Source organism: Flavobacterium gillisiae (genome assembly GCF_900107635.1).
GTDB classification, from domain to species: domain Bacteria; phylum Bacteroidota; class Bacteroidia; order Flavobacteriales; family Flavobacteriaceae; genus Flavobacterium; species Flavobacterium gillisiae.
Genome location: NZ_FNRD01000017.1, coordinates 1 through 49,434 on the forward strand (window position 1 = coordinate 1; position 49,434 = coordinate 49,434).

General features: G+C 33.9%; 34 protein-coding genes and 1 rRNA gene. 12 read left to right on the forward strand and 23 right to left on the reverse strand.

Going from position 1 to position 49,434, the window contains the following annotated elements:
- Positions 1-269 precede the first annotated feature (269 nt).
- The 5 genes from BLV35_RS18285 to BLV35_RS18305 all read right to left on the reverse strand — a co-directional run bounded on the left by BLV35_RS18285 (position 270) and on the right by BLV35_RS18305 (position 4,185).
- On the reverse strand, positions 270-923 hold the full coding sequence (locus BLV35_RS18285; RefSeq protein WP_091093627.1) for a Yip1 family protein: 654 nt from the start codon (positions 921-923) through the stop codon (positions 270-272).
- Between the two features lie 40 nt (positions 924-963).
- A complete protein-coding gene (locus BLV35_RS18290) occupies positions 964-1,674 on the reverse strand; it encodes a DUF3307 domain-containing protein (RefSeq protein WP_091093630.1) in 711 nt (236 codons plus the stop codon).
- On the reverse strand, positions 1,668-2,273 hold the full coding sequence (locus tag BLV35_RS18295; RefSeq protein ID WP_091093633.1) for a transcriptional regulator: 606 nt from the start codon (positions 2,271-2,273) through the stop codon (positions 1,668-1,670). Before BLV35_RS18295 ends, BLV35_RS18290 begins: the two co-directional genes overlap by 7 nt.
- A 151-nt stretch (positions 2,274-2,424) precedes the next feature.
- Positions 2,425-2,871 carry a NanQ anomerase/TabA/YiaL family protein gene (locus BLV35_RS18300; protein WP_091093637.1) on the reverse strand — a complete coding sequence of 149 codons (447 nt, stop codon included), beginning with the start codon at positions 2,869-2,871 and terminating at the stop codon, positions 2,425-2,427.
- Between the two features lie 117 nt (positions 2,872-2,988).
- The gene (locus BLV35_RS18305) at positions 2,989-4,185 is read right to left on the reverse strand and encodes a hypothetical protein (RefSeq protein ID WP_091093640.1); all 1,197 of its coding nucleotides are present in this window, start codon (positions 4,183-4,185) and stop codon (positions 2,989-2,991) included.
- Positions 4,186-4,352: 167 nt separating this feature from the next.
- Here BLV35_RS18305 and recG point away from each other — a divergent pair, with 167 nt between their 5' ends.
- From recG to BLV35_RS18345, 8 genes are all read left to right on the forward strand, one after another.
- Positions 4,353-6,458: an ATP-dependent DNA helicase RecG gene (recG, locus tag BLV35_RS18310; protein WP_091093641.1), complete on the forward strand. Its 2,106-nt coding sequence runs from the start codon at positions 4,353-4,355 to the stop codon at positions 6,456-6,458.
- Positions 6,459-6,763: 305 nt separating this feature from the next.
- Positions 6,764-7,822, forward strand: coding sequence for an efflux RND transporter periplasmic adaptor subunit (locus BLV35_RS18315; protein WP_091093643.1), 1,059 nt, complete (start codon positions 6,764-6,766; stop codon positions 7,820-7,822).
- Positions 7,823-7,898: 76 nt separating this feature from the next.
- Complete coding sequence (locus tag BLV35_RS18320; RefSeq protein WP_091093645.1) at positions 7,899-10,994, forward strand: efflux RND transporter permease subunit; 3,096 nt, start codon at positions 7,899-7,901, stop codon at positions 10,992-10,994.
- A gap of 4 nt (positions 10,995-10,998) precedes the next feature.
- Positions 10,999-12,309 carry a TolC family protein gene (locus tag BLV35_RS18325; RefSeq protein ID WP_091093713.1) on the forward strand — a complete coding sequence of 437 codons (1,311 nt, stop codon included), beginning with the start codon at positions 10,999-11,001 and terminating at the stop codon, positions 12,307-12,309.
- 414 nt (positions 12,310-12,723) lie between these two features.
- Entirely contained in the window at positions 12,724-13,617 is an 894-nt protein-coding gene (locus BLV35_RS18330) for a hypothetical protein (RefSeq protein WP_091093648.1), read from the forward strand.
- A 491-nt stretch (positions 13,618-14,108) separates the two neighbouring features.
- Positions 14,109-14,966, forward strand: coding sequence for a bestrophin family protein (locus tag BLV35_RS18335; protein WP_091093651.1), 858 nt, complete (start codon positions 14,109-14,111; stop codon positions 14,964-14,966).
- A gap of 503 nt (positions 14,967-15,469) precedes the next feature.
- Positions 15,470-15,712, forward strand: a complete 243-nt coding sequence (locus BLV35_RS18340) for a DUF1059 domain-containing protein (protein ID WP_091093654.1) — start codon at positions 15,470-15,472, stop codon at positions 15,710-15,712.
- 469 nt (positions 15,713-16,181) lie between these two features.
- Entirely contained in the window at positions 16,182-17,099 is a 918-nt protein-coding gene (locus tag BLV35_RS18345) for an AraC family transcriptional regulator (protein ID WP_091093657.1), read from the forward strand.
- 1 nt (position 17,100) lies between these two features.
- On the opposite strand, the gene BLV35_RS18350 is transcribed toward BLV35_RS18345, so the two are convergent.
- The 3 genes from BLV35_RS18350 to BLV35_RS18360 all read right to left on the reverse strand — a co-directional run bounded on the left by BLV35_RS18350 (position 17,101) and on the right by BLV35_RS18360 (position 20,145).
- Entirely contained in the window at positions 17,101-17,475 is a 375-nt protein-coding gene (locus BLV35_RS18350; protein WP_091093659.1) for a DUF779 domain-containing protein, read from the reverse strand.
- 67 nt (positions 17,476-17,542) lie between these two features.
- The gene (adhP, locus tag BLV35_RS18355; RefSeq protein WP_074724617.1) at positions 17,543-18,577 is read right to left on the reverse strand and encodes an alcohol dehydrogenase AdhP; all 1,035 of its coding nucleotides are present in this window, start codon (positions 18,575-18,577) and stop codon (positions 17,543-17,545) included.
- Between the two features lie 62 nt (positions 18,578-18,639).
- Positions 18,640-20,145 (reverse strand): aldehyde dehydrogenase family protein, encoded by a 1,506-nt coding sequence (locus tag BLV35_RS18360; protein ID WP_091093662.1) that lies wholly within the window; start codon positions 20,143-20,145, stop codon positions 18,640-18,642.
- A gap of 264 nt (positions 20,146-20,409) precedes the next feature.
- Between BLV35_RS18360 and pheT the strand changes: the two genes are divergently transcribed.
- Positions 20,410-22,830: a phenylalanine--tRNA ligase subunit beta gene (gene pheT / locus BLV35_RS18365; protein ID WP_091093665.1), complete on the forward strand. Its 2,421-nt coding sequence runs from the start codon at positions 20,410-20,412 to the stop codon at positions 22,828-22,830.
- A 123-nt stretch (positions 22,831-22,953) separates the two neighbouring features.
- On the opposite strand, the gene BLV35_RS18370 is transcribed toward pheT, so the two are convergent.
- The 12 genes from BLV35_RS18370 to BLV35_RS18430 all read right to left on the reverse strand — a co-directional run bounded on the left by BLV35_RS18370 (position 22,954) and on the right by BLV35_RS18430 (position 41,801).
- A complete protein-coding gene (locus tag BLV35_RS18370; RefSeq protein WP_091093667.1) occupies positions 22,954-23,508 on the reverse strand; it encodes a fasciclin domain-containing protein in 555 nt (184 codons plus the stop codon).
- A gap of 433 nt (positions 23,509-23,941) precedes the next feature.
- A complete protein-coding gene (gene rpsA / locus BLV35_RS18380) occupies positions 23,942-25,723 on the reverse strand; it encodes a 30S ribosomal protein S1 (protein WP_091093673.1) in 1,782 nt (593 codons plus the stop codon).
- Between the two features lie 410 nt (positions 25,724-26,133).
- Positions 26,134-27,516 (reverse strand): nucleoside permease, encoded by a 1,383-nt coding sequence (locus BLV35_RS18385; protein WP_091093676.1) that lies wholly within the window; start codon positions 27,514-27,516, stop codon positions 26,134-26,136.
- A gap of 71 nt (positions 27,517-27,587) precedes the next feature.
- Entirely contained in the window at positions 27,588-28,283 is a 696-nt protein-coding gene (gene cmk / locus BLV35_RS18390; protein ID WP_091093679.1) for a (d)CMP kinase, read from the reverse strand.
- A gap of 7 nt (positions 28,284-28,290) precedes the next feature.
- Complete coding sequence (gene porQ, locus BLV35_RS18395; RefSeq protein WP_091093682.1) at positions 28,291-29,310, reverse strand: type IX secretion system protein PorQ; 1,020 nt, start codon at positions 29,308-29,310, stop codon at positions 28,291-28,293.
- Positions 29,311-29,482: 172 nt separating this feature from the next.
- Complete coding sequence (gene lon / locus BLV35_RS18400; protein ID WP_091093716.1) at positions 29,483-31,933, reverse strand: endopeptidase La; 2,451 nt, start codon at positions 31,931-31,933, stop codon at positions 29,483-29,485.
- A gap of 237 nt (positions 31,934-32,170) precedes the next feature.
- Positions 32,171-33,475, reverse strand: coding sequence for an MFS transporter (locus tag BLV35_RS18405; RefSeq protein WP_091093684.1), 1,305 nt, complete (start codon positions 33,473-33,475; stop codon positions 32,171-32,173).
- A 141-nt stretch (positions 33,476-33,616) separates the two neighbouring features.
- A complete protein-coding gene (locus BLV35_RS18410; RefSeq protein WP_091093687.1) occupies positions 33,617-34,435 on the reverse strand; it encodes a M48 family metallopeptidase in 819 nt (272 codons plus the stop codon).
- A 90-nt stretch (positions 34,436-34,525) separates the two neighbouring features.
- A complete protein-coding gene (locus tag BLV35_RS18415; RefSeq protein ID WP_091093689.1) occupies positions 34,526-36,925 on the reverse strand; it encodes a glycoside hydrolase family 31 protein in 2,400 nt (799 codons plus the stop codon).
- Positions 36,926-37,127: 202 nt separating this feature from the next.
- Positions 37,128-39,035, reverse strand: coding sequence for a 1,4-alpha-glucan branching protein GlgB (glgB, locus tag BLV35_RS18420; RefSeq protein ID WP_091093691.1), 1,908 nt, complete (start codon positions 39,033-39,035; stop codon positions 37,128-37,130).
- Between the two features lie 67 nt (positions 39,036-39,102).
- Positions 39,103-40,383 carry a glucose-1-phosphate adenylyltransferase gene (locus BLV35_RS18425; RefSeq protein WP_091093695.1) on the reverse strand — a complete coding sequence of 427 codons (1,281 nt, stop codon included), beginning with the start codon at positions 40,381-40,383 and terminating at the stop codon, positions 39,103-39,105.
- The gene (locus BLV35_RS18430) at positions 40,380-41,801 is read right to left on the reverse strand and encodes a glycogen synthase (RefSeq protein ID WP_091093697.1); all 1,422 of its coding nucleotides are present in this window, start codon (positions 41,799-41,801) and stop codon (positions 40,380-40,382) included. The genes BLV35_RS18425 and BLV35_RS18430 overlap by 4 nt, the downstream gene beginning before the upstream one ends.
- A 186-nt stretch (positions 41,802-41,987) precedes the next feature.
- Here BLV35_RS18430 and BLV35_RS18435 point away from each other — a divergent pair, with 186 nt between their 5' ends.
- Genes BLV35_RS18435 through BLV35_RS18445 form a run of 3 tightly spaced genes read left to right on the forward strand, consistent with a single transcriptional unit; the run spans position 41,988 to position 43,920 of the window.
- Positions 41,988-42,854, forward strand: coding sequence for an alpha/beta hydrolase (locus BLV35_RS18435; protein WP_091093700.1), 867 nt, complete (start codon positions 41,988-41,990; stop codon positions 42,852-42,854).
- A gap of 28 nt (positions 42,855-42,882) precedes the next feature.
- Positions 42,883-43,272, forward strand: coding sequence for a peptide-methionine (R)-S-oxide reductase MsrB (msrB, locus tag BLV35_RS18440; protein WP_091093703.1), 390 nt, complete (start codon positions 42,883-42,885; stop codon positions 43,270-43,272).
- Between the two features lie 6 nt (positions 43,273-43,278).
- Positions 43,279-43,920 (forward strand): endonuclease III domain-containing protein, encoded by a 642-nt coding sequence (locus BLV35_RS18445; protein ID WP_091093706.1) that lies wholly within the window; start codon positions 43,279-43,281, stop codon positions 43,918-43,920.
- A 260-nt stretch (positions 43,921-44,180) separates the two neighbouring features.
- Here the strand turns inward: BLV35_RS18445 and BLV35_RS18450 are convergent, their stop codons facing one another.
- The 3 genes from BLV35_RS18450 to rrf form a co-directional block, all read right to left on the reverse strand.
- Positions 44,181-45,800, reverse strand: a complete 1,620-nt coding sequence (locus BLV35_RS18450; protein ID WP_091093709.1) for an amidase — start codon at positions 45,798-45,800, stop codon at positions 44,181-44,183.
- 140 nt (positions 45,801-45,940) lie between these two features.
- Complete coding sequence (locus BLV35_RS18455) at positions 45,941-48,934, reverse strand: sensor histidine kinase (protein WP_091093710.1); 2,994 nt, start codon at positions 48,932-48,934, stop codon at positions 45,941-45,943.
- A gap of 408 nt (positions 48,935-49,342) precedes the next feature.
- Positions 49,343-49,434 (reverse strand): 5S ribosomal RNA (gene rrf, locus BLV35_RS18460); the annotation flags it as partial.

Consider the following 49,434-nt stretch of genomic DNA (forward strand, 5'->3'; position numbering starts at 1 on the left):
TCTCAAACATACATACAATTCCGTTAAACAGACTAAAATAATCGATGAACTACACGTTTTAATTTAAAATATAATATTTAACTTACTTTTATGGTAATTTTAAGTTAAAAGCATAGCGCCGTAAAAGGATTTAATTTTAAAATGGAACCCACGAATTAAATAAAATAGTATCATTCTATTTTTTGGACAAAAATAAAAAACCAAAGTCTGAAGACTTCGGCTTGCTAGTTTACTTTAAATTCAAGAATTATAGATAAGAATAATAACTTTTAATTGAATAGTTGAAACGGTAAAAATAAAATCAACATCAAAAATAGTATTAAAATTACGGGTAAAATAAAATTTAAAATAGATTTACCAATAGATAGTTTCTGCACTTCTGATATTCCAATCACACACAATACTAATGACCAAATCCCCAAAACAATTTCGATAAAAGTAAAGCTATAATAAATAATACTATCAACTAATCCTGAGCTATAAAAACCATTTTCAGATTTAAATATATCGTTACCATAAATTGCAATATGAGGAATAAGTACAAATAAACTTAGGATTGAAGGAAACAATGCATAAGCTAGAATTCTTAATATGGATTGCGTATTTCCTTTTCCATTCATCCACTTACCAGACCAACTTATTAATGCTGCATAAATATAATAGCTAATCCACCCAAAAAGTCCTCCAGCAATGACACCTATTGCAATTATAGCCCAAATAGAATAATTATCTCCCATGTTTTTACTAGAAGCTCTATCGAAAGATCGAACTATTCCAGCAAGAAATAATAGTATATATAAATGCTTTTCATATTTGTAATCATTAATGAATCTAAAAGCTTCTCTTGGAGCTAAAATAATTTTCTGAAAGAGATCTTTTTCTGAAATACTCTTTCTATCAGGTCCCATATCAAAATCATTCATACTTTATAATGTTATTAGTTGTTGAGTTTCTCTATTTAGGTTAAATAAAATATTTATAAACCATAGCGCACAAAATACCTAGCCCAAAACTCAATAAAGTTCCTATCAAGATGTATTCAGTAAGCTTGACATCCTTAGATTCTTTAAGGTCGCCAAACCTAAAAATGGATTTGGCTGCTAATAAAAATCCAATACCTTCCCAAAAATTAATTACCACAAAAAAGAAAATAAACAGCCGTTCCAACATGCCGATATATTTTCCAGCATTATTGGTATCGTCGTTATTATTTTTACTGATTTGATCGCTCCATTTAGACAGCATTATTTTTAAAACTATCGCACTCACATAAGTAACTGCGACTAAGGCAGTCACTAAGGCTAGGCTTTTAGTCGAATAAATCACTTGTAGATCGAGTTCGTACGGATAGAAATAGCGTACTACGGCGGCAATCACTGCAAAATGTAATAATTGGTCTGTGAAGAACCAGATTTTTACCGTTTTCTTTTTTTCGAAATATAATTTGGCACAATCAATGGCAAAATGACTCCCGACAATCACAATTAACGCAAACAAATATTCGGTATTAAATTTTGTGATTAATAACAAAAGTGCAAAATGCACTAAAAGATGAAGATAAAGGTATTTTGATTTGATCTTATACTTCTTTTTATCCCGGACCCAAGCAGTGGGCTGCAATAAAAAATCGCCGATTAAATGAGCTAAAACAAGCATTAAAGATAACTCTACCATTGTTTTTTAATTTCTTGTTTATAATACTCCATCACATTTTTTAACTCCTCATACCCTGCTCTATTTAGAGATGCACTTATCGAACTTTGGCTTTTTCTGTTTAAAGCAAGAGCCAGTTCCTTTTGATTAATACCTGGGTTTTCTAATGCTTTTTTTATAATTTCGGCTGATGTGTTTGTCCAATTATCGGCAAATAAAACCACTAATTGTAAAATAATTCTAAAGGTATCGTCAAATGCAGGCCAAGGTGTTTGTAGTGCCAAAGTCTGTTTTTTTAAGCCGTCAAAGCATTCTCCTGAGTTTACAAAAGCAGTACCATTCGATTCTGTTACCTTGTCAGCAGTATAATCGACAGTACCTACTCCTATTGCCATACGAACATCGAGCGTTTTGTGTTGTTTGATAGCGGCCTTGACTAATAAGGCAACTTCTAGTGCATCTGCAGGATTTACGAGCAACTGAAAACTATCCCCTCGGTAGATTTCCCAGTCCTTTGGTTCCTCGCCGTAGTCCTTCAAAGCATCTTTTAAATCCTCCATCCATAATGCTGAAGCTACTTTTCTGGAGTTAATAATATCACCGGTGATTACTGCCTTCATCTCTTTAAATTTTAAGCAAGATACTGAAAATATCGTTAAATAAGACGATATTTTATATTATCGTTAAATTAAGCGATAATTAAACAAATCGGTGATAGGGACGATAATCTGTAAACAACTAGTTACATACGGCACAAAATAATCATCCGTATTAAATCTGTACTTTTACCACCACTTTTTTTACTCTTGAACTCTCAGCCGCTTGTATGCAAGGCATGTGCAAATCATCAGGAAAAAATACCGTAAACATCCCTGCCTCTATTCTCACCAACGAAGTTTCTCCTTCATAAAAAGTGTAATCTTTATCTAAATCGCTAGTAAGTGATTTTTGGTTGCTCTTAGTTGTAACTCCCATCAATTCGACACCTTCTATTATATACTGAATATCGATATATTTTGTATGCCCTTCTAACACACAGTCTTTCATCTCTTTGGTATCGTACTCCATAACAATAGCAAAAATTTCTTTATTGTCAATTTCATAGGTTCCAGATTCTATTTGGACTAAATCTGTATTTTTAATAAATTCAAATCCTTTCGCTAATCTTTCTGTCAAGTTTGCATAAAGGGTATAATTTTCAATTTTATCGATGACCATTTTTTTCTATTTAATTACTAAAACAACTTTCAAAAATAGGTAAACTATTCCCATATTTCTTTTAAAAAATTATCGTTTTAACTGATGCTAAAATTATTTTATAAGAAATTGTATTTTCTATTTAATTTGTTTTTGATAATCTAAAATAGTTTCATAATGTCTATTTTTTATAATTATTCGATACATTCCCTTATGTAAAATCATATTTGCAACTTGCTCTTTATTTTCTATTTCGATGACGTCAGCAGGTATTCCGTCGTTTTCAAATTCATTAATCCGATAGGCTAAAGCCAATACAGGAAATTCAGTAATAGAATCTTTTTTAATGGTATATACTTTTCTTTTTCCATCTAAAGTTAACCAACTTGGCCTTCCATTTTCATAAACCGTAACAGGATGAATTATTCTACAATCAGCTCTAGCATCATCAATACCTCCATTAAATGTCTGATCTTTTGAATTCACCATAATTACACTTGTTTTAGAATTGGCGAGTTTTATGTATGAATTATTCCAAGCTGCGTTTCCTCTCTCTGAACTAGTAGTCTGATCAATTGTAAATGGATTAATTCCGGTCATTTCAGTTACTCTTGCGGCCATCGCTTTTTCCCAACTTTTAATACCTGGAGTTCCTTCATTTAGATGATCATAACCACAATGTATCAAAAACTTAGCTTTAGGATTTCCCTTCATCATTTTAGCAATATTTTGAGCTTGCTCCATTTCTCTGTCCTTTGCGGTCTTCCCTTTTACATATTTATATTCATAGTTGAACAAAGTAAAACCAAGATCTAAGGCTTCTTTTAATAAATTTGCATATTGTGATTCTTGAATATACAAGCTTCCTCCATCCATAATAGGAAATTTCCTCTTGTTTATCAACGTATCATCTAAGGCTTCGACACCTAAAAAACGATAGCCATTTTTATACAACCCTTTTAATAATGAAGTGGTAAAAACTCTATGGTTCGCATTATTATGTGCTTCGTTAATAATTACAAGACGTTCTTTTTTAGCACGGTTAATAATGTAATCTTTAGCATCTTTAGGTTTGAATTGCATAAAATTCAAACTGTCTTTTTTTGAAAGTTCAGGAACACTTCCTCCCTGCTTATCCCACATTTCTAATGCTTTTTTATAATTACCGATAGTAGCAAGATTGGTTGCCGCTAGTTGATACTTCCATGGTACAGTATCTATTTCAACTTTTGTATTGATATCTTCAATAAATTTGTATGGTTCTTTGTTTTTTTGAGCATGTACTAAAGTGGTAACGCAAAAAAACAGAACCGAAATAACTGATAATTTGTTCATTGTGATTTAAGATTTAAATATAATTCTTTAAATATACACTTTTTTCTTACATATATTTCAATTATCTCATTTCCTAAATTCCAAACAAAAAACTATCTTCGCTTCATAAGAAAACAAGCTTGAATTTTGACTAATCAACTTGGAATTTTGAACTTGGAAAACCCTACATGAACAACCTCCTACTTACTCCTATCGAATACCTAAAAGGCGTTGGTCCAAATCGGGGCGAACTGTTGCGTAAGGAATTAGGGATTCATAAGTATAAGGATTTAATCAATTTATACCCAAACCGCTATATTGACCGAACTCGTTATTACAAAATCAACGAGTTGCAAAACAATGTGGCCGAAGTACAAATTATTGGTAAAATCATCAATATCAAAACTGTCGAATTTGCCAAAGGTAGGAAACGCCTAGTAGCTACTTTTGTAGACGATACTGGGCAGATGGAATTAGTATGGTTTCAGGGACAAAAATGGGTTCGGGAATCGTTGAAGCTAAACGAAATCAGCGTAATATTCGGGAAATGCACTTCGTTTAACGGCGCCTACAATATGGCCCATCCCGAAATTGAAGCGATGAGCGAGCACGAACAAAGTTTGCGTTCTGCGATGCAGCCAGTGTATCCTTCGACCGAAACCCTGACAAATCGAGGAATTTCAAACCGGGTGATCAATAAATTAATGCAACAGCTTTTTATGGAAACCCAAGCGTTGTTTACTGAAACCCTGCCGGAATATCTGATGCAGGAATTGCATCTGATTTCTAAAAAAGCCGCCTTATTCAACATTCATTTTCCCAAAAGCGCAGAAGCTTTGGCTAAAGCCCAATTCCGATTAAAATTTGAAGAATTGTTCTTTATCCAGTTGCAATTAATTACCAAAAATCTGGTTCAAAAACACAAAATAAAGGGACATCCATTTACTAAAGTAGGGGATCTTTTCAATGATTTCTACCAAAACCATCTGCCTTTTCAGCTCACCGGAGCACAAAAAAGGGTGATCAAAGAAATCAGAACAGACATGGGAACCAATGCCCAAATGAATCGTTTATTGCAAGGCGATGTAGGTTCGGGAAAAACGATTGTCGCTTTTATGAGCATGCTGCTAGCCCTTGATAATGGCTTTCAGGCCTGCTTGATGGCACCAACAGAAATATTAGCAAATCAGCACTTTATAGGATTATCAGAATTGGCTGAAAAGCTAAATCTGAACATAAAACTACTCACAGGATCGAGTAAAACTGCCGCTAGAAGAATCATTCACGAAGAACTAGAAAACGGAAGTTTACAAATATTGATAGGAACACATGCTTTATTAGAAGACAAAGTGAAATTTCAAAATTTAGGCTTGGCCGTAATTGATGAGCAACACCGTTTTGGGGTAGAGCAGCGTTCTAAATTGTGGAAGAAAAACGAAATTCCGCCACATATTTTGGTAATGACCGCCACTCCTATTCCGCGAACGTTGGCGATGAGTTTGTATGGCGATCTAGATATTTCAGTTATTGACGAATTGCCTCCGGGACGAAAACCCATTCAAACCGTGCATCGCTTTGACAGCAATCGCTTAAAAGTTTGGAAATTTATAAGAGATGAAATTGGCTTAGGCCGACAAATATATATTGTCTATCCGCTGATACAAGAATCGGAAAAAATGGATTTCAAAGATTTAATGGACGGTTATGAAAGCATTTCTCGCGATTTTCCTTTGCCTGATTATTCCATTTCTATTTTGCACGGAAAGATGAAACCAGCCGATAAAGATGCGGAAATGAAACGCTTTTCGGATGGAAAAACCAATATTATGGTTGCTACAACTGTTATTGAAGTTGGGGTAAATGTTCCTAATGCTTCGGTAATGATTATCGAAAGTGCGGAACGTTTTGGGCTGTCGCAATTGCACCAATTGCGCGGTCGTGTGGGTCGTGGTGCTGATCAAAGTTACTGCATCCTGATGACCAGCCACAAATTAAGTTCGGACAGTAAAACCCGAATGGAAACGATGGTAAGTACTAATGACGGTTTTGAAATTGCCGAAGTCGACTTGAAGCTACGCGGCCCAGGAAATCTAATGGGAACCCAACAAAGTGGCGTATTAAACCTTCAAATTGCCGACATTGTTCGAGACAGAGATATTTTGGCCTTAGCCAGAGAAAAAGCTATTAAAATTCTTAGTGATGATGCTCCACTGCAAAAACCAGAGCATGCTACTTTAAGAGCGGTTTATATTGAGTTGACAAAAAAGAAAAATATCTGGAATTACATTAGTTGATTTTTATAAAATCTTAATTTTATTTTAAAATCCAATTAAACCTTTAGCCGTTTTTAAGGTCTTATTGTGAAGTTTGAACGGATAGAGAAATTTATTTGTTCCTGTTTTTTACTATTTTAATATTTAGAACAATATCCTAATCGTCATAAAATGAACGATTAGGAATTTTTATATGTCTTTTCAAAAAAATATTTGTATGTACAACTGTTAAATTAAAACTAAGCTAATATGTATTCCAATTGTAAAACCTAAATTTGTTTGTTAACAAAAATTATTGAAACCTAATCCTACTTTACCACATAAACATGAAAATAAAATACTTAATTTACGGCTTACTAATTGTTGGTTTTGGTGCCTTTATCAGCTACCGAATTATCGAAAATAAAGGAGATTCAAAAGCAGACAATGGTAAATCAGGAAAACCAAAAGCGATGCGTTTATCTGGAATTGTAGTACATCCGGAAACTTTTGATAATAACTTGTCTCTTTCTGGCTCTATAGAGGCCAATGAGCAAGTAGAAATCCGCTCTGAGGTTTCAGGTATTGTAGAAAGCATCAATTTTCAAGAAGGAAGCAATGTTAGTAAAGGACAATTACTTTTTAAAGTTAATGACAGAGAATTACGGGCTCAATTGAGTCAAGCGAATACTAAGGAAAACTTGGCATCCGAAAATGAAAGAAGAGCCAAACTATTATTGCAAAAAGAAGCCATCAGTCAGGAAGAGTATGAAGTTGCCAGAGCTGAATATGCTTCTATGAAAGCACAAAGTCAGTTGATTAAGGCACAAATAGCTAAAACAGCTGTTAGAGCGCCCTTCTCAGGAAGTATTGGGTTGCGTTCTATTTCAGTGGGAACCTACATTACCCCTGCTATTTTAGTTGCTAATTTAGTTAATATCGCAAAGTTGAAAATCACTTTTTCAATTCCTGAAAAATATGCAAATCAAATAAAAAATAATACTATCCTAAGTTTTAAAGTGAGTGGCTCTACTGAAAAATATTCGGCTACCATCTATGCAATCGAACCTTCGGTTGAAGTTTCAACAAGAACTTTACAAGTTCGTGCTATTGCCGAAAATAAAGATGGAAAGTTATTACCTGGTACTTTTGCAGATGTTGAGTTACCGCTTGCTGTCATTAAAAATGCCATAGTGGTTCCAACACAAGCCGTAATTCCAGTGCAAAATGGAAAAAAAGTTTTTATTTCTGATTTTGGCAAAGCCAAAGAAGTCATGGTCGAAACGGCCACAAGAACAGATGCTTCTCTCTTGATTTTATCTGGGTTAAAAGCAGGTGATACCGTAATTACAAGTGGTGTTATGTCTTTAAAAAATGAAACTCCCGTAAAAGTAATCATCAAATAATTTAAAGTTACTCGGAATAAGTATACCATTAGTCTACTTCTAGCCCAGTAACGATATTTTATTAATCCCATAAAAAATGAGTTTATCTACATTAAGCATAAAAAGACCGGTAATGACCATTGTTATGAATTTGACAATTGTCTTATTTGGTATTATAGGATACACCTATCTTGGCGTTCGTGAATTTCCCTCGATAGATCCGGCACAAGTTTCCATCAGAACCAATTATACGGGTGCTAACTCGGATATTATTGAGTCTCAAATAACCGAACCGCTTGAAAAAGCCATAAATTCCATTGACGGAATTAGGAATATTACCTCTTCCAGTTCTCAGGGAAGCAGTTCGATTACGGTAGAATTCAACTTGGATAAAGATCTTGAAGAAGCCGCAAATGATGTTCGTGACAAAGTATCGCAAGCCATCAGAAGCTTACCGCAGGATATTGATGCACCGCCTGTTGTTTCTAAGGCTGATGCCAATAGTGATGCGATTATTTCGATGACGGTACAAAGTGATACCAGAAGTCAACTGGAATTGAGTGATTATGCAGAAAATGTGATTTCGCAACGTCTTGAAACGATTCCTGGTGTAAGTGGTGTTCAAATTTGGGGACAAAAAAGATACGCTATGCGCTTGTGGATTGACCCTGTAAAACTAGCTTCTTACGGACTCACTGTTGCTGAGGTAAGAACAGCCCTTGGCAAACAAAATGTCGAATTACCATCTGGAAAATTGACGGGTGCCAATACGGAACTAACTGTAAAAACCGTTGGAAACTTATCTACCGCCGAAGAATTTAATAACATCATCATACGTTCTGAAGGAGAAAAAATAGTGCGTTTAAGCGATATTGGCTCTGCCGTTCTTGGTCCAGAAAATATTGAAACTAAGTTAAGTCAGTCTGGATTACCTTTAGTGGGTCTGGCTATTGTTCCTCGTCCCGGAGCCAATTATCTAGATATTTCAAAATCGTTTTACGAGCAATTTGAAGCCTTAAAGAAAGATCTTCCCAAAGACATCAAATTAAATATCGCGCTTGACAATACTATTTTTGTAAAAAAATCAGTACTTGAAGTAGCGGAAACATTGGGAATATCGATATTCTTAGTTATTCTAATTATCTATTTATTCTTTAGAGATTGGGCGATTGCTTTTAGACCCTTAATTGACATTCCTGTTTCATTAATCGCGACCTTTTTTATCATGTGGTTGTTTGGTTTTTCTATTAACGTATTAACCTTGTTGGCGATTGTTCTGGCTACTGGTTTAGTTGTCGATGACGGAATCGTAGTTACTGAAAATATCTTTAAAAAAGTAGAAGAAGGCATGACGCCTATTGAAGCTGCGATCAAAGGCTCTAACGAAATATTTTTTGCCGTAATCTCTATTTCTATTACACTGGCAGCCGTATTCCTACCCGTTATATTTCTCGAAGGATTTGTGGGACGTTTATTTAGGGAATTTGGAGTCGTCATAGGTGCTGCCGTTTTAATTTCGGCTTTTGTTTCCTTGACATTAACGCCAATGTTGAATGCGTATTTAATGAAAGGTGGTGAACAAAAAAAATCTAAATTCTATATTTTAACCGAACCTTATTTCCAAAAATTAAACAGTAATTATGCAGATGCATTAGAGCGATTTATGGCTAAGAAATGGTGGAGTTTCCCTATTCTATTCGCTTGTTTTGCCTTGATTTTTGTCTTTTATAATTTACTTCAAAAAGAAACGGCACCTTATGATGACCGCAGCTCTTTGATATTAAGAATAACTGCCCCAGAAGGTTCTAGCTACGAATATACAGATCGTTTCATGCAAGAGATTTCTAAATTAGTTGACGACTCTATCCCCGAGAAAAAAGTCAGTTTAGTGGTTACATCGCCTGGATTTGGATCTTCTTCCGTAAATAGTGGTTTTGTACGTTTGTCACTAAAAGAACCTGGCGAAAGAAAGTTATCTCAAGAAGAAATTGCAGACAAACTGACCAAATGGACCAAACAATATCCAAATGCTAAAACATCTGTTACACAACAACCCACCATTTCTGTCAACAGACGAGGTGGCTTACCAATACAATTCATTATTCAAACTCAAAATTTCAGTAAGTTAGAAGAGAAAATTCCTTTGTTTATGGACGAAGTGGATAACGATCCTACTTTTTCTATGTCTGATGTAAATTTAAAATTCAACAAACCAGAGCTTAACGTTACTATTGATCGTGAAAAAGCAGAGAGCTTAGGAATATCGGTTATTGATATTGCACAAACGTTGCAACTATCCTTAAGTGGACAACGTTTTGGTTATTTCATGAAAAAAGGAAAACAATACCAAGTAATTGGACAATTTGAGCAACAAGATCGCTCAAAGCCATTGGATTTAACATCGATGTATGTCAAAAACAATAAGGGTGATCTAATTCAAATGGACAACATTGTGAGTATTGAAGAGCAAAGCAAGCCACCACAGTTGTATCACAACAACCGATTCATGGCAGCTACCGTTTCTGCGGGTCTTGCTCCAGGGAAAAGTATCAATGACGGAATTGAAGCAATGGAAAAAATCAAAACTAAAGTCCTTGATGATACTTTCACCACTGATCTAGGAGGAGAATCCAGAGATTTTGTCGAAAGTAGTTCTAATACTTCTTTTGCCTTCGGATTGGCTTTACTATTGATATTTTTAATTCTTGCCGCACAGTTTGAAAGTTTTATTGATCCATTTATCATTATTTTAACCGTTCCTATGGCCGTTGCAGGGGCATTATTCTCCTTGTGGTTATTTGATCAAACTTGGAATATCTTTAGCCAAATTGGAACCGTAATGTTGATTGGATTAGTAACTAAAAATGGAATTTTAATTGTAGAATTTGCCAACCAACTCCGAGAACAAGGAAAACCGAAACTGGAAGCCATTCTCGAAGCTTCAGAAGCACGTTTAAGACCTATTTTAATGACTAGTTTGGCGATTTCACTTGGAGCATTGCCTATTGCCATGTCGCTTGGAGCTGCATCTACCAGTAGAATTGGTATGGGAGTTGTTATTGTAGGCGGAACTATCTTTTCTTTGGTTCTAACCTTATTTGTTATTCCTGCACTTTATTTTATGTGGTCTAAAGCTAAAAAACACTATCCTGAATTTGACCACATTGAAGAATATGAAAATGAAAGTAACTAATACTATGACAACTAAAATACTACTTCAAAGTCTGTTGATTTTCTTTTTGTGTGTTCTACAAGGAAATGCTCAGGAATTATTAACGCTGAAAGATGCGGTACAAATTGCTTTAGAGAACAATTACGAAATTAAGATTGCCGAAAACAATTTAAAAATTGATGAAAGTAATGTCACTCCTGGAAATGCGGGAATGTTACCTAATGCAACAGCCTCAATTGTAAATAACAACAACATTCAAAATCTTTCTCAAACCCGTGCTGATGGAACAATAAACAGCCTTGATAATGCCAAAAGCAATAGCTTGAACTATGGGTTGAGTTTAGGATGGACTATTTTTGATGGCTTTAGAATGTTTGCTATGAGAGACCAACTTAGTGAGTTACAAAAACTAGGAGAGAATCAATTGAAACTTACGATTATTACAAAAATAAGCGATGTTCAAGCCGCCTACTTTGATTTGGTACAACAGCAGCAGCAATTATCCGCGCTAGACAGTACACTTGTAATTTCAAATCAACGAGTAAGTTTGGCACAAAACAGATTTACCATTGGAAAAGCATCTAGATTAGAAGTTCTGAATGCCCAAGTAGATATCAATACCGATAAAGTAAGCTTGTTAAGGCAAAAAGAAATGTATGCTAATGCTAAAGTTTTATTGAATCAAATTCTAGCCAGAGACCTTACCGCTGATTTTAAAGTAGCTGAAGTCTTTACAATGGAAAAACAATTGGATTTTACGGAGTTGAAAGTATTGGCAGAAAAACAAAATCCAGAAGTAGAAGCCCTAATAATCAATAAAAGAATAGCCGAATTAGAACTTAAAAAAATAAAATCCGGTCGCTACCCTACCGTCAAAGTAAATACGGGCTACAATTTTACTGATACGCAGTCAAGCCTTGGCTTTACAACACAATCGGCTGCTAGAGGACTTAATTATGGTTTTAGCGCTTCTTTAAATCTGTTTGATGGCTTTGCACAAAAACGCAATGAGAAGATTGCAGCCTTACAGATTGATAATTCTAGTATCCAAATTGAGCAACAGAGCCTAGCACTTCACGCACAACTAGCAACCGCATATCAAACCTATACAACAAACTTGGAATTAATTCAACTAGAAGAAAAAAATGAGGCTATTGCCAAGCAGAATCTAGATATTACCTTAGATAAATTCCGTATTGGAACAATAACCACACTAGAATTTAGAACTGCACAATTGAATTATGTGAATGCCACCGTGCGATATAGCAATTCACAATTTCAAGCAAAATTATCAGAAATTGCATTACGAGAACTTGCCGGTAACTTAAATTTTTAAATGTTCCCATGTTATTCAACGAAGCATATTAATTTGTCTTTTAATTGATTGTAATTACTTTGTAGAACTTACTCGAATATTCTACAAAGTAATTACAAAAATATCATAACTCAGCTTATATCAAATGATATAAGCTGAGTTATTTATTTATAATACTAACTCCAATAACACTTACTATAATTGTTAAAAACAATATAATAATCACACGCATTTACCAATTTAACTATAAAATACTGAAATATTTGTAAAAACATACACTTTATCGTTAAAAATAAGATTTCATCGACTATATTATTTTTCTGACTAATTATATTCTAATATTTGTGAAAATTAAAATAAAAAAAACATTTTAATTTCATTTACAAATAGTACAAATCGCTTTTAATTTTTTAACAATCCCAAATTTCATCTATTATGAAAAAAATTATCTTAACACTTGCAATGGGTATCCTCTTAATGAGCTGTAGTAATGAACCTATTGCATTAGAAACAAGTACAACTGCCAAGGTGGTACCAACTTCTAAAACTTTGATTACCGCAAGCACTACAATGCCAAGTTCAGGTTACTCATTATCTACTTATGAAAGTTGTACTACCAATTGTATTGCTGCGGAAAGTAGTACCTATTTCGAAAAAACAGATTCTAAAATTGTTTCTTGGGGAGGCCTTAACAATGACAAATTTTCAAAAACAATTTATATCAAATATTTTAACACTAGAACTGAATTCAAATTATTGGTTCTTAGCACAGAAAAATTTGCTGATCTTGTAATCAATGGAGCTTCTGTAGGAATAGGTGCTGCTGCAAACACATGGGGAGAGTATTCTATTCCACTTGAAAGCGGTTGGAAAGCATGTGATACTAAAAGTATTCACTTACAAGTTGCAGGAGATGGTCCACAAGGTGTATTTGATATTAATTATGGTCTTGTAGGTATGTGCGCTAGCGGTTGTGAAACTGTATTTTCAGGAAAAGCAATTTCTTGTGGTACTTCTCGTGAAGTTGAATATACATTCACTTCTAAAGAAGCTATTTCTAATTTAAAAATTCAAGGTGGGTTAACAAACTTTACTGGTGCAAATGCTACTGTAACCGTAACAGGTGGTACTTTAAACGCATCTCAAAGAACTCCTGGAGGAAGCTCTAACCGCGTAATCACAGTGGAAGGAAGTGTTGATGCATGTGAAAAAATTACAATCAACATCAAATGGGATTCAAGTAATTCAGGTGGAGTTATAACTGGAAGCTGGTCTGCAAGCGGAACAGGGATTACAGTAGATGAAATTTTAGGATTAGAGTGTCGCTAATAAAAGTAAATTATATAAAAAAAAAGAGAGCAATTGCTCTCTTTTTTTATAAAGTATTTTGAGAAAAAAATATTCGATACTAAAACTTAAAATACTTGAAAATAATTCGCATAAAGCGTACAAATGTTTTTTCAGAACAACATAATTAATCCTCGAAACTCTTATGGACTATAATAACAGAATTAGTACTCTAAAAAAATTTAACTAAGTCATTATCTTACTGTAACCACGCAAGGACAGCACCTTCGCTGATAGTGAGTCGATTCATGGTTTGATTACACAATCTTCTAATAGGGGATTTACAGCTTTAAACCTTCTTTACATCTGTTTTAAAGTCACATTAGAATTTATAAACTCAAAAATGAATTACAAAAATCCCATAATAAGGTTCTGCAGTAGTCAACGTCCGGAAAAGTTATCAGGAATTGCTTTACGAGAATTAATAGAGATTATTAATTTTTAAATTAAATTTGTAGAAATATTTATTCTAAATGATTTCATACAACCCAAAAGATTGGATTACTTTTATTTTTCGTTTTCATAAAGCCGATACTTTCCGTCAACTGATTCCAATGATGATTTTCATCGGAACATATTCGGCTTGTATTGCCTATCTAGAAATCGAATATTGGAATTTACCCGAAGACAGTCACGTGAAAAATATTTCTATAATGCATGGAATGTTGGGTTTTGTTATTTCTTTATTACTTGTTTTCAGAACTAATACTGCCTATGATCGTTGGTGGGAAGGCCGAAAGATTTGGGGGAGTTTAGTAAACAACAGCCGAAATCTAGCAATTAAGCTTTCGGTTATTTTAAAAGAAGATAAAGACAGAGTTTTTTTTCGAAAAATAATACCTAGTTATGCATCAATTTTAAATAAACATTTAAAAGATGAGGAAACTGGCAAACAGCTATTTGATGATATTGTATTAGAGCATCATAAACACAGGCCTAACCAAGTTGCTAAAATGTTATTTCAAAGAGTCAATGAACTTTACACCACAAACAAAATCACTGGAGACCAGCTTATAATATTGAATCATGAAGTGCAATCCTTCACTGATATTTGCGGTGCTTGTGAACGTATAAAAAACACGCCAATCCCATACTCTTACAGTGCTTTTATTAAGAAATTCATCTTCTTTTATGTAATGACATTGCCTTTTGGATATGTTTTTAATTTAGGTTATTATGTAATTCCTGTGGTTGTATTTATCTTTTATGTTTTAGCCAGTTTAGAGTTGATTGCTGAGGAAATTGAAGATCCGTTTGGGAATGACGCTAATGACTTACCCACAAAAAAAATAGCCGAAAATATCAAAAGGCACGTAGAGGAGTTACTTTAAAATTTGTTCGTTTTTCAATTTAAGTTTGTTTACTGATTTTTATTAGAATGTTTTTGATCTAAAGAAAATAATGAATAAATTGTGATTAGAATATTTTACCTTTTATCAAGTTTACAGCTTATCTTACTACGGAAGTACTTTCTATTTATAAACTAACTCTAAGGATCGGAGCAAATTCAAGTCTCTAAACATATCCGGTCAAGAAAACAATTTTCTCATTACCATCAGACAAAAAATTAAGTTAAACACCAACTTTAATCACATGAATATATCAACATATTTAAAATATAATTCGAAAAAAAATACCATTTACTAAGCCTTTTTTAAGCTTTCTATAGCCTCGCGCTTTTAAATACTTTTCTTCAAAAACCACTAAATTGTTATTTAATTCTATTATATTTACGATATAACACTGTTAAATGGCTAAAATACGTGTTGAATTTCACATTTATTTAAATATCAATTCTACGTATTTAGTTTTCTATTAATTAAAACCAACAATTATGAAAACAATGACTTGTAAACAACTTGGAGGAGCATGTGAAGAACAATTCCATGGTAACACTTTTGAGGAAATAGCAGAATTGAGTAAAAACCACGCTCTGGAAATGATTCAAAAAAACGATGATGCTCATAGTAAAGCAATGAGAGAGATGCAAGAATTAATGCACTTCCCACAAGGTATGAATGCATGGTACGAAAACAAACGAAAAACATTTGATTGTCTACCCAAATCCGAAAACTAATCCCTTACCAATTATCCACTCGTAAGTATCAAGTACGATCTTATTTGCATGAATAATCATAGCCTATGCAAGATCACTTGCAAATCTAAAGGTGCCGCAACTTTTGTAAGCTTTCCGTTATAGTGCTTTTTACCAAAAATAAGAAGACCTATCATCAGATCAAGAATCAAAATTAGGTGCCACTTTCTAATGAGTAATATGATTTAATGTGTATACAGACAGTAGTAAAACCCACATTTTTCGTAAAAACTTAAGTAGGACAACTATTTACTAAATTAATTTGCGAATTTGTGGTACTTTTTATAATGTACATTGCAATATACATACTCTAGGCTGACAGAATTTTTAAATTTACATTCTTTATAACAAGCCATAGTAAACTAAAATTATATCCTTTTTAACAAAGTAAGATTTAACTAATTGGTTTATTTTCATTAAGTTTATAACTCTTTCTTTATAAACTACTTCTATGAATCGCAACTACATCAATCCTCCTAATTTATCGAGCGAAAAATCATTAAAAACCTTAGTTGAAAATAGAACGGTTTACAATTTGAATCATTGTGAATTAAATCTGTTTGAAACTTACAAAGAATCACAATTAGTGCCTTTGAAGTTTAATGATTTGGTAGTAACCAGTATGTTGCGAGGAAAGAAAGTAATGCATCTTTTTGATGATCCTGGTTTTGAATACTTACCTGGTGAAACTGTAGTTATTCCTTCTAATGTAGAAATGAAAATTGACTTCCCTGAAGCCACAAAAAACAATCCTACCCAATGTCTGGCTTTGGCGATAGACCAGCAAAAAATAAATGATACATTGCATTTTTTAAATGATCGTTATCCTAAAGAAGGTAATAGCCAGTTTTGGCATTTAAACTACCAAAATTACTATTTCTACAACAATGTCGAGTTAGCTACAACCATAAATAAATTAATAAAAGAATGTATGAGTACATCTGTTACTAAGGATGTATTGGCTGATTTGACGTTACAAGAATTACTTATTAGAATTGTACAAACTCAAACTGCTAAATCTATCGAGGACGGACTTTATACTGATCCTAATAGTCCAATAACACAAGTATTGGAGTACATTCGAGTAAATATCCGAGAAAACATAAGTCTTAAAAACTTGAGTGAGAAAGCTTGCATGAGTACAACCTCTTTTTATCGTTTTTTCAAGAGAGAATTAGGCATGACGCCAATAGAATTTGTTATTAGAGAAAAAATAAAATGTGCAAAGCAGTTATTGAAAAATCCGGCAATCCAAATTAATGAAGTATGTCATTTGTCTGGATTTGAAGACAGTAATTACTTCATTCGTTTGTTTAAAAAGCACGAAGGCATTACACCAAAGCAATACCAATTGTTATACGTGAATTAGCTTATTCTATATATTTGACAGGTTCCAAGTCTTTTTCTTCCTCAGGAGTAAAGATTCTATATTCAATTCGGAATGTCTTTTTTAATGGGGTTTCCAAAGAAAATCCTCCGACTCCGAAAGCATCAATTACATCCAAAGTAAAATGCGTATGTTTCCAATATTCGAATAAATCCTTATCTACCCAAAACTCAGTATTTTCTATTACACCAATGCAAACATCTCCCAATCTTTGATAGAAACCTCCTTTTTCAAAACATTGTGGCTGCGTACCCTCACAGCATCCTCCGGCCTGGTAAAACATCAAGTCTCCATGTTTTTCCTGCAATATTTTTATTAATTCTACTGCCTTTTCGGTTGCGTCAATTCTTCTTGTCATCTTTTTTTCGTGATTGATAAAGCAGAAAACACGCGTATATGCGTATTTTCTGCATTAATAATTTTAATTATGGTTTTGCAATTTCGAGTACTACCCTTCCTTCTATCTGTCCCTTTTTCATTTTTTCAAAAACATCATTTACATCTTCTAATTTTGCCGATGTGACAGTTGCTTTTACTTTTCCTTCCACCGCAAATTGTATGGCTTCTTGTAAATCTTTTCGCGTACCTACAATAGAACCACGAATTGTAATTCTATTTAATACTGTATCAAAAATCGATAAATCAAAATTACCAGGAGGAAGTCCATTCAACGCCATCGTTCCTTTTCTTCTCAAGGTTTCCAACCCTTGTTTAAAAGCGATTGGAGAAACGGCCGTAATTAACGCTCCGTGCATTCCGCCAACTTCTTTTTTAAGAAATTCTCCAGGATTTTGATTCTTAGCATTTACGACTAAGTCGGCGCCCAATTTCTTTGCTAATTCTAACTTATCATCTGCAATATCAATAGCTGCTACATGCATTCCCATAGCTTTTGCATATTGCACTGCAACGTGTCCTAAACCTCCAATTCCCGAAATAGCCACCCATTCTCCTGGCTTTACTTCCGTTTCTTTTAATCCTTTATACACAGTCACACCAGCACAAAGTATTGGGGCCATTTCCATAAAATTGACATTCGACGGTAAGCGTCCTACATACCTCGCGTCAGCAATTACATATTCGGCAAAACTACCATCAACACTATAACCCCCATTTTGCTGGGTATCACATAGCGTTTCCCAACCTGTGATACATTGGTCACAACCACCACAAGCACTATACAGCCATGGCACACCAACAGCATCTCCTTCTTTTACATTCTTAACATCTGGCCCTACTGCTACAACATAGCCTACCCCTTCATGACCAGGAATTAGTGGCATTTTTGGTTTAACCGGCCAATCTCCTTGAATAGCGTGTAAGTCAGTGTGACAAACTCCGCTTGCAATTACTTTTACTAAAATTTCATTACGACCAGGACGTTTAACTTCGACTTCTTCAATCTTTAGAAGCGATCCGAATTCCCTAATCACTGCAGCCTTCATTGTTTTTGGTAACATAGTATATAGATTTAAAAAAAGGGAAAGCTTTATTACTTTCCCTTTTTTATTAATAATGCATTCTAAAAGAAACCTAATTTCTTTTTATCATACGAGATCAACATGTTCTTTGTTTGCTGATAATGTGCAAGCATCATTTTATGATTCTCACGTCCAATTCCAGATTGTTTGTACCCTCCAAAAGGAGCTCCCGCAGGATAAGAATGATATTGGTTTATCCATACACGACCCGCTTGAATCGCTCTTGGAACCTGATAAATTTCATGTGCATCACGTGTCCAGAGTCCAGCACCCAAACCATACATAGTATCATTTGCAATAGCGATGGCTTCTTCAGTTGTTTTAAAAGTAGTAACTGCCAAAACAGGTCCGAAGATTTCTTCCTGAAAAATACGCATTTTATTGTTCCCTTTAAAAAGAGTAGGCTTGATATAATATCCTGTAGAAAGATCTCCTTGTAAATGGTTCTCCTCTCCTCCGGTCAATACTTCAGCTCCTTCTTCTTTTCCTAATTTAATATAGTTAAGAATTTTTTGTTGTTGAACCAATGAAGTCTGTGCTCCCATCATCGTTGTTTTATCTAATGGGTTGCCCAGCTGTATAGCCTCAGTTCTTTCAATTACTCTAGCTATGAATTTATCGTATATATCTTCATGCACTAATAGTCGTGACGGACACGTACATATTTCTCCTTGATTCAAAGCAAACATTACTGCACCTTCAATCGCCTTATCAAAGAAATCATCATCAGCATCACCAACCGATTTCATGAAAATATTGGGAGATTTACCTCCTAATTCTAATGTTACGGGAATAATGTTTTCAGTGGCATATTGCATTACTAGACGTCCTGTAGGTGTAGAACCTGTAAACGCCGCTTTTGAGACTTTTTTGTTTGTTACCAATGCTCTTCCCAACTCTGCTCCAAAACCATTCACAATATTAATTACTCCAGGAGGAAGAATATCACCTATCAATTCCATTAAAACTAATATGGAAATAGGAGTACTTTCTGCTGGTTTTAGTACCACCGTATTACCTGCTGCTAATGCTGGTGCCAGTTTCCAAACCGCCATTAATATTGGAAAATTCCAAGGAATAATTTGAGCAATTACACCTAACGGCTCGCTTAAAGCTATAGATACGGTTTGTGAATCTAATTCAGCAATCGAGCTTTCCTCAGCACGTATAACTCCTGCAAAATATCTAAAATGATCAATTGCCAAAGGAATATCAGCTGCCATTGTTTCTCGAATGGCCTTCCCATTATCGATCGTTTCTACTGTGGCGATGTACTCCAAGTTATCCTCTATTCTCTGCGCAATTTTATTCAATAAATTACTTCTTTCTGTAGCTGAAGTTTTACCCCAAGTTTGAAAGGCTTCATACGCTTTATCTACAGCAAGTTCTAAATCTTCTTTCGTCGAATGTGCGGCTTGTGTAAACACCTTTCCGTCAATTGGACAAATCACATCAAAATATTCTCCTTTAATGGGTGCTACGAACTTCCCACCTATATAATTGTCGTATTTTGCCTTAAACTCAGGTCTTGAAACTATGTTACTCATATCTTACTAATTTAAATTTTATCAAATATAGTTTGCTAAAGCTGATTAGTATAGCACTATTCCTCCAATCAATAGCATTAAATTTTCATATGTGTTATTTTATAGTTATTATTCTGTATTATTCACAAATTATTACAAATTCGAGTATTAATTCCCTATTGGGAATACTTTTAAAATATGTCATTTCTATGCTAAAAAACCAAAAAAATAGTTTCTTACTACAAACTGCAATCCTTATATTTGCAACCTTATTAAAATTGACAGATGAAAATATCCTATAATTGGTTAAAACAATTCATAAAAATAGACTGGAACTCCGAAGAAACAGCAGCATTGCTAACAGATCTAGGTCTAGAAGTAGAAGTTGTTGAGAAATACCAGTCCGTAAAAGGTGGTTTAGAAGGAATAGTAGTAGGACATGTCCTTACTTGTATCCCGCATCCTGATGCCGACAGACTAAAAATTACAACTGTTGATTTAGGCGATGGCGTACCGTTACAAATTGTATGTGGAGCAACTAATGTAGATGCTGGACAAAAAGTTCCAGTAGCAACAATAGGCACTGTATTATATGATGCAACAGGAGTGGCTTTTACCATAAAAAAAGGAAAAATTCGCGGACAGGAAAGTCACGGAATGATTTGTGCCGAAGACGAGTTAGGTCTTGGAACTGGTCATGACGGGATTATGATATTAGATGATTCCATTGCTGCAGGAACAAAAGCAGCAGATGTATTTAAAATAGAGAATGACGAAGTATTCGAAATCGGACTTACGCCTAATCGTGCCGATGCGATGAGTCATTTAGGAACAGCTCGTGACTTAAGAGCCGGTTTACTACAAAGTGGAGTAAATGTTGAATTAATCACTCCTTCTGTTAGCAATTTTAGAGTGGACATGAGAACGCTTAAAATTGATGTAAACGTAGAAGAAATTCTATTAGCACCGCGTTATTGTGGCGTTACCATTTCAGGAATTACGGTAAAACCGTCTCCTAACTGGTTGCAAGATCGATTAAAAGCAATAGGAATTACTCCTAAAAATAATGTAGTTGATGTAACTAATTATGTTTTACATGAATTAGGTCAACCACTACATGCCTTTGACGCTGCAAAAGTTAACGGAAAAATAATTATTAAAACATTGCCTTCTGGAACGAAGTTCACCACATTAGACGATGTTGAAAGAACACTTCATGAAGAAGATCTAATGATTTGTGACGAAAAAGGACCTTTATGTATTGCCGGAGTTTTTGGCGGTAAAAATTCAGGTGTGGCAGAGCATACTACTTCTATTTTCCTTGAAAGTGCTTATTTTAATCCAGTGAGCATTCGTAAAACAGCTAAAAGACACCAATTGAATACCGACGCTTCTTTCCGTTTTGAAAGAGGAATCGACCCTACAATTACTGCCTATGCACTAAAGCGTGCCGCTTTGTTAATTCAAGAAGTAGCTGGTGGCGAAATCACATCTGATCTAATTGACGTTTACCAAAAGAAAATGGAAGATTTTTCCGTATTCTTAAACTTTGGGAATGTTGCCAAAATTATTGGGCAAGAAATACCAAAAGATACTATTAAACAAATTTTAGTTTCATTAGACATTAAAGTGAATAGCTTTTCAGAAACTGGGCTAGGTCTAACAATCCCTGCTTACCGTGTTGATGTACAAAGAGAAATTGACGTAATAGAAGAAATATTAAGAGTATACGGATACAACAACATCAGCTTTTCTAAGAAACTGAATGCGACCATGTCTAATTCTCCTAGAAATGAAGATTATAAATTACAAAATATAGTTGCCACACAATTAAATTCTCAAGGATTTAATGAAATGATGGCAAATTCACTAACAACAGCCTCTTACATTGAACTTTCAGATATGCTGAAAGAAGAACACAATGTAACGATGTTGAATCCATTGAGTAATGATTTAGCAACATTGCGACAATCTTTATTGTTTTCTGGCCTAGAAGCTATATCCTATAATATCAATCGCAGAAACAGTGATTTGAAATTATTTGAATTTGGAAAAACCTACCATAAATTTTTATCAGGTTTTGAAGAGCACAAGCACCTAACATTATTTCTAACAGGAAATAGAAGTAAGGAAAGCTGGACTACGACACAAAAACCGTCTGATTTCTTTTTATTCAAAGGTTATGTAGATGCTGTTCTTACTAGATTTGGAATTCAAAAAACACAAAACAGCCCTGCAACATCTGATGTGTTTTCAGAAGGAATTGCAATTGGAGCTGGTCATAATGCTTTGGTTGAATTTGGAGTTGTAAAGAAATCAATCCTAAAACATTTTGGAATCAAACAAGAAGTGTTTTATGCCGACTTTAATTGGGCGGTTATTATTAAAATGATATCCAATAAAATCAAATTTACGGAAATCCCAAAATACCCTGAAGTAAGAAGAGATTTAGCCTTGTTAGTAGACCAAAACGTAACATACGACAGTATTTACACCATTGCAAAACAGAGCGAAAAAAACCTTTTAAAAGACGTTAATTTATTTGATGTTTATGAAGGAAGCAATCTGCCTGAAGGTAAAAAGTCATATGCATTAAGTTTTATCATACAAGACAGTGCAAAAACTTTGACTGATGCTCAAATTGATAAAATTATGGGTAAACTGCAAAAGAATTTTGAATCAGAACTAGGAGCTACTCTAAGATAAACCGTTCTAATCAGCATACGAAAAGCCCAATTCTAACTTTTAGAATTGGGCTTTTTTATATAAAAAAAAGTCCTGTAAAATACAGGACTTTTCAACTAACAAAAACCAACCTCTTAATTGAAATTATTGTTTTGGTAACACAACCGTATCTACCACGTGAATCACACCGTTTGATTGATTTACATCAGCAATTGTGATTTGTGACATTGTACCATTTTCATCTGTAATGTATAATTTCTTACCTTTCATCCAAGCCGTTAAAGTTCCACCGCTAACGGTTTTCAATTTAGCTTTTCCGTTTCCTGCTTTTATTTCTTTAGCAATATCAGCAGCGTTCATTTTTCCTGCTATAACATGGTAGGTAAGAATCGTTTGCAACATTTTTATATTTTCAGGTTTCAATAACGTTTCTACTGTTCCCATTGGTAATTTAGCAAAAGCTGCATTTGTAGGTGCAAAAACTGTAAAAGGACCGTTTCCTTGTAGTGTTTCTACTAATCCAGCAGCTTTCACTGCTGCTACTAATGTTGTATGGTCTTTTGAATTAACTGCATTTTCGATAATGTTTTTTGAAGGATACATTGCTGCTCCACCAACCATTACTGTTTTTTGAGCGAATGATGTAGCTCCAAATACTAATGCCATAAAGGCTACTGATAAAAATTTTCTAGTTTTCATAAATCTATTTATTAAGTTATATAAAAGCATTTACGCCATAAAAGCGGTTGTGGTTTTAAAAAAAACAAAATATTATAGAAAACTTTGCTAAACTTCTATTTTTCAAGTGCTTAAAAAATAATATAAATACACTTTAAAGATAGACCCTGTAGTTAATTATAGCCTGAATTTGATCTAGCAACATTTCATCTATCAATACGTCATTGCTAATTGTCCAACGCTGCATAAAGTCCAATTGAAAACCAACTCGAAAGTGCAGCATCACACATTTATAAAAGCACAGTCCTAGCCCTGATAGCAATGAAAATCCTTTATGATTTTTCTTTAAAATCATAAAGATTGTAATGGATAGCAGGAAATAGCTCCAATAAAAAACATAAAAAAAGAGCCTCACATTACTGTGAGGCTCTCTTATTATAAGAAATAGTGAGAATTATTTTTTCTCAGACTTTTCCATTTTAGCTTTCAATGCAGCTAATACATCATTGCTATCTCCTAAAGTAGAAGCAGGTGCATTAGTTGAGTTTGAAGCTGAAGAATTGTTTTCAGTAACTGCTTTCACATTTTTCTCTTCTTCTTCACGGAAGATAGCAGTGTGAGATGCAACTACTCTTTTGAATTCTTTGTTGAATTCGATTACTTTGAAATCAGCAGATTCACCTTTTTTCAATTTCTTACCATCTTCTTTTTCAAGGTGACGAGTAGGAATGAAAGCAACGATATCATCTCCAAATTCTACAGTAGCTCCTTTGTCAACAATCTCAGCGATTTCACCTGTGTGGACAGTTCCAACAGCAAATGAACCTTCGTATTGATCCCAAGGATTAGGAGTAGTTTGTTTGTGACCTAAAGATAATTTACGTCCGTCAACATCTAATTCTAATACTACTACATCAAGTTTCTCTCCAACATTTACAAATTCAGATGGATGTTTGATTTTCTTAGTCCAAGATAAGTCAGAGATGTAAATTAATCCGTCAATTCCTTCTTCAAGTTCTACGAAAATCCCAAAGTTTGTAAAGTTTCTAACGATACCAGAATGTTTAGAACCTACTGGGTATTTAGAAGTAATGTCAGTCCAAGGATCTTGAGACAATTGTTTGATACCTAATGACATTTTACGGTCATCTCTATCTAATGTTAAGATAACAGCTTCAACAACATCACCTACTTTTACGAAATCTTGAGCAGAACGTAAATGAGTAGACCAAGACATTTCAGAAACGTGGATTAAACCTTCAACACCTTCAGCAACTTCGATGAAAGCACCGTAATCAGCGATTACAACTACTTTACCTTTTACTTTATCTCCAATTGCTAATTTAGCATCTAGAGCATCCCAAGGGTGAGCGTTTAATTGTTTCAATCCTAATTGAATTCTTGTTTTCTCATCATCGAAATCAAGGATTACAACATTTAATTTTTGATCTAATTCAAGAACTTCAGATGGGTGGTTGATTCTTGACCAAGAAAGGTCAGTAATGTGAATCAATCCATCAACACCACCTAAATCAATAAAGACACCATAAGAAGTAATGTTTTTAACAACACCTTCTAATACTTGTCCTTTTTGTAATTGACCGATGATCTCTTTTTTCTGTACTTCAATATCCGCTTCAATAAGCGCTTTGTGAGATACAACAACGTTTTTAAATTCGTGGTTGATTTTCACAACTTTGAATTCCATTGTTTTATTTACGTAAACATCGTAATCTCTAATTGGTTTAACATCAATTTGAGATCCTGGTAAAAACGCTTCAATTCCGAAAACGTCAACGATCATACCACCTTTAGTTCTGCATTTTACAAAACCATTAACGATTTCTCCTGTTTCGTTAGCCGAAATAACTCTATCCCATGATTTGATAGTACGTGCTTTTCTATGAGATAAAACTAGTTGTCCAGTTTTGTCTTCACGGATGTCGATTAATACTTCAACAGTATCACCTACTTTTAATGCTGGGTTGTAACGGAATTCGTTTAAAGAAATAACACCTTCCGATTTTGCGTTGATATCAACGATAACGTCTCTATCTGTAATTCTAACAACAGTTCCATCAACTACTTCTTCTTGATCAGTAGAAATAAATGTTTTTGTAACTAATTCTTCGAATTCTTTTAAGTTTTCTTGATTAACTGGATCAATACCTTCTTCAAAGTTATGCCAGTTAAAATTTGCTAAAAACTCTTCTTGTGATTGTACTTGTTCAGACATGCTGATAAAAATTTGTATTCTGTATTCTCTCGAGTTTCTTAATGTGACAGAAAACAACAGAAGTTGTTTGTATAATTAATTGATACCCAAAGGAAACTCTTACTCACCAAAAGGTGTGCAAAATTAATACTTTTTTATTTAACTACAAAATAAATAACAACCTGAAACTAATTTAAAGGGCGACGAATACTCATTTAACATTAAATTAATATAAATAGCTGTTTTTCAGAAGCATAAACACAGTGCATTCTAATCGGGTTCCCTCCTGCTCTCGCCTTTATCTCTCCATTTCATTGCGAGGATATCGGCTCTATCAGGGCTATTTACAACTTATAAAACTTCTAAGAAACAAATAACCCGATTGACCTAAGGAGGAGAATCGGGTTCTATTTTTTTTTAAAGCTATTGAACTAATGATGACTTACAGCAGCAGCAACTACCTCCGGATTGTGTTTATGTTTAAACAAAACAGCAAAAGCGATAGCGATTATCAAAGCGTAAATCGCAAAGGCTAACCAGATTGTATGCCAGTCCTTCATGAAAATCTCTTTACTCAGTAGTCCTTCAGTGGAAATTAAACTCCCTTGATTTTTAATAAACTCTAACATTTTAGGGTTCGTTATTTCTGTTTCAAGGAAACCAGCCAATTCATTAGTATTATTAAATGATTTTGTAAAATACTTATCAATAGCCCATCCTGAAGTAAAGCTTCCTAAAACTGCTCCAAAACCATTGGTCATCATCATAAATAATCCTTGTGCTGACGAACGATTTTTTGGTTCTGTATTGGTTTCAACAAACAAAGATCCTGAGATATTAAAGAAATCAAACGCCATTCCATAAACGACACAAGACATGATAATCATCCATAAACTATCTGTTGGATTTCCGTAAGCAAACAATCCAAAACGTAGCACCCACGCTAACATACTAATCAACATGACTTGCTTTATACCAAAACGTCTTAGAAAAAAAGGAATAGCAAGAATAAATAAAGTCTCTGAAATTTGAGAAATAGACATTATAATAGTTGAATATTCAACCACAAAGGATTCAGCATATTTTGGAAAATGTTTAAATTCATCCAAAAAAACATCTCCGTACGCATTCGTCAATTGTAGTGCGCCTCCTAAAAACATAGAGAAAATAAAAAACAAAGCCATTTTATAATCCGCAAAGAACTTAAAGGATTCTAATCCTAATGTTTCCATTAGTGAGGAATTCTCTTTGGACAATCGCTCTGGCTTACATTTTGGTAAGGTAAACGCATACAGACCAAGAAGAAGCGCAGATAAACCCGCGATATAAAATTGATACGCCGTCGCTTTATTCCCTGTTAAGTTAGTAATCCACATCGCCGCGATAAAACCTATTGTACCCCAAACCCTTATTGGTGGGAAATCTTTAATTAAATCTTTATTATTTAATTTAAGGGCCGTAAAAGAAATTGAGTTACTCAAAGCAATCGTTGGCATATAAAAACACATCGCCAAAAGCATTACATAAATAAACGTTTCAGGTGTTGCGACTTGCGGAATAAAAAATAAAACTACTCCATATAATATATGTAACGCTCCATATAGTTTTTCAGCATTAATCCATCTATCTGCAATAATCCCCGTTAATGTTGGCATAAATAAAGAAGCAATTCCCATTGTTCCAAAAACAAGGCCAAACTGCGTTCCGTCCCACTGCATCGTCCCAAACCAGTAGTTTGCAATTGTAATTAACCAAGCTCCCCAAACAAAGAATTGAAGAAAACTCATTACCGTCAATCTATTTTTAATTCCCATAAAATGAATTCTTATATTTTAAATAACAAAAGCCCGTAAATCTAATATTAAAAATGATATCTACAAAAAAATTACTCTGTTTTAGTAACTTCGTCGACTAACCCTAATACAATGTCAAATTGTTCGTCGCGCGTAAGATGCGAATTATCAATCTCGATGGCATCTTCTGCCAGTACCAGCGGTGAATTATCCCTATGAGTATCAATATAATCTCTTTCTTCAACATTTTTAAGAACTTCCTCATAAGTAACATCGTCCCCTTTCTGAATCAATTCATCGTAACGCCTTTGTGCTCGGGTACTTGCACTCGAAGTCATGAATATTTTAAGTTCGGCATCTGGAAAAACGACGGTTCCAATATCTCTACCATCCATAACAATTCCTTTGTCTTTCCCCATTTCTTGTTGTTGTTCTACTAATTTTGCACGAACTTCTGCTATCGTAGCCACTTTACTTACGAAACTTGACACTTCAATGGTCCTGATTTCTTTTTCAACATTGACATCATTCAAATACATTTCAGCAAAACCTAACTCCGGATTGTATCTAAACTGCAATCGAATAGCAGTCAGACTATTTATTAAAGATTCTTTGTCAAAGCTTTCTGCTGTTATATATCCGTTTTGCATTGCAAATAATGCGATAGCACGATACATAGCCCCAGTATCGACATAAACATAGCCTAAATAACTAGCTAATTGTTTGGCTAAAGTGCTTTTTCCTGTAGATGAAAATCCATCTATTGCAATTGTAATTTTTTTATTCAAAATAGTATTATTGAAAGTTAATTGTTAAACCAAAAAGACTCGTATTTCCTGCTAAAGTATATCTTGAGTAGGAGTAATTAAATTTTAATTTATTGAATTTCAATCCAAAGCCCAGTGAGACTCCTGAGAAATTTCGTTGTTCCATAATTCGTAATTCTTCGGCTCTTCTAAAATTATAACCTAATCTCAGATTAAATGACTTTTGAGGAAAAAGCTCCACTCCAAAAATAACATGTCGCAAAGCATTATTTACAAATGACACTTTTTCCTCTGTCGAAGTGCCATCAAGAGACGATTCTACTCGAACAGGATTTGAAAAAGCAATATTCCACTGTTGCAGATTCTCTAACGTAAGATGCCATCGAAGAGGAACATGTTCTAACTCTTGAGAAACACCCACTATTACTTCAAGCGGTAATTTTTCTCGCACCTCAGAATAAGTTGTAAATTGAGTTCCAATATTTCTAATAACAAAACCCCAGTTTACATCATTCATTTCGTCAATAAAAATAGCTCCTATATCAATCGCCCCTCCTAATGAATTATAGCTTTCAAGAGTTGAAGAAATTAATTTTGCATTGGCTCCAATATGTATCGTCGTGTATGGAATATTATAAGCGTATCCGGCCGAGAGTGCAATTTCACTACCTGTAAATGAAGTTGTAGGCTGACCAGCTTCATCATAGCCATCAAAACTACCGTAATTCACGTAATTCACCCCCATTTGAAACGTTTGTAAATGACGGTCATAGGTATAGGCATAAGAAGCGGTACCATAAGTCACCTCTCCATAATAACTACCGTAATTTAACGCCAAATGGTTATCCATTTCTACATTTATTGTTGCAGGATTAAAATTAACCTGATTCACATCATCATCATAAATCGTAATAGTTTTTCCACCGAGCGCTGCCTGCCTTGGAGAAGTCACCAAATTTAAAAACTGATAGGTATACTTGCCTCCTATTTGACTGTAACTTACAGTACAAACGAAGAGCAAAACGTATAATAAAAGTTTTTCAAACATGCTTTATAGCTGTATTTCTGTAAAATAAAACGCAATTGCGAAGATAAAATTATAATAGTAATAAACACGCGATTTATATCTTCAAATTCCAAACAAATAAAATTCCAAAATCATCGCTTAATTATATTAGGCTTTGATTTTGGAATTAATTCTTTTAATGAAACTCTTTTACTTACAAGACTTTGGCGTTTTTAACCTTCTGATCCGTAATTGCAATTTTTAAAACCTCACTCATTTCTTTTACATAATGAAATGTAAGACCCTGAATATATTCTGGTTTTATTTCGTCAATATCACTTTTATTTTCATGACATAAAATAATCTCTTTAATATTAGCACGTTTAGCCGCTAAGATTTTTTCTTTTATTCCGCCTACAGGCAATACTTTTCCCCTCAAGGTAATCTCACCCGTCATTGCCATATTTTTCTTTACTCTTTTTTGAGTAAATACAGAAACTAAAGAAGTTAACATAGCAATACCTGCACTTGGTCCATCCTTAGGAGTTGCACCTTCGGGTACATGTAAATGAATATTATATTTAGAGATGATCTCAGGGTTTAAACCCATAAGTTCCGCATTCGCTTTAATATATTCTAAAGCAATTGTAGCCGACTCTTTCATTACTGTACCTAAATTCCCAGTAATAGTCATCATTCCTTTACCCGGAGAAATCAAAGATTCTATAAAAAGAATATCACCACCTACACTTGTCCAAGCTAATCCAGTCACCACACCAGCAACATCATTGCTTTCGTATTTGTCACGTTCTAATCTTGGAACACCTAGCACTTTTAAGATATCCTCATCAGTTACTTTTTTATTGTACTCTTCCTCCATCGCTACTGATTTAGCAGCATTTCGGATCACTTGCGCAATTTTTGCTTCTAATCCACGAACACCCGATTCACGAGTATATCCTTCAACAATTTTTTCCAATTGTTTCTTACCAATAGTCAACTCTTTAGAAGTCAAACCATGTTCTTTTAATTGTCTTGGAAACAAATGTTGCTTGGCAATTTCTACTTTCTCTTCAATAGTATATCCAGACATCTTTATGATCTCCATACGGTCTCTTAATGCCGGCTGAATAGATGACATGGTATTTGAAGTCGCAATGAACATCACTTTAGATAAGTCATACCCCATTTCTAGGAAATTGTCATAAAAAGAATTATTTTGCTCGGGATCCAATACTTCCAACAAAGCAGATGATGGATCACCTTGACTACTTACCGATAATTTATCAATCTCATCTAAAACAAATACTGGATTTGACGTCTGAGCCTTTTTTAAACTTTGAATAATTCTTCCTGGCATCGCACCTATATAGGTTTTTCTATGCCCTCTAATTTCAGACTCATCGCGCAAACCACCAAGGGAAATACGTACATATTCTCTACCTAATGCTTCTGCAACTGAACGTCCAATAGAGGTTTTACCCACTCCCGGAGGTCCTGTCAAACATATAATTGGAGATTTCATATCATTTCGCAATTTTAAAACTGCCAAATGCTCTATCATTCTTTTCTTTACATCTTCTAATCCGAAATGGTCGCGATCTAATATTTTTTGAGCACGTTTCAAATCAAAATTATCTTTTGAAAATTCATTCCAAGGTAACTCTAAAAACAAATCCAAATAATTTCTTTGAATTCCAAAATCAGGAGCCTGTGGATTCATTCGGCGCATCTTAGACACTTCTTTTTCGAAATGTTTTTTGGTTTTATCATCCCATTTCTTAGACTTGGCCTTAACCAACATTTCATCTATTTCCTCTTCCTGTGTAGAACCACCCAACTCTTCCTGGATCGTTTTCATTTGTTGGTGCAAGAAATATTCTCTTTGTTGTTGGTCTAAGTCAAAACGAACTTTCGATTGGATATCGTTTTTTAACTCCAGTTTTTGCAACTCAATGTTCATATAACGAAGCGTCTCTAAGGCTCTTTCCTTCAAATCATTAATCGCTAACAAATCTTGCTTTTCTTTAACAGACAAGTTCATATTTGAAGTAACAAAATTGATTAAGAAAGATTGGCTTTCAATATTCTTAATAGCGAATGTTGCTTCAGTTGGAATATTCGGACTTTCTTTTATAATTTGGATTGCTAATTCTTTTATTGATTCAAGAATAGCTAAAAATTCAGTGTCTGTTTTATCAGGTCTATTTTCAGGAAAATCTTTAATACTTGCTGTAAGATAAGGATCCTCTGAAGTAACAGTATCAATTTCAAAACGTTTTTTACCTTGAAGAATAACGGTTGTATTACCATCAGGCATTTTTAAAACGCGTAAAATTCTGGCTACAGTTCCGATAGTATGAATATCCTCTTTAGTAGGATCTTCGTCCGACTCATCTTTTTGAGCTACAACACCAATGATTTTCCCTGCTGCATTTGCGTCATTAATTAGCTTAATCGATTTATCTCGACCGGCAGTAATAGGGATTACAACTCCCGGAAATAAAACCATATTACGTAGTGGTAAAATAGGTAAAGAATCAGGTAATTCTTCATTAATCATCTCCTCCTCATCTTCGGGAGTCAATAATGGTATTAATTCGGCTTCTGAGTCATATTCCTGTAGTGACAGATTGTCAATAGTAAGTATTTTATGATTTGACATATTATTTTTAAGTCTTTTTGTCATTAAAAAATTTCGTGTAGATAACAAATATAAGGTATCAGCAGTTTAAATTTGAATAAAACGTACATTAAACCCAATTATTCATTACTTGCATTAAAAATGCAATCTTTGTGCCATTTTAGAAAATATTTTGTGGATTGACGCTACTTTCCATCAGATAATTCTAATTAAAAAGGCTATAATTCCTTTCTTCGGCAATTCTATTTGTAGTATAACCTACTTTATTTCTTCTGTCTTTTTTATAAAACTAAGGACTATAAAACCCAACAAAAAGAAAACCGCCAGAATAAAAAATGAATTTCTCATCGAGTTTGTAATTGCTGCGACAAATCCAAAAACAAACGTCCCTACGACAATCGATATTTTTTCAGTTACGTCAAAAAAGCTAAAATAAGTAGCGTGATCTTCGGTATCTGGTAATAATTTTGAATAAGTAGATCGAGATAAAGATTGAATTGCCCCCAAAACCATTCCTATCGTTCCTCCAAGAACATAAAATTGGATATCAATATATTCACTTTTAGCATCTAGTAAATAAGCCGCAAGGCATATAAAGCCCCAAATTACTATGGTAACTTTCAACGTTGCTATATTACCTATTCTCTCTGATAATCTTGAAAACAAATAAGCTCCAAAAATAGCGACTACATTTATTAATAAAATTATAATTATTAACTTACTGGTGTCAATACCTAATTCTTTTTTTCCGAAAAGTCCTGCCAATAATATTACAGTTTGGACTCCAATACTATAAAGAAAAAAAGCAGTTAGAAATTGTTTTAAATTTTTCATGTCCTTTAAGCTATCCAATACAGCTCTAAGCTCCCTAAGTCCTTTGAAGATATAGTCCTTTTCTGGTTTTTTATGAAAGACATTATTGGGTAAATAATGAAATGTAACCTGTGCAAAGCCCATCCACCAGATTCCAACAGATAAGAAAGAAATACGTGCCGGTAAAGAGCCATCTGATATTCCATACCATTCTGGCATCATGACCATAGTTAGATTAAAAGCTAATAAAATTAATGAACCTGCGTAGCCAAACATAAAACCCTTAGCACTTACTCTATCATGTTGCTCAGGAAAAGCAATTTCAGGTAAATAGGAATTATAAAAAACAATACTTCCCCAAAAACCAATACTTGCGAAGATTGTACCTAAAACTCCAATCCATAAGGTATCTTGGCCCTTAAAAAAGAACAAACTCATCACAGATACTGATCCCAAATAACAAAAGAATTGCAGGAATCGTTTCTTATTTCCTGTATAATCTGCAATACCGGATAAAATGGGAGACATTAAAGCCACTATCAAAAATGAAAAGGATAAAGAATAGGATAAAAGAGATGAATTATTAAATTCATAACCTAAAAATTGAACTATTCCGTTATTGTCACTAGTTACCGTTTCATAGTAAATTGGGAAAACCGCAGTAGCGATAACTAAACTATAAACAGAATTAGCCCAATCATAAAAAGCCCAAGCATTTATTAACTTTTTATCTCCTTTTTGTAATGCCATGATAGAATTATTTTTATACGAATTTATCTATTTTTTCATAGTAAATATATAAAATATAAGGAATATTCAAAACTTGATCTTTTGCTAACGCAAAAAAGCCAATTCAAATGAATTGGCTTTTTTTATATCAACTATAAATTATTACTTATAGATCATTCCAAACTTTGCTGCAATAGCTTTAGCTTCCGGAACCATCGCTTGTAAATTTGCTATTCTGGTAGCATCAGATGGATGCGAACTTAAAAATTCAGGTGGAGCTTGACCGTTTGAACTTGCTGCCATTCTAGTCCAGAAAGAAATTGCTTGATCAGGATTGTATCCCGCGATAGCCATTAATACAAGACCTATTTTATCAGCCTCAGTTTCATGATTTCTGCTGTAAGGCAACATTACTCCTACTTGTGAACCAACACCATAAATTTGCTGCCATGTTTGTTGAGTTTCTGCACTTTTCCCTCCTGTTGCAACAGCCACTCCTACAGCTCCTAAACCTTGAAGTTGTGCAGCACTCATACGTTGCGCACCATGATTAGCAAGAGCGTGAGAAACTTCATGTCCCATTACTGTAGCTAATCCTGCATCATCTTTTGTTACCGGCAAAATACCTGAATAAACAACAATTTTGCCACCAGGCATACACCAAGCATTAATTTGTTTGTCATCAATTAATTTATATTCCCATTGGTATCCGTTTAAATATTCCTTTTGCCCTAAGGAATTTAAATATTTCTCGGCTGCCAGTTTTATTTTTGTTCCTACAGCTTCAACTCTTCTCGCGTCAGCAGTACCTGTAATAACTTTATTTGCATTTAGAAAAGTTCCATACTCCGCAAATGAGGAAGGAAAAAGCTCGCTATTTGAAACAAAATTTAATGTTTTCTTTCCTGTTAGCGGGTTCGTTGCGCAAGAGACCAATAATCCCAGTGTACAAATCCCTACTAATATTGAATGTTTTTTCATGATACTATTTTTATTTTAACAAAAATACAATAATTATAGATATGCTATTTGCAAAATTAAAATCAAATGTTTCAACATTTTTGTTTTTTCTTATTCTCCAATGATATGTAAAACATTAAATTCCTTACCTACAATAAGATAATTATCTTCTTCAAATTTGACTCTGTCAAATAAAACCTCTTCATTATCAATCTCTATGCTTTTCACCTTAAAAGGAAATCCGATTAGATTTATCTTATACTTAGAATAATTAGTATCATATTTACCTTCTTTATGCAATTGGATATTAAGCTCTTTTTCCTTTCCTGTTACTCTAAAAGTCAAGAAACTATATCTTCCTTTTTTATAATCATAGCCATCTTGTGCATCTTCATACACTACCGATTTCTCTTTTCCTTCTTTATAGTATAAATCTAAAGTCAATTCATCAAACTCTAACTCTCCCACATATTGTTGAACAGGATATTTTGGAATAATAGCACCCGCTTTTACAAAAACTGGAATTTCATCAAATTTAGTATCTACCCAAATTTCTTTCCCTCCAATCACTAAACTATTAGTCCAGTAATTATACCATTGTCCACGAGGAATATACATTCTTCTACCTAATGAATTCGGTTCCAAAATAGGACACACTAAAATTTGATTTCCAAAAATAAATTCGTCATTTCTATAATGCGTTTGTATGTCACTTTGGTCATAGTAAACTAATGGTTTAAGCATAGGAATTCCCTCTTCAATATATTGCCAAAACATAGTATACAAGTAAGGTAACAACTGATAACGTAGGTTAACGAATTTCCTGGTAATATCAATAACTTCCGTATCAAACGCCCAAGGCTCCTGATCTCCATGATCACCAGAAGAATGCGTTCTACAAAAAGGATGAAAAACACCCAATTGAATCCACCGCGTATAAAGTTCTCCAGAAGGTTGTTCCGCAAATCCACCGATATCTGACCCCGTGAAGCCCATTCCGGAAATTGACATTCTTTGCACTTGTATGTTTGCAATCCATAAATGCTCCCAAGTTGCCACATTATCGCCAGTCCAAGAGGATGTGTAGCGTTGCGCACCTGCATAAGCAGACCTCGTGATGATAAAAGGTCTTTTAGGATAAGCAAATCTTTTTACTCCATGATACGTGGCTCTTGCCATCTGTGTCCCATAAATATTATGTGCTTTTCTATGACTGCATGGGTTTCCGTCATAATCATGACGAACATCCATCGGGAACGTTTTATTTGGCACTTCCATAACGGCAGGCTCATTCATATCGTTCCAAACTCCTTTGACTCCAATATCAGATATTAATTCTTTAAACAATCCTGCCCACCATTCTCTGACTTCGGGATTAGTATAGTCTGGAAAATTGCATTCTCCCGGCCAAACTTTACCTTTCATATAAGGACCATCCGCACGTTTACAAAAATAATCTTTTTCCAAAGCCTCTTTATATACCGCGTATTCCTTGTCAATTTTAATTCCTGGATCAATAATCACAACGGTTTTAAAACCATCTTCCGCTAATTCTGCAACCATTCTCTTGGGATCAGGAAAATATTCCTTGTTCCAAGTAAAACATCGAAACCCTTCCATGTAATCAATATCCAAATATATGGCATCACATGGTATTTTTAATTCCCTGAATTTTGATGTAATTTCTTTTACATTACTCTCCGGAAAATAACTCCACTTACATTGGTGGTAACCCAAAGCCCACAACGGTGGTAATTCTGGCTTTCCCGTTAAATCAGTATAGCTAGTAACAACGTCCTCCATTTGAGGACCATGGATAAAATAATAATTCATCTCCCCACCTTCTGCCCAAAAACTGGTAACATTTCTTCTTTCGTGACAAAAATCAAAGAAAGTTCTAAATGTATTATCGAAGAAAATACCGTAAGCTTGTTTATTTTGCAACCCAATAAAAAAGGGAACTACTTTGTATAAAGGTTCTTGATCTTTCTGAAAAGCATATTGATCAGTGGCAAAGTTTTCCAACCTTTTCCCTTTCAAATTCATTTGGGTCGCTTTATCACCAAGGCCATAAAAACATTCCCCATCTTTTGAAGCCTTACTCATTTTAACGATATTACCGCCATACTCGTAGCTTTCTTCCCAATGGAAACCCAATTCGTCTTCCAGCAAAACATTTCCGTTTAAATCATAAATAGATACTCTCATATCTATTTTTTGAATTACACATTTTAATTTACTAGTTTGTATTTGATAATATTCAGCTTCTTCGGTAACTTCAAGAAAGTTATACCCATGCGAATGACTCTTATCAATAGCATAGGAAAAGTCATTGCTGAAATATCCCTTAGTAGTATATCTAAACCGGATGAGGCTATCTCTCACCACAGTGATTTTTAAAACTACACTATTGAATGTATTGAAAAAAACTGAATCAACATCATGTTCAAAAGAAACTATTTTTGATGGATATAAATCCCCTTTGAATTCTAATTCTGTATTTGTAATCATGTTATACTTTATTACTATTAAGCCCTTTATTTGTTTCCAAAAATACAAAAAAGTAAATCGGTCTTCCTAAAAAGCAATTTTATTAGCGAAGTCTTTATAACTGTTTTATTAAAAAACAAACCCTATTAATTCTAGGAATCAATAGAGTTTGCCGAATTAATAATTTTATTTAAAAAAGTCGTACGCCTATTATTATAAATACTTATACGATTTTAAAAACGGTTACTCCTAAAGGAGCTAATGTTAGTTCTACTGAATAATCGCGTCCGTCATATGGTGCCGCTTCTATCGCTAATTTAGCACCATTTTTTATGCCGCTACCACCATAAGTCGCAGCGTCACTGTTAAAAATCTCCTTCAGCTTCCCTTTTCTTGGAATACCAATTCGATAATTTTCACGAATTACTTGGGTAAAATTACAAACCACAATTACATCGTCTTTTAACTTGACTCCTTTTCGAATATAGGAAATAACTGCATTTTGATGATCTGAATAGTTAATCCATTCGAATCCTTCAGGACTAAATTGTTTTTCATATAATGCCGGCTCCGCCTTATATAAACCATTTAGATCTGTTATTAACTTTCTTACCCCGTCATGATATGGATATTCATTTAAATGCCAATCAAGACTACCTTCAAAATTCCATTCAGCACTTTGCCCAAATTCACATCCCATAAACAGTAATTTTGTTCCTGGATGTGTAAACATATAGCTATATAGTAGTCGTAAATTTGCAAACTTTTGCCATTCATCACCAGGCATTCTGCCAAGAATAGATTTTTTACCATACACCACTTCATCATGAGAAAGTGGCAACATGAAATTTTCTGAAAAAGCGTAAGTTGAGGAGAAAGTCAAATCATTTTGATGGTACTTTCTATATACAGTGTCTTTTTGAAAATATTCTAAAGTATCGTGCATCCAGCCCATCATCCATTTCATCCCAAATCCTAATCCTCCAATGGACGTTGGCCTTGAAACCATAGGAAATGAAGTACTTTCTTCGGCTATAGTTTGGACACCTTCAAAATTAGAATACACCGCTTCATTGAATTCTTTCAAAAAACTTATGGTATCTAGGTTTTCACGCCCACCATAAATATTAGGTTCCCATTCGCCATCATTTCTTGAATAATCTAAGTATAACATCGAAGCTACTGCATCCACACGAAGTCCGTCTGCATGGTAATACTGCAACCAAAACAAGGCATTACTAATTAAAAAGGAACGCACTTCATTACGGCCATAATTAAAAACTAAACTTTTCCAGTCTGGATGATATCCTTTTTTACGATCTGGATGTTCAAAAAGATTAGAGCCGTCAAAGAAGCCTAACCCATGTGCGTCATCTGGAAAGTGAGAAGGAACCCAGTCCAGAATAACCCCAATTCCGGCCTGATGCAATCGATCTACCAGAACCATAAATTCTTGTGGATTCCCAAAACGGGATGTCGGCGCAAAATAACCCACGAGTTGATATCCCCAAGAAGGATCATAAGGATACTCCATGATAGGCATAAACTCAACATGTGTAAATCCAGTTTCTTTTACATAAGCAACTAAATCTTCTGCAAATTCAAGATAGGTTAGGAATCGATTGTCTTCTCCATGACGTTTCCAGGATCCTAAATGAACTTCATACACCGAATACGGTTTGTCAAGCGCATTGTGATCTTCACGATTCTTCATCCATTTGCTATCATCCCATTTGTAATCGAGATCCCAAACTACAGATGCAGTATGTGGTGGTTTTTCACAATAGAAAGCAAAAGGATCTGCTTTTTCAGTAACAATTCCGCCGTTATTTGATTGTATCTTATACTTATAGGTAGCCCCTTTTTCGACATTTGGTATAAACCCTTCCCAGATACCAGAGGAATCCCATCTTACCTGAAGCAGATGTTCTCCCTGAGTCCAGAAATTAAAATCTCCTACAACAGATACAGAATGAGCAGTGGGAGCCCAAACGGCAAAATACACCCCTTTTACACCATCTAATTCAATTAGATGCGCTCCAAGTTTCTCATATAATCTGTAATGCTTTCCAGCTTTAAATAAGTCAATGTCAAAATCAGTAAAAAGGGAATGTGTGAGAACTTTGCTCATATATATTGGTATGTTTCTAACCGTATGGAATAAATTAGAATATTAACTTTAAAAAATACTTTTGATCTTAATTTATCTTATAACCATCTGGAATAACAGAACCTTTTTTAATTACTACAATTCCTTCCTTTATAGCATATAATTCATGTAAAACATCTTCTAAATGCTTACCACCATTGATATAAACGTTATTACCAATTCTACAATTTTTATCTACTAATGCGTTATTGATAAAACAATTATCACCGATACCCATCAAAATATTGTTATTAGCTTTATCTTCATTCATATCATCGATACTTTGATAATAGTCATTCCCCATAACATAAGTATTTTGAATAACAGTTTCATCTCCTATTCGAGAACGAATACCAATAACTGATTTCTTGATTTCCTTAGCATGAATAATACAACCTTCAGAAATTAACGATTTCTCCACTAAGGTATGGTGAAATTTTGACGGAGGTAACAATCTCGGACGAGTGTAAATCTTATTATCGTTATCGAATAAGTTAAATTGAGGTATATCATCTGTCAAACCAATATTAGCCTCAAAAAACGAATCTATATTACCTATATCAGTCCAATATCCTTCATATTGATAGCTTAATATTTTTTGTTTTCCTACAGCTTGTGGAATAATTTCTTTTCCAAAATCCTTTGTATCTGGATTTTTCATTAATTCAACTAACAGCTCTTTATTGAATATATATATTCCCATGGAAGCTAGGTAATGTTTACCTTCACTTTTCATTTGCTCACTTACATCAGATTCCCATTCTGGTAGCAACTCTTTAGCAGGTTTTTCAATAAATGACTCTATACAACTGTCAGCATTTGTTTTTAAAATTCCAAATTCTGGTGCATCCTTAGCATTTACAGGCAACGTGGCAATTGTTATATCAGCTTCATGTTTTATATGTTCTTCAATCATTTCATTGAAGTCCATTTGGTACAATTGATCTCCAGAAAGGATTAAAGCATAATCAAAATCATGATTCAAAAAATGAGGCATACATTGTCGCACTGCATCAGATGTCCCTTGAAACCACGTTGGATTATCAGGAGTTTGTTCGGCAGCAAGAATGTCCACAAAAGCTTGACTAAAAGCATTAAAAGTATAAGTGTTTTTTATATGAGCATTTAAAGAAGCAGAATTAAACTGCGTCAATACAAACATTCTTTTAATGTCTGAATTCATACAATTTGAAATTGGAATATCAACTAACCTATATTTTCCAGCAATTGGCACTGCAGGCTTAGATCTACTTTCTGTCAATGGATATAACCTAGATCCTTGTCCCCCTCCTAAAATAATTGCAATAACATTTTTCTTCTTAGCTTTCATACTTTGTTAATTATTAAATTATAAACCTCTATATATTCTTGACATGCTTTTTCCCAGGAATGATCTGTGTTCATCCCTAATTGCCTAATTTCATTTAAATGTTTTTTATCTTTATACAAGCTTACTGCCCTTTGAATGGAGTAACAAATATCTCCTACAGAAGCTTGATCATGCGAAATACCATTCCCGTCATCTCCAAAATCAATTACCGTATCTTTTAACCCTCCTGTTCTTCTTACAATTGGAATTGTACCATATCGAAGGGAATACATTTGATTCAATCCGCATGGCTCTACCCTTGACGGCATCAATAAAAAATCAGCTCCTGCATAAATTAAATGCGCTAATTCTTCGTTGTATCCAATAAACGTGTTGTAATTCCCTTTATAATCTACCAACAAACTATTTAAATGGTTTTCTATCTCTTGATTTCCAGAACCTAAAATAAGAATGTTGATTTCTTTATAATTTTCTGATAACGCCAAAGCCGATGCCTGTGGTAATAAATCGCCTCCTTTTTCTTCTAATAATCGTCCTATAAAACTAAAAAGTGGTTTTTTGGGATCTAAATTAAATAAAGTACATAATGTCTCTTTATTCTGCTGTTTACCCTTTTGAAAATTTTCAACTGAATAGTTTTTTTCCAACATTTTATCTTTAGCTGGATCCCAAACTTCAGTATCGATTCCGTTTAATATCCCTCTTGATTTATAACGAACAATATTAAATAGCGATTCTAATCCATTTGCTGAGTAATTAATCTCATTCAAATAATTTGGAGAAACTGTTGTCACTGCCCAAGCACATTTTATAGCTACAGCCAATGAATTGATACAGTGATCCCACTCTAAAACATTCACATGAGCTAAATCAAATTCCGGTAAATAATGTAGTTTATCAAATCCAAATTGCCCCTGATACAACCCATTATGGATCGTAATCATTGAAGGTGTATTTTGTATTTTTTTATATTTATCACAATACAACATCATAAATGGAATCAAACCAGTATGATGATCATGACAATTAATTACATCCGGCATTTCATTACGACCTATTATCCAATCTAAGGCAGCTATTTGAAAAGATAAAAATCGTTCAATATCATCCTCATATCCATATACTTCCTTTCTGTCGAATAATTCGGGAATTTCAATGAGATATAACTCAAATCCTAACTTATCTGTTGTTTCCTTGAGTACATTAAATGAAAAATTGAATTTTCCCAATTTTACAAAACCCCAGTGAACACATTCAAATTTATTTTCTTTTTTAAATTTTGTGTCATAACAAGGAATCACAACTCTTGCAAGATGGCCGGCTTTATTCTGGTATTTTGGCAAAGCCCCTACGACATCTGCTAAACCACCTACTTTTGCTACAGGATAACACTCTGCGCTAATATGAAATATTTCCATGTATTAAATTTTGTTTTTCTTCAAGTTATGTAGTTGAATTGAAAACCCTTCTTTTATTAGGACCATTCTTTCTTTAATGTAAAAGGTTAATTTGACATTAAAACTTTATTAAATATACTACTTTTATGTTTTTCTAAATTTAGTAAAAATTTTATAAAATAAAAGCGGTCTCAAAAATTTATCGATATGACAAAAAAATCTTCTATTCACACTCAATCATTACAAATTCCTAAGCCTATTCTACTTGCAAGTAAATTTATCTCTTTTATTTCACCTAAAATCACCATATTATTTGCCGCTAAATTATTTACAACACCAATAAAACATAAGATTCCTAAAAGGGAGCTTGAAATGGACGAAAAAAGCGAACAAACAACACTTCATATTCCTACAATAAACAAAGCAGTAGTTGTTTACAAATATGGGCAAAGTGACAAGAAAATTTTATTGGTTCATGGATGGTCAGGACGAGGTACTCAATTGGTAAAAATAGCAGATGCAGTAGTAAATTGTGGTTACTCTACTATTAGTTTTGATGCTCCTGCACATGGAAAATCATCTGGAAATCAATCTATAATGACTGAATTTATCGCTTCAATTCTAGAAATAGATAAACATTATGGTCCTTTTGAATCGGCTGTTGGACATTCTCTAGGTGGAATGTCTGTACTGAATGCAATAAAAGAAGGTCTGCAGTTAAATACTGCCGTAATTATAGGTAGTGGAGATATTGTTCAAGATATTATTGAAGATTTTATTGCTAAATTAGAGCTAAAGCCAAGTTATGCGACCTCTTTAAGACTTCATTTCGAGCAAAAATTTGGGGGGAAAATGAATGACTACTCTGCTTATCAAGCAGCTAAAGATATTACAATACCTGTTTTAGTAATTCATGATAAAGATGATCCCGAAGTTCCAGTAAAAGCAGGTTTGCACATTTATGATCATTTAAAAAATGGAGAACTCTTATTAACAGAAGGGCTAGGACACCGAAAAGTTTTAGGTGATTCTGAGGTAGTTAAAAGAACGGTGCAATTTGTGACCAAATACTAATTATTAATCCAAAAATCAATTCTAAACAATGAAATATCCTATAGAGAAATCCGAAGACCAATGGAAACAAGAACTGGGAGAAGAAAGATACCGTGTTCTACGTGAGAAAGGAACAGAACGTCCACATACAGGAACTTACAATTTACATTATGAAGAAGGCACTTATTGCTGCGGTGCTTGTTCAGAACCATTATTTGAAAGTGACTCAAAGTTTGATGCACATTGTGGCTGGCCGTCATTTGATGACTCAATTCCCGGAAAAGTCAAATATGTTTTAGATAAAACGCACGGAATGATTCGAACTGAAATAGTCTGCGCTAATTGCGGAAGTCATTTGGGTCATTTATTTAATGATGGACCAACAAGTACCGGACAACGCTATTGCGTAAATTCGGTTTCAATAGATTTCAAAAAATAAAAATGAATGGATTTATTCGGACATTCAAATGATTGGGAACAAAAATTAGAACCTATTCTAATAAAATACAAAGGAAGAAAACATCCATTAGAGTACGACAATTTATATCAGCTTTTGGTAATGGTCGTTTTATCAGCTCAAGATTCTGATGCCAATATAAATAAAATAGCTCCATTTCTTTTTGAAGTATATCCAGATATGCAAAGTTTGGCAGTTTCGAATGTAGAAAGGCTAATACCCTATATCTCCAAAGTCAAAAATTTTGGAACCAAAGCGAGTTGGTTAATAGAAATTGCAAAAACCATTGAAAAAGACGAGAACATCCCCCTCACAATGGATGCTTTGACAGCTCTAAAAGGTATCGGCCGTAAATCTGCGAATGTTATTATGCGCGAAGCCAAAGCTACCGCAGCAGGTATCATTGCAGATCTACATGTTATCCGTGTAGCACCCAGAATCGGATTAATTCCAGAAACTAACGACGGTATCAAAGTCGAAAAACAATTGATACAAGTATTACCAAAAACTATTTGGGAAGAAATAGGAATGGCAATCTCTTTTTTAGGCAGAGAAATTTGTCGCCCAACTCCTAAATGTAACGAATGTCCGATTAATGGAATATGTAAATATGATAGAGAGAGTTTCTAAAATTGCATCGTGCTAACGCACCCGAGAGCTCTGGTATTATTGCTTATTTAGTACAATTCACTAAATACATACAAAAACAATAGTATCTTAAATCAAATCCCAGTCCGTCATTCCTTACTGCAATGAACTTTCTATTATGACTTCTTTAAGCTCCCAGATTGAAATATCAGCATACAACTGTTACCTTATTTCTCTTATATACGATAACAAATAACGGCTATTTATCCCGTTATTTGTTGTCCTATTTTTTCCAACTCTTTTTATAAAAATGACTTCTTGAAACTTGGTTTTATCCTATTATTAGAAGCCTGTTCATAAGCATAGGCGATTCCTATTAATTCAGGTTCAGAATAAGGTTTCCCGAAGAAGGAAAATCCTATTGGTAATTCATATACCATTCCGCACGGTACTGTGATATGAGGATATCCACTTGCCGCTGCTGGAGTTGTCAAGAAAACATCTCCCCAACGGTCACCATATATATTGTCGATACTACATGCAGGTCCCATTGTTAATCCGCAAATTGCATCAAGCTTATTCGCCTTGATTACATCATCCAAAACTTTCTTAGAACCAAAATGGCTTTTATTTAATGCTTCAATATATTTTTTATCATCAAGTCCTTTCTTCTCGTTAGAACTTATTAGTGTTTCTTGTTTAAAATAAGGCATTGCTTTATCCTCATTGGCACTATTGAAATCAATAACCTCTTTTAATGTTTTTACCTTCGCACTTGAAGTAGCTAAATACTTGTTGACTCCAGCTTTAAATTCATATTGCATCACTTCAAACTCGGCGGATCCCAATTCGTTTATTTTATCTATATAATCTATTTCAATAACGGTTGCACCTTGTTTTTTAATCAGATCAATCGCTTTGTTTTGCAAGGCATGCATAAACTGATTTTGGCCCTGTGGTTTTCTCTCTACCCCAATTCTTTTCCCTTGCAATGCCTTTGCATCTAGAAATTTAGTATAGTCTGCTTCGCCTTTTCCATAACTTTCACTAGTAACAGGGTCTTTAGAATCAATTCCTGCTAATATTCCAAGTAATATAGCTGCGTCTTCAACTGTTCTTGCCATTGGTCCGGCCGTATCTTGGGTATGTGATATGGGAATAATTCCAGATCTACTGACTAATCCTACTGTGGGTTTAATGCCAACAATACCACTAACTGCTGAAGGGCAAACTACAGAACCATCCGTTTCAGTACCCACAGCCACAACGCAAAGATTTGCCGCTACGGCCACCGCAGAACCTGCACTGGAACCACATGGATTATGATCTAAAATATAAGGGTTTTTTGTTTGTCCGCCTCTACTACTCCATCCGGAGCAGGACTGTGTAGAACGAAAATTTGCCCATTCACTCAAATTTGTTTTACCAATAATGATGGCGCCTGCTTCCCTGAGCCTGTTAACTACAAAAGCATCAATTGAAGGATAATTACCTTCCAAAGCAAGCGATCCGGCAGTAGTTTGCATTTTGTCAGCCGTGTCAATATTATCTTTTAGGACAACCGGGATACCATGTAAAGGTCCTCGTAGTTTACCCGCTTTCATCTCGACATCCATCGTCTTTGCAATAGCGATCGCTTCAGGATTAATTTCTATAACCGAATTTAAATTAAGTCCGTTTTTGTCTATTGCGTCAATACGTTTTAGATACAATTGCACTAATTGTTCTGAAGTATATTTTCCGGAAGCTAATTTCCCACGCAGACTGCTAATCGTTTCTTCCTCAAGTTCAAATGTTGTTGTAATATCGTCGACAACCTCCGACTCTTCATTCTTTTTTACATTAGTACAACCCGAAATTAAAAAAGCGCTAAGACTCATAGAGGCCATAGTCGTTGATGTTAAGAAAGTTCTTCTTTTCATAGATGAAATTATTTAAGCAATTAATTCTTAAAAATTGGTTAGCCTAAAGTACTACATAATTTTTAATTTAAATTAACCGTCATAAAATAATTACTACAATAGCAAATAGATGTCATTTTTCAACTCAAACTGTCTGCTTTTTAAATAATTAGTTGGATTGTAACCGTTGTGCCGTCATTCTCCGTAAAATGAATTTGAATGGGATCCAAATTAGATCGCTGCAATAAAATGATTCGTTCCCGGGCTAACGCAATACCTCTTGAAACGTGAAATTTAGATTGTTTATGGGCCTTCAAGCCTTTTCCATTATCGCTAATTTTACACTCTAAAACATGAGTGGAGACCATTTCGAAAGATAATTTAAGTTTTGGAGAAGGATGAAATTCGTCAAAGGCGTGTACAAAAATATTTTCCACAAAAGGCTGAATCAACATAGGCGGAATTTCTAACGCCGCCTTACTTATCGCTGGATCTATATAAATCTCAGACACAACACGGTCTTTAAATCGCATGTTTTCAATAAATATGTAACTCTCTAAATATGCTATTTCTTCTTCAATTGTGATTGTCTGTTTTGGTGAATTTTTTAAAGTTTTTCGCATTAAACCTGCAAATTCACTAATGTATAATGTAGAATTGTGCTCATCATTAGCCCCTACATAATCTTGAATGGAATTTAAAGCGTTATAAATAAAATGAGGATTCATCTGGTTAGACAAGGCTTCAAATTTAGCTTCCGTTATTTGTTTTTCTTTGCTAACTTTATCTCTGGTAATATTCTTTTTTCGGTTAATAATATAGACTACAATACCAAAAACAAACAAAAAGACTAGACTAATAAACCACCACCTAAACCAAAATGGAGGTTCTACACAAATATTCAATAATTTAAAAACACTAGATTTCCCAGCATTCAAATCAAAAACTTCTACTTCTACTAAATAATCACCAAAAGGTAAATAAGGTAAAAACAAGTTTGTTTTATCGCTGTAAGGACTCCATCGGTTTTTAGAATTCAAGCGATAACGGAATTTTAATTTCTCCGGAAATGGATGTCCTCTGGGAATAAAATCAATAGAAAAAGAATTTTGTTGATAATCACGAACTAATTTACTTGAAGCATACTTAAACCATTTGTAATTTGATTTATCGACAGCAATGTTATTGACCGCTATCTTAGTTATATCTATACCTGCAACGGTAATTTGCTCTTTTAAAATTAGATCTAAATCAACAGTATAAAAACCTTTTTTTGTTCCCAACCATAACTCCTTATCTATAATTTCCGAAGAAGTGAAATTACAATCCTTCAAACCATGCTCTTTATCGATAAAGCGGAAGTCTCCATTTTGATAAATATTGATTCCCTTTTCAGTACCAATAAAAATACAATCTTTATAAGATTCTAGAAAAAGGATTGTTTTACCTATTAAATTCTCTTTATTAATTGTATCCAATACTTTAAAAGCAGCCCTGTCATCCACGATAAATACATTTCCAAATTCAGCAGCTAATATAAGTTGGCCTTTGTCATTTACCGTAATATGCTTGAATTTATTTTCTTTCCAAATACCATCAGCTAAATACGATTGAAATTGATTATTATGATAAACATACAAGCCATTAAAAACAGACAAAAAATAAGTCTTGTCCTTGTTATTTAATATTTGTACAATATACTGTGGTGTGTTTTTTTCAAATTTAGGATAATGGGTACTTTTAAGATTATAGATATCATCATATACTCTAACTCCTGCATAAGTAATCGTTTCAATAAATTTATCATTTGATAGAAACCCAAATTTAAGACTGTGTTTAGGTACATAATTTATGATCTTCCCTTCTGAATTCATTTCGAAAATACCAATATTACTCCCAATCCAGAACGAGTTTTTATGTTTTACCATTTCATAAAACACGATTCCATCTGCTTTAATTTTAAAATTGAGTTCAAAATCTTGTGATTCAACTCCCTGTCTATTTAAAATATTTTTCGCTTTATCTAAATAGGTCTGTTCCGCCTTTTTAAATTCAGAAGTTGAAACCGTCTTTAATATCTTCTGCTTAGAATCTAAAATGGAAACTCCTTTATTATGCAGGATGATTTTTTGCTTTCCATAATTTTTAAAATCAACAATTGAATTTCCTTCGAAAGGAATATAATCAATCATTTTGTTCAATCTAACTTCATATATTCCTTTGTCATTCGAGCCAACGTATAAAATGTCTTCTTTTTTATTATAAACGACATTAAATAAAACCTTGGAATCAATTCCATGCAAATCAGAGACATCAATCATTTGATTTCTGTCAATACGATACAACCCACCATCAGGATTATAAATACCCCAAGCAGCTGCAAAAACAATGTTTCTTTTATCTTTTGCGAATTGCCAAACCGTTGATTTTCCAAATTGAGAAGAGCCCAATTTACCTTTTTTAATATCTAATATATCAAACCTATCAACAAAACCATTATTTCCGCTGTATAAACTAGAACCAAAAAGCCCTAAAGCATAAGTGTTTTTATGCAAAATTACAGGAATTATCTTGGGGAATGAACCCGATTCGTCAATCTTATACAAACCATCAAAAACGGAAGCAAAATATACTATACCGCCATATTCAAAAAACGAAATACATATAAAATCCTCTTTATGGACTGGTCCAATTGGCGTAATAACTTTATTACTATAAATGTCAATTATAGAAACACCCTGCTCTGTGCCAACATACATTTTATTCTTATAAGGAAAAACCTTTCTTGTCTTATTGGCGAGTAAGCCTTCTTTCTGCGTGAAAACAGTAAATTTCTGACCATCGAATTTACTGACACCACCACCGTAACTGGCAAACCACATATTACCATTCGTATCTTGTGAAATATCCCAACAACTGTTATGTCCTAAGCCATTGGATTCATCTATTGTTGAAAATACTCCATTCTGCATTATGGAAACGCCATTTTCTGTACCAATCCATAATACGTTCTTAGAATCTAAAAATAAAGATCGCACCGCATTATTAGGCAAACCATCTGCGGTTGTGTAGTTTTTGGAGGGGAAGTATTGACCGAATGATGAAAAAGAGAGTGTAAATATGAAAAACAGAAAAAACCAATTTTGTAATTTCATTCAAGAATATTTTGTTTTGATTTAATTTAACAAACTATTACTTTTTATTGACTATAAATCAGTTTAAGACCCCATATGGAAAATCACCAATCTAGCAAAATAAAAGCCCTTGAATTTGTTCTTAAGACATTTGTAGAACAATCGCTACTTCAGCGAAAGTAAACTTTTAAAATCGTAAAAATGGTTTAATTAAACAAAAATATTAACAATTACAACACGCAATATCTATCAAAATTAACATTATTTTGCCTTTACTACAAACGAAAAAACCCCGTTTGTTAAAACAGGATTTAATAGATGTTAGAATAAATTAAGAATTTTAAAAAAAGGCGAAAAGCGGAGCCCGAAGAGCGAACGCCGTTGTATTACAAAACAAAAAACCCTGTTCGTTAGAAAAGGGTTTTCAAAGAAAGGCGACGACATACTCTCCCACATAACTGCAGTACCATCTGCGCAGGCGGGCTTAACTACTCTGTTCGGGATGGGAAGAGGTGAGCCCC

What these genes read in the sequence shown, in the direction of transcription:
- BLV35_RS18300 (WP_091093637.1), bottom strand. Translation starts at nt 2,871, where the DNA reads ATGGTCATCGATAAAATTGAAAATTATACCCTTTATGCAAACTTGACA.
- BLV35_RS18450 (WP_091093709.1), bottom strand. Translation starts at nt 45,800, where the DNA reads ATGAAAAGAAGAACTTTCTTAACATCAACGACTATGGCCTCTATGAGT.
- lon (WP_091093716.1), bottom strand. Translation starts at nt 31,933, where the DNA reads ATGTCAAATCATAAAATACTTACTATTGACAATCTGTCACTACAGGAA.
- BLV35_RS18360 (WP_091093662.1), bottom strand. Translation starts at nt 20,145, where the DNA reads ATGAGTAACATAGTTTCAAGACCTGAGTTTAAGGCAAAATACGACAAT.
- BLV35_RS18345 (WP_091093657.1), top strand. Translation starts at nt 16,182, where the DNA reads ATGAATCGCAACTACATCAATCCTCCTAATTTATCGAGCGAAAAATCA.
- BLV35_RS18385 (WP_091093676.1), bottom strand. Translation starts at nt 27,516, where the DNA reads ATGGGAATTAAAAATAGATTGACGGTAATGAGTTTTCTTCAATTCTTT.
- BLV35_RS18305 (WP_091093640.1), bottom strand. Translation starts at nt 4,185, where the DNA reads ATGAACAAATTATCAGTTATTTCGGTTCTGTTTTTTTGCGTTACCACT.
- BLV35_RS18325 (WP_091093713.1), top strand. Translation starts at nt 10,999, where the DNA reads ATGACAACTAAAATACTACTTCAAAGTCTGTTGATTTTCTTTTTGTGT.
- BLV35_RS18285 (WP_091093627.1), bottom strand. Translation starts at nt 923, where the DNA reads ATGAATGATTTTGATATGGGACCTGATAGAAAGAGTATTTCAGAAAAA.
- BLV35_RS18315 (WP_091093643.1), top strand. Translation starts at nt 6,764, where the DNA reads ATGAAAATAAAATACTTAATTTACGGCTTACTAATTGTTGGTTTTGGT.
- BLV35_RS18410 (WP_091093687.1), bottom strand. Translation starts at nt 34,435, where the DNA reads ATGAAAAAACATTCAATATTAGTAGGGATTTGTACACTGGGATTATTG.
- adhP (WP_074724617.1), bottom strand. Translation starts at nt 18,577, where the DNA reads ATGTTACCAAAAACAATGAAGGCTGCAGTGATTAGGGAATTCGGATCG.
- BLV35_RS18370 (WP_091093667.1), bottom strand. Translation starts at nt 23,508, where the DNA reads ATGAAAACTAGAAAATTTTTATCAGTAGCCTTTATGGCATTAGTATTT.
- BLV35_RS18320 (WP_091093645.1), top strand. Translation starts at nt 7,899, where the DNA reads ATGAGTTTATCTACATTAAGCATAAAAAGACCGGTAATGACCATTGTT.
- rpsA (WP_091093673.1), bottom strand. Translation starts at nt 25,723, where the DNA reads ATGTCTGAACAAGTACAATCACAAGAAGAGTTTTTAGCAAATTTTAAC.
- BLV35_RS18290 (WP_091093630.1), bottom strand. Translation starts at nt 1,674, where the DNA reads ATGGTAGAGTTATCTTTAATGCTTGTTTTAGCTCATTTAATCGGCGAT.
- BLV35_RS18425 (WP_091093695.1), bottom strand. Translation starts at nt 40,383, where the DNA reads ATGAAAGCTAAGAAGAAAAATGTTATTGCAATTATTTTAGGAGGGGGA.
- BLV35_RS18335 (WP_091093651.1), top strand. Translation starts at nt 14,109, where the DNA reads ATGATTTCATACAACCCAAAAGATTGGATTACTTTTATTTTTCGTTTT.
- BLV35_RS18330 (WP_091093648.1), top strand. Translation starts at nt 12,724, where the DNA reads ATGAAAAAAATTATCTTAACACTTGCAATGGGTATCCTCTTAATGAGC.
- BLV35_RS18340 (WP_091093654.1), top strand. Translation starts at nt 15,470, where the DNA reads ATGAAAACAATGACTTGTAAACAACTTGGAGGAGCATGTGAAGAACAA.
- BLV35_RS18295 (WP_091093633.1), bottom strand. Translation starts at nt 2,273, where the DNA reads ATGAAGGCAGTAATCACCGGTGATATTATTAACTCCAGAAAAGTAGCT.
- glgB (WP_091093691.1), bottom strand. Translation starts at nt 39,035, where the DNA reads ATGAGCAAAGTTCTCACACATTCCCTTTTTACTGATTTTGACATTGAC.
- BLV35_RS18350 (WP_091093659.1), bottom strand. Translation starts at nt 17,475, where the DNA reads ATGACAAGAAGAATTGACGCAACCGAAAAGGCAGTAGAATTAATAAAA.
- BLV35_RS18430 (WP_091093697.1), bottom strand. Translation starts at nt 41,801, where the DNA reads ATGGAAATATTTCATATTAGCGCAGAGTGTTATCCTGTAGCAAAAGTA.
- BLV35_RS18415 (WP_091093689.1), bottom strand. Translation starts at nt 36,925, where the DNA reads ATGATTACAAATACAGAATTAGAATTCAAAGGGGATTTATATCCATCA.
- pheT (WP_091093665.1), top strand. Translation starts at nt 20,410, where the DNA reads ATGAAAATATCCTATAATTGGTTAAAACAATTCATAAAAATAGACTGG.
- msrB (WP_091093703.1), top strand. Translation starts at nt 42,883, where the DNA reads ATGAAATATCCTATAGAGAAATCCGAAGACCAATGGAAACAAGAACTG.
- BLV35_RS18435 (WP_091093700.1), top strand. Translation starts at nt 41,988, where the DNA reads ATGACAAAAAAATCTTCTATTCACACTCAATCATTACAAATTCCTAAG.
- BLV35_RS18405 (WP_091093684.1), bottom strand. Translation starts at nt 33,475, where the DNA reads ATGGCATTACAAAAAGGAGATAAAAAGTTAATAAATGCTTGGGCTTTT.
- BLV35_RS18445 (WP_091093706.1), top strand. Translation starts at nt 43,279, where the DNA reads ATGGATTTATTCGGACATTCAAATGATTGGGAACAAAAATTAGAACCT.
- porQ (WP_091093682.1), bottom strand. Translation starts at nt 29,310, where the DNA reads ATGTTTGAAAAACTTTTATTATACGTTTTGCTCTTCGTTTGTACTGTA.
- BLV35_RS18455 (WP_091093710.1), bottom strand. Translation starts at nt 48,934, where the DNA reads ATGAAATTACAAAATTGGTTTTTTCTGTTTTTCATATTTACACTCTCT.
- recG (WP_091093641.1), top strand. Translation starts at nt 4,353, where the DNA reads ATGAACAACCTCCTACTTACTCCTATCGAATACCTAAAAGGCGTTGGT.